The organism is Streptomyces sp. NPDC030991 (genome assembly GCF_055571235.1).
Genome location: NZ_JBVIFR010000009.1, coordinates 100,927 through 157,790, shown reverse-complemented (window position 1 = coordinate 157,790; position 56,864 = coordinate 100,927). Strand labels below are relative to the sequence as shown.

At 71.7% G+C, this 56,864-nt stretch carries 48 protein-coding genes, 1 tRNA gene and 1 riboswitch (1 of these 50 running past the window's edge); of the genes, 30 read left to right on the top strand and 19 right to left on the bottom strand.

Features of this window, described 5'->3' with window-relative positions; genetic code table 11:
• Nucleotides 1-952, top strand: the 3' portion of a protein-coding gene (locus ACZ45E_RS19210) for an MFS transporter (RefSeq protein ID WP_468222120.1). Its footprint begins 242 nt before the window's first position; only the last 952 of its 1,194 coding nucleotides appear in the window; its start codon lies off the left edge, out of view; the stop codon is at nt 950-952.
• Between the two features lie 17 nt (nt 953-969).
• Here ACZ45E_RS19210 and ACZ45E_RS19205 read toward each other — a convergent pair whose 3' ends face one another.
• Nucleotides 970-1,671 (bottom strand): TetR/AcrR family transcriptional regulator, encoded by a 702-nt coding sequence (locus ACZ45E_RS19205; protein ID WP_468222119.1) that lies wholly within the window; start codon nt 1,669-1,671, stop codon nt 970-972.
• A 12-nt stretch (nt 1,672-1,683) separates the two neighbouring features.
• The gene (locus ACZ45E_RS19200; protein WP_468222118.1) at nt 1,684-2,682 is read right to left on the bottom strand and encodes an acyl-CoA desaturase; all 999 of its coding nucleotides are present in this window, start codon (nt 2,680-2,682) and stop codon (nt 1,684-1,686) included.
• Between the two features lie 323 nt (nt 2,683-3,005).
• Here ACZ45E_RS19200 and ppc point away from each other — a divergent pair, with 323 nt between their 5' ends.
• Nucleotides 3,006-5,744, top strand: a complete 2,739-nt coding sequence (gene ppc, locus ACZ45E_RS19195) for a phosphoenolpyruvate carboxylase (RefSeq protein WP_468222116.1) — start codon at nt 3,006-3,008, stop codon at nt 5,742-5,744.
• Nucleotides 5,745-5,747: 3 nt separating this feature from the next.
• On the opposite strand, the gene ACZ45E_RS19190 is transcribed toward ppc, so the two are convergent.
• From ACZ45E_RS19190 to ACZ45E_RS19165, 6 genes are all read right to left on the bottom strand, one after another.
• A complete protein-coding gene (locus tag ACZ45E_RS19190; RefSeq protein ID WP_468222115.1) occupies nt 5,748-6,203 on the bottom strand; it encodes a hypothetical protein in 456 nt (151 codons plus the stop codon).
• A 47-nt stretch (nt 6,204-6,250) separates the two neighbouring features.
• Nucleotides 6,251-6,844 carry an aminoacyl-tRNA hydrolase gene (gene pth / locus ACZ45E_RS19185; protein ID WP_468222114.1) on the bottom strand — a complete coding sequence of 198 codons (594 nt, stop codon included), beginning with the start codon at nt 6,842-6,844 and terminating at the stop codon, nt 6,251-6,253.
• A gap of 124 nt (nt 6,845-6,968) precedes the next feature.
• The gene (locus ACZ45E_RS19180) at nt 6,969-7,553 is read right to left on the bottom strand and encodes a 50S ribosomal protein L25/general stress protein Ctc (RefSeq protein WP_468222113.1); all 585 of its coding nucleotides are present in this window, start codon (nt 7,551-7,553) and stop codon (nt 6,969-6,971) included.
• Between the two features lie 176 nt (nt 7,554-7,729).
• Complete coding sequence (locus tag ACZ45E_RS19175) at nt 7,730-8,707, bottom strand: ribose-phosphate diphosphokinase (protein ID WP_468222112.1); 978 nt, start codon at nt 8,705-8,707, stop codon at nt 7,730-7,732.
• A gap of 120 nt (nt 8,708-8,827) precedes the next feature.
• Nucleotides 8,828-10,282 carry a bifunctional UDP-N-acetylglucosamine diphosphorylase/glucosamine-1-phosphate N-acetyltransferase GlmU gene (gene glmU / locus ACZ45E_RS19170; protein WP_468222111.1) on the bottom strand — a complete coding sequence of 485 codons (1,455 nt, stop codon included), beginning with the start codon at nt 10,280-10,282 and terminating at the stop codon, nt 8,828-8,830.
• A gap of 112 nt (nt 10,283-10,394) precedes the next feature.
• Nucleotides 10,395-10,466, bottom strand: a tRNA-Gln gene (locus ACZ45E_RS19165).
• A gap of 247 nt (nt 10,467-10,713) precedes the next feature.
• Between ACZ45E_RS19165 and ACZ45E_RS19160 the strand changes: the two genes are divergently transcribed.
• A complete protein-coding gene (locus ACZ45E_RS19160; protein ID WP_468222110.1) occupies nt 10,714-12,042 on the top strand; it encodes a sensor histidine kinase in 1,329 nt (442 codons plus the stop codon).
• A gap of 96 nt (nt 12,043-12,138) precedes the next feature.
• Here the strand turns inward: ACZ45E_RS19160 and ACZ45E_RS19155 are convergent, their stop codons facing one another.
• Nucleotides 12,139-12,651, bottom strand: coding sequence for an SUKH-3 domain-containing protein (locus ACZ45E_RS19155; protein ID WP_468222108.1), 513 nt, complete (start codon nt 12,649-12,651; stop codon nt 12,139-12,141).
• Nucleotides 12,651-13,205 carry a YwqJ-related putative deaminase gene (locus tag ACZ45E_RS19150; protein WP_468222106.1) on the bottom strand — a complete coding sequence of 185 codons (555 nt, stop codon included), beginning with the start codon at nt 13,203-13,205 and terminating at the stop codon, nt 12,651-12,653. The genes ACZ45E_RS19155 and ACZ45E_RS19150 overlap by 1 nt, the downstream gene beginning before the upstream one ends.
• Nucleotides 13,206-13,472: 267 nt before the next feature.
• Here ACZ45E_RS19150 and ACZ45E_RS19145 point away from each other — a divergent pair, with 267 nt between their 5' ends.
• The 4 genes from ACZ45E_RS19145 to ACZ45E_RS19130 all read left to right on the top strand — a co-directional run bounded on the left by ACZ45E_RS19145 (nt 13,473) and on the right by ACZ45E_RS19130 (nt 19,162).
• A complete protein-coding gene (locus tag ACZ45E_RS19145; protein ID WP_468222104.1) occupies nt 13,473-14,468 on the top strand; it encodes an SMI1/KNR4 family protein in 996 nt (331 codons plus the stop codon).
• A gap of 7 nt (nt 14,469-14,475) precedes the next feature.
• Nucleotides 14,476-17,076 carry an SUKH-4 family immunity protein gene (locus tag ACZ45E_RS19140; RefSeq protein ID WP_468222103.1) on the top strand — a complete coding sequence of 867 codons (2,601 nt, stop codon included), beginning with the start codon at nt 14,476-14,478 and terminating at the stop codon, nt 17,074-17,076.
• 77 nt (nt 17,077-17,153) lie between these two features.
• A complete protein-coding gene (locus ACZ45E_RS19135; RefSeq protein WP_468222102.1) occupies nt 17,154-18,140 on the top strand; it encodes an LCP family protein in 987 nt (328 codons plus the stop codon).
• 122 nt (nt 18,141-18,262) lie between these two features.
• Nucleotides 18,263-19,162, top strand: coding sequence for a cellulose-binding protein (locus tag ACZ45E_RS19130; protein ID WP_468222101.1), 900 nt, complete (start codon nt 18,263-18,265; stop codon nt 19,160-19,162).
• A 127-nt stretch (nt 19,163-19,289) separates the two neighbouring features.
• On the opposite strand, the gene ACZ45E_RS19125 is transcribed toward ACZ45E_RS19130, so the two are convergent.
• Nucleotides 19,290-19,760 carry an ArsR/SmtB family transcription factor gene (locus tag ACZ45E_RS19125; protein ID WP_468222100.1) on the bottom strand — a complete coding sequence of 157 codons (471 nt, stop codon included), beginning with the start codon at nt 19,758-19,760 and terminating at the stop codon, nt 19,290-19,292.
• 68 nt (nt 19,761-19,828) lie between these two features.
• Here ACZ45E_RS19125 and def point away from each other — a divergent pair, with 68 nt between their 5' ends.
• Nucleotides 19,829-20,428 carry a peptide deformylase gene (gene def / locus ACZ45E_RS19120; RefSeq protein ID WP_468222099.1) on the top strand — a complete coding sequence of 200 codons (600 nt, stop codon included), beginning with the start codon at nt 19,829-19,831 and terminating at the stop codon, nt 20,426-20,428.
• A 13-nt stretch (nt 20,429-20,441) separates the two neighbouring features.
• Here the strand turns inward: def and ACZ45E_RS19115 are convergent, their stop codons facing one another.
• Both ACZ45E_RS19115 and ACZ45E_RS19110 read right to left on the bottom strand, forming a co-directional pair.
• Complete coding sequence (locus ACZ45E_RS19115; protein ID WP_468222098.1) at nt 20,442-22,073, bottom strand: sodium/solute symporter; 1,632 nt, start codon at nt 22,071-22,073, stop codon at nt 20,442-20,444.
• Nucleotides 22,070-22,471, bottom strand: coding sequence for a DUF485 domain-containing protein (locus tag ACZ45E_RS19110; RefSeq protein WP_468222096.1), 402 nt, complete (start codon nt 22,469-22,471; stop codon nt 22,070-22,072). Before ACZ45E_RS19110 ends, ACZ45E_RS19115 begins: the two co-directional genes overlap by 4 nt.
• A 473-nt stretch (nt 22,472-22,944) precedes the next feature.
• On the opposite strand from ACZ45E_RS19110, the gene ACZ45E_RS19105 reads away from it, so the two are divergent.
• The 6 genes from ACZ45E_RS19105 (at nt 22,945) to ACZ45E_RS19080 (ending at nt 32,792) form a co-directional block, all read left to right on the top strand.
• Nucleotides 22,945-23,718, top strand: a complete 774-nt coding sequence (locus tag ACZ45E_RS19105) for an ABC transporter ATP-binding protein (RefSeq protein WP_468222095.1) — start codon at nt 22,945-22,947, stop codon at nt 23,716-23,718.
• Nucleotides 23,715-26,303 carry an ABC transporter permease gene (locus tag ACZ45E_RS19100; protein WP_468222093.1) on the top strand — a complete coding sequence of 863 codons (2,589 nt, stop codon included), beginning with the start codon at nt 23,715-23,717 and terminating at the stop codon, nt 26,301-26,303. Before ACZ45E_RS19105 ends, ACZ45E_RS19100 begins: the two co-directional genes overlap by 4 nt.
• A 442-nt stretch (nt 26,304-26,745) precedes the next feature.
• Nucleotides 26,746-30,279, top strand: a complete 3,534-nt coding sequence (gene mfd, locus ACZ45E_RS19095) for a transcription-repair coupling factor (RefSeq protein ID WP_468222091.1) — start codon at nt 26,746-26,748, stop codon at nt 30,277-30,279.
• 101 nt (nt 30,280-30,380) lie between these two features.
• Nucleotides 30,381-31,241 carry an SCO6745 family protein gene (locus ACZ45E_RS19090; RefSeq protein ID WP_468222090.1) on the top strand — a complete coding sequence of 287 codons (861 nt, stop codon included), beginning with the start codon at nt 30,381-30,383 and terminating at the stop codon, nt 31,239-31,241.
• Between the two features lie 95 nt (nt 31,242-31,336).
• Nucleotides 31,337-32,023: an HNH endonuclease family protein gene (locus tag ACZ45E_RS19085; RefSeq protein WP_468222330.1), complete on the top strand. Its 687-nt coding sequence runs from the start codon at nt 31,337-31,339 to the stop codon at nt 32,021-32,023.
• 4 nt (nt 32,024-32,027) lie between these two features.
• A complete protein-coding gene (locus tag ACZ45E_RS19080) occupies nt 32,028-32,792 on the top strand; it encodes a GNAT family N-acetyltransferase (protein ID WP_468222089.1) in 765 nt (254 codons plus the stop codon).
• A 42-nt stretch (nt 32,793-32,834) separates the two neighbouring features.
• Here ACZ45E_RS19080 and ACZ45E_RS19075 read toward each other — a convergent pair whose 3' ends face one another.
• Nucleotides 32,835-33,674, bottom strand: a complete 840-nt coding sequence (locus ACZ45E_RS19075; RefSeq protein ID WP_468222087.1) for a DUF4190 domain-containing protein — start codon at nt 33,672-33,674, stop codon at nt 32,835-32,837.
• A 202-nt stretch (nt 33,675-33,876) separates the two neighbouring features.
• On the opposite strand from ACZ45E_RS19075, the gene ACZ45E_RS19070 reads away from it, so the two are divergent.
• The 6 genes from ACZ45E_RS19070 (at nt 33,877) to ACZ45E_RS19045 (ending at nt 41,272) form a co-directional block, all read left to right on the top strand.
• Nucleotides 33,877-35,970 (top strand): N-6 DNA methylase, encoded by a 2,094-nt coding sequence (locus ACZ45E_RS19070; RefSeq protein WP_468222086.1) that lies wholly within the window; start codon nt 33,877-33,879, stop codon nt 35,968-35,970.
• Between the two features lie 107 nt (nt 35,971-36,077).
• Nucleotides 36,078-36,716 carry a hypothetical protein gene (locus ACZ45E_RS19065; protein ID WP_468222085.1) on the top strand — a complete coding sequence of 213 codons (639 nt, stop codon included), beginning with the start codon at nt 36,078-36,080 and terminating at the stop codon, nt 36,714-36,716.
• Nucleotides 36,717-36,772: 56 nt separating this feature from the next.
• Entirely contained in the window at nt 36,773-38,278 is a 1,506-nt protein-coding gene (locus ACZ45E_RS19060) for a serine/threonine-protein kinase (RefSeq protein WP_468222329.1), read from the top strand.
• Nucleotides 38,279-38,405: 127 nt separating this feature from the next.
• On the top strand, nt 38,406-39,257 hold the full coding sequence (locus tag ACZ45E_RS19055; RefSeq protein WP_468222084.1) for a glycoside hydrolase domain-containing protein: 852 nt from the start codon (nt 38,406-38,408) through the stop codon (nt 39,255-39,257).
• Between the two features lie 134 nt (nt 39,258-39,391).
• Nucleotides 39,392-40,072 carry a SurA N-terminal domain-containing protein gene (locus ACZ45E_RS19050; RefSeq protein ID WP_468222082.1) on the top strand — a complete coding sequence of 227 codons (681 nt, stop codon included), beginning with the start codon at nt 39,392-39,394 and terminating at the stop codon, nt 40,070-40,072.
• A gap of 135 nt (nt 40,073-40,207) precedes the next feature.
• Nucleotides 40,208-41,272, top strand: a complete 1,065-nt coding sequence (locus ACZ45E_RS19045) for a nucleoside triphosphate pyrophosphohydrolase (RefSeq protein WP_468222328.1) — start codon at nt 40,208-40,210, stop codon at nt 41,270-41,272.
• A gap of 9 nt (nt 41,273-41,281) precedes the next feature.
• Here ACZ45E_RS19045 and ACZ45E_RS19040 read toward each other — a convergent pair whose 3' ends face one another.
• Nucleotides 41,282-42,520, bottom strand: a complete 1,239-nt coding sequence (locus ACZ45E_RS19040) for a cytochrome P450 family protein (protein ID WP_468222081.1) — start codon at nt 42,518-42,520, stop codon at nt 41,282-41,284.
• A gap of 327 nt (nt 42,521-42,847) precedes the next feature.
• On the opposite strand from ACZ45E_RS19040, the gene ACZ45E_RS19035 reads away from it, so the two are divergent.
• The 6 genes from ACZ45E_RS19035 to ACZ45E_RS19010 all read left to right on the top strand — a co-directional run bounded on the left by ACZ45E_RS19035 (nt 42,848) and on the right by ACZ45E_RS19010 (nt 48,700).
• Entirely contained in the window at nt 42,848-43,936 is a 1,089-nt protein-coding gene (locus ACZ45E_RS19035) for a transglycosylase family protein (RefSeq protein WP_468222080.1), read from the top strand.
• Between the two features lie 181 nt (nt 43,937-44,117).
• Nucleotides 44,118-44,265, top strand: a riboswitch (cyclic di-AMP (ydaO/yuaA leader).
• A 4-nt stretch (nt 44,266-44,269) separates the two neighbouring features.
• A complete protein-coding gene (locus ACZ45E_RS19030) occupies nt 44,270-44,992 on the top strand; it encodes a transglycosylase family protein (protein ID WP_468222078.1) in 723 nt (240 codons plus the stop codon).
• Between the two features lie 253 nt (nt 44,993-45,245).
• Nucleotides 45,246-46,526, top strand: coding sequence for a phosphopyruvate hydratase (gene eno, locus ACZ45E_RS19025; protein ID WP_468222077.1), 1,281 nt, complete (start codon nt 45,246-45,248; stop codon nt 46,524-46,526).
• A 127-nt stretch (nt 46,527-46,653) separates the two neighbouring features.
• Nucleotides 46,654-47,148: an FtsB family cell division protein gene (locus ACZ45E_RS19020; RefSeq protein ID WP_468222076.1), complete on the top strand. Its 495-nt coding sequence runs from the start codon at nt 46,654-46,656 to the stop codon at nt 47,146-47,148.
• Nucleotides 47,149-47,204: 56 nt separating this feature from the next.
• Nucleotides 47,205-47,729 (top strand): DUF501 domain-containing protein, encoded by a 525-nt coding sequence (locus ACZ45E_RS19015; protein ID WP_468222074.1) that lies wholly within the window; start codon nt 47,205-47,207, stop codon nt 47,727-47,729.
• Nucleotides 47,726-48,700, top strand: coding sequence for a Ppx/GppA phosphatase family protein (locus tag ACZ45E_RS19010; protein ID WP_468222073.1), 975 nt, complete (start codon nt 47,726-47,728; stop codon nt 48,698-48,700). The genes ACZ45E_RS19015 and ACZ45E_RS19010 overlap by 4 nt, the downstream gene beginning before the upstream one ends.
• A 77-nt stretch (nt 48,701-48,777) precedes the next feature.
• On the opposite strand, the gene ACZ45E_RS19005 is transcribed toward ACZ45E_RS19010, so the two are convergent.
• Genes ACZ45E_RS19005 through ACZ45E_RS18990 form a run of 4 tightly spaced genes read right to left on the bottom strand, consistent with a single transcriptional unit; the run spans nt 48,778 to nt 51,437 of the window.
• The gene (locus ACZ45E_RS19005; RefSeq protein ID WP_468222072.1) at nt 48,778-49,323 is read right to left on the bottom strand and encodes an NUDIX hydrolase; all 546 of its coding nucleotides are present in this window, start codon (nt 49,321-49,323) and stop codon (nt 48,778-48,780) included.
• Nucleotides 49,324-49,341: 18 nt separating this feature from the next.
• Entirely contained in the window at nt 49,342-50,463 is a 1,122-nt protein-coding gene (locus tag ACZ45E_RS19000; RefSeq protein ID WP_468222071.1) for an adenosylhomocysteinase, read from the bottom strand.
• A gap of 54 nt (nt 50,464-50,517) precedes the next feature.
• Nucleotides 50,518-50,994: a hypothetical protein gene (locus tag ACZ45E_RS18995; RefSeq protein WP_468222070.1), complete on the bottom strand. Its 477-nt coding sequence runs from the start codon at nt 50,992-50,994 to the stop codon at nt 50,518-50,520.
• The gene (locus ACZ45E_RS18990) at nt 50,991-51,437 is read right to left on the bottom strand and encodes an ATP-binding protein (RefSeq protein ID WP_468222068.1); all 447 of its coding nucleotides are present in this window, start codon (nt 51,435-51,437) and stop codon (nt 50,991-50,993) included. The genes ACZ45E_RS18995 and ACZ45E_RS18990 overlap by 4 nt, the downstream gene beginning before the upstream one ends.
• 184 nt (nt 51,438-51,621) lie before the next feature.
• Here ACZ45E_RS18990 and ACZ45E_RS18985 point away from each other — a divergent pair, with 184 nt between their 5' ends.
• The 4 genes from ACZ45E_RS18985 (at nt 51,622) to ACZ45E_RS18970 (ending at nt 56,740) form a co-directional block, all read left to right on the top strand.
• A complete protein-coding gene (locus ACZ45E_RS18985) occupies nt 51,622-52,740 on the top strand; it encodes a helix-turn-helix domain-containing protein (protein ID WP_468222067.1) in 1,119 nt (372 codons plus the stop codon).
• An 11-nt stretch (nt 52,741-52,751) separates the two neighbouring features.
• Entirely contained in the window at nt 52,752-53,333 is a 582-nt protein-coding gene (locus tag ACZ45E_RS18980) for an HD domain-containing protein (RefSeq protein ID WP_468222066.1), read from the top strand.
• 469 nt (nt 53,334-53,802) lie between these two features.
• On the top strand, nt 53,803-55,203 hold the full coding sequence (locus ACZ45E_RS18975; RefSeq protein WP_468222065.1) for an NAD(P)/FAD-dependent oxidoreductase: 1,401 nt from the start codon (nt 53,803-53,805) through the stop codon (nt 55,201-55,203).
• A gap of 226 nt (nt 55,204-55,429) precedes the next feature.
• Nucleotides 55,430-56,740 carry a class I SAM-dependent methyltransferase gene (locus tag ACZ45E_RS18970; RefSeq protein WP_468222063.1) on the top strand — a complete coding sequence of 437 codons (1,311 nt, stop codon included), beginning with the start codon at nt 55,430-55,432 and terminating at the stop codon, nt 56,738-56,740.
• The last annotated feature ends 124 nt before the right edge of the window (nt 56,741-56,864 follow it).

The window sequence follows — 56,864 nt, the reverse complement described above, 5'->3', positions numbered from 1 at the left end:
CGCTGTCGACCGGCGTCCGATGCCCCGGCTCGCCGGTATCGGGGTCGTCGTCGCGGGGCTCGGCCTCGGGCTCTGCGGGCTCGTCGACTCCTACGCGGCCGTGTGGACGCTGATCCTGCTCTCGGGGCTCGGCGTCGCCCTGTTCCACCCCGCGGCGGGGAAGGCCGCGCGGGAGGCGGCCGGAGAGAGCGCCGCCGCGATGAGCGTCTTCGCCGCCGGCGGCAGCGTCGGCTTCTTCCTCGCGCCGGTCCTCGCCACGCCCGCCCTGGTGTCGCTGGGCGTCGGCGCCACGGCCCTGTTCATCCCGCCCGCGCTGATCATCGGCCTCGTCCTGATGAGGCGCAGGGGCGGTACGGCCGGGCCCGGCGCGGCGGTACGGACCGGCCGCGACCGGTGGGGCCCGTTCCTCGCGCTCACCGGGGTCGAGGTCGTGCGCTCCGTGGCGTTCTTCGGGGTGCTGACCTTCGTGGAGCTGTACTGGGTCCGGCATCTGCACGCGGGGCGCGGGCTCGCCGGGATCGCGCTGGCCTGCTTCCTGGTGGGCGGGGTGGCCGGCACCCTGCTCGGCGGGCGGATCGCCGACCGGATCGGCACGGTACGCGCCGTGCAGCTGGGCTCCGCGCTGGCCGTGCCGCTCTTCGTGGCCCTGCGGCTGGTGCCCGGGACGATCGCGCCGCTCTTCGTCGCCCTGCTCGCCGGGGTCGCGCTGAACATCCCCTTCGCCGTACTGGTCAAGCTCGGCCAGGACTATCTCCCCAGCCGCCCCGGCACCGCCGCCGGGGTCACGCTCGGCCTGGCGGTGAGCATCGGGGGTCTGTTCGCACCGGTCCTCGGGGCGATCGCGCAGGCGAGCGGGCCGGAAGGCGTGTTCTCGGTGCTCTGGGTGCTGCCGGTGCTGGCGCTCGGGGCGGGTCTCTTCCTGCGGGAGCCCGACGCCGCGCCGACCCCGTAGGGGCTCGCGCCGGCCCGTCAGCTCTTGCGGTGACCTATCAGGCGGGGCTTCGGTTCGAGGCCGTCGAGGCCGTGCCACGCCAGATTCACCAGATGCGCGGCGACCTCCGCCTTCTTCGGCTTGCGGGCGTCCAGCCACCACTGGCCGGTCAGCGCGACCATGCCGACCAGCGCCTGCGCGTAGAGCGGGGCGAGCTTGGAGTCGAAGCCGCGGGCCTTGAACTCGCGGCCCAGGATGTCCTCGACCTGCGTGGCGATGTCGGAGATCAGCGACGCGAAGGAGCCCGTGGACTGCGGGATGGGGGAGTCGCGGACCAGGATGCGGAAGCCGTCGGTGTACTCCTCGATGTAGTCGAGGAGCGCGAACGCCGCCTGCTCGCACAGTTCACGCGGGTGGCCGGCCGTGAGGGAGCTGGTCACCATGGACAGGAGCTGGCGCATCTCCCGGTCCACGACGACCGCGTACAACCCCTCTTTGCCGCCGAAGTGCTCGTACACCATCGGCTTGGAGACCCCGGCCTTCGCCGCGATCTCCTCGACCGACGTGCCCTCGAAACCCTTGGCGGCGAAGAGGGTGCGGCCGATCTCCAGCAATTGCTGTCGGCGCTCGGCTCCCGTCATCCGCGTACGCCGCGCGCGCCGAGGCTTGTCGGCCTTGTCAGGCCTGTCGCTGCTCGCATTGCTCGCATTGCTTGAGTCGGTCGCCACACGCTCCATCATGCCGTGCCGGGTTCACCTCGCGTCGGCGGCCTCGGCCCTGCGGCGCGCGGCGATGCGCTCCTTCGACGGCCAGCGCACGTCGGACGCCCAGCCCAGCTGCTCGAACCAGCGGATCAGCCGCGCCGAGGAGTCGATCTGACCGCGCAGCACGCCGTGGCGCGCCGACGTCGGGTCGGCGTGGTGCAGGTTGTGCCAGGACTCGCCGCAGGAGAGGACGGCCAGCCACCACACGTTGCCCGAGCGGTCACGGGACTTGAAGGGGCGCTTGCCGACCGCGTGACAGATCGAGTTGATCGACCAGGTGACGTGGTGCAGCAGGGCCACCCGCACGAGCGAACCCCAGAAGAACGCCGTGAACGCGCCCCACCACGACATCGTCACCAGGCCGCCGATCAGGGCGGGCAGGAACAGCGACAGCAGCGTCCACAGGACGAACTGGCGGGAGACCGCGCGCAGCGCCGGGTCCTTGATCAGGTCGGGCGCGTACTTCTCCTGCGAGGTCTGCTCCTCGTCGAACATCCAGCCCATGTGCGCCCACCACAGGCCCTTCATCAGGGCCGGCACGGTCTCCCCGTACCGCCACGGCGAGTGCGGGTCGCCCTCGGCGTCGGAGAACTTGTGGTGCTTGCGGTGGTCGGCGACCCAGCGGACGAGGGGGCCCTCCACCGCCATCGACCCGGCGATGGCGAGCGCGATGCGCAGCGGGCGCTTCGCCTTGAAGGCGCCGTGCGTGAAGTAGCGGTGGAAGCCGATCGTGATGCCGTGGCAGCCGAGGTAGTAGAAGAAGACGAGCAGCCCGATATCGAGCCAGCTGACGCCCCAGCCCCAGGCCAGGGGCACCGCCGCGAGGATGGCGAGGAACGGTACGGCGATGAAGAGGAGCAGCGTGATCTGCTCGACGGAGCGCTTCTGTTCGCCGCCCAGGGTCCCCATCTGCGTAGGGGCCGGGGTCGTCGTGGTTGCGGGCGCGTCTTCCGGGACGTTTTCGATCACATCGGAGCTTGTGGCCATTGGGAAGTCCCCTGTATGTCGAAGGCTGGGAGGTCGAGGGCGTCGAGAAGGGTTGAGAGGGGCCGAGTCTGGTGAGGAGATCAACTGAGATCCGCGGATGCGGTGCCTCCGTTAGTTCCTACGGTTCCGTAACTTACGGGGTCGTAGGCACGGCAGCGCGTAACCGGACGCCGCGAGGCCCCGGGCGGTGCCGGGAGCGCGGGCACATATCCTTGGAAACGGTCGGACAGCGCGGTCCGCTCTGAATCTCCATCCGGGACTAGTACCCGGTTCCGGGGACTCCTCCCTCCAGACGAGCTTCACCACTGCAAGGAGCCGCACCTGTGAGCAGTGCCGACGAATCGACCGTTGCGACGAGAACCAGTCCCGAGCTGCGCGCCGACATCCGCCGTCTCGGTGACCTGCTGGGCGAGACCCTCGTCCGGCAGGAGGGGCCCGAACTCCTCGAACTGGTCGAGAAGGTCCGCCGCCTGACGCGCGAGGACGGCGAGGCCGCCGCCGAGCTGCTGCGCGGTACCGAGCTGGAGACGGCGGCCAAGCTGGTCCGCGCCTTCTCCACCTATTTCCACCTGGCCAACGTGACCGAGCAGGTGCACCGTGGCCGTGAGCTGCGTGCCAAGCGCGCCGCCGAGGGCAGCCTGTTGGCCCGCACCGCGGACCGCCTCAAGGACGCCGACCCGGACCACCTGCGCGAGACCGTGCGCAACCTCAACGTGCGCCCCGTCTTCACGGCCCACCCCACCGAGGCCGCCCGGCGCTCCGTGCTGAACAAGCTGCGCCGGATCGCCACGCTCCTGGAGACGCCGGTCCTGGAGACCGACCGCCGCCGCTACGACACCCGTCTCGCCGAGAACATCGACCTGGTGTGGCAGACGGACGAGCTGCGCGTCGTCCGCCCCGAGGTCACCGACGAGTCGCGCAACGCCATCTACTACCTCGACGAGCTGCACGCCGGTGCCGTCGGTGACGTGCTCGAGGACCTCACCGCCGAGCTGGAGCGCGTCGGCGTCTCCCTCCCCGACGAGACCCGGCCGCTCACCTTCGGCACCTGGATCGGCGGCGACCGCGACGGCAACCCGAACGTCACCCCGCAGGTGACCTGGGACGTCCTGATCCTCCAGCACGAGCACGGCATCAACGACGCGCTCGACCTCATCGACGAGCTGCGCGGCTTCCTGTCGAACTCGATCCGCTACACGGGCGCCACCGAGGAGCTGCTCACCTCGCTCCGGAGCGACCTGGAGCGGCTGCCGGAGATCAGCCCCCGCTACAAGCGGCTCAACGCCGAGGAGCCGTACCGGCTCAAGGCGACCGCGATCCGGCAGAAGCTGGAGAACACCAAGGAGCGGCTCGCCAGGAACACCCCGCACGTCGAGGGCCGCGACTACCTCGGCACGGCCGAGCTCCTTCGCGACCTCACCCTCATCCAGACCTCGCTGCGCGAGCACCGCGGCGGCCTCTTCGCCGACGGCCGGATGAACCGTACGATCCGCACGCTCTCCGCGTTCGGTCTGCAGCTGGCCACGATGGACGTACGCGAGCACGCCGACGCCCACCACCACGCCCTCGGCCAGCTCTTCGACCGGCTCGGCGAGGAGTCGTGGCGCTACGCGGACATGCCCCGCGACTACCGCGGCAAGCTGCTCGCCAAGGAGCTCAGGTCGCGGCGTCCGCTCGCGCCGACCCCGGCGCCGCTGGACGCGGCCGGTGAGAAGACCCTCGGCGTCTTCCACACCGTGGCGAAGGCCCTCGACGTGTTCGGGCCCGAGGTCATCGAGTCGTACATCATCTCGATGTGCCAGGGCGCCGACGACGTCTTCGCCGCGGCCGTGCTCGCCCGCGAGGCCGGGCTCATCGACCTGCACGCGGGCTGGGCGAAGATCGGCATCGTGCCGCTCCTGGAGACGACGGACGAGCTCAAGGCCGCCGACACGATCCTGGAGGACATGCTCTCCGACCCGTCCTACCGGCGCCTCGTCGCGCTCAACGGGGACGTGCAGGAGGTCATGCTCGGCTACTCCGACTCCTCGAAGTTCGGCGGCATCACCACCTCGCAGTGGGAGATCCACCGCGCCCAGCGCCGGCTGCGCGACGTCGCCCACCGCTACGGCGTGCGCCTGCGCCTCTTCCACGGCCGCGGCGGCACCGTCGGCCGCGGCGGCGGCCCCTCGCACGACGCGATCCTCGCCCAGCCCTGGGGGACCCTGGAGGGCGAGATCAAGGTGACCGAGCAGGGCGAGGTGATCAGCGACAAGTACCTGGTGCCGTCGCTGGCCAGGGAGAACCTGGAGCTGACCGTCGCGGCCACGCTCCAGGCGTCGGCCCTGCACACCGCGCCGCGCCAGTCCGACGAGGCGCTGTCCCGCTGGGACGCCGCGATGGACGTGGTGAGCGACGCGGCCCACGCCGCGTACCGCAAGCTCGTCGAGGACCCGGACCTGCCGACGTACTTCCTCGCCTCCACGCCGGTGGACCAGCTCGCCGACCTGCACCTGGGCTCGCGGCCCTCCCGCCGCCCCGGCTCGGGCGTCTCCCTCGACGGCCTGCGCGCCATCCCGTGGGTGTTCGGCTGGACGCAGTCGCGGCAGATCGTGCCCGGCTGGTTCGGTGTGGGCTCGGGCCTCAAGGCGCTGCGCGAGGCGGGCCTCGACTCCATGCTGGAGGAGATGCACGAGCGCTGGCACTTCTTCCAGAACTTCATCTCCAACGTCGAGATGACGCTCGCCAAGACCGACCTGCGGATCGCCCGGCACTACGTCGACACGCTCGTCCCGGAGAACCTCAAGCACGTCTTCGCCGACATCGAGGCCGAGCACGAGCTGACCGTACGGGAAGTGCTGCGCGTCACCGGCGAGAGTGAACTCCTGGAGGCGCACCCGGTGTTGAAGCAGACCTTCGACATCCGTGACGCCTACCTGGACCCGATCTCCTACCTCCAGGTCGCCCTGCTCAAGCGGCAGCGCGACGCGGCCGCCGCCGGCCAGGAGCCGGACCCGACCCTCGCCCGGGCCCTGCTGCTCACGGTGAACGGCGTGGCGGCCGGCCTGCGCAACACCGGCTGATCGCTAGACGAGGCTGACGGCGACGAACGCCGCCGTCAGCACCGCGAAACCGGCGCCTCCCGTGATCCACGCGAGGCGCCGGTTCAGCATTCCGCCCGCGAGGATCACCGCCGCCAGCAGCAGCGCACCGCCCAGCGGCACCCAGGAATGGAAGAACCCCGCCGCGCCCGAGCGCACGGCCTGGTGGCTGCTCGGTTTGATGACGACGGGGATGCGGGCGCCCTTCTTGACGCCGACGGAGCGCCGGATCGACATGTCCGCGCCGCCGCGGGCCGAGGCCAGCGGACCGCTGCAGGTACTGCCGGCGCACCGCTCCACCAGCAGCTCACCGTGCTGGCGCCCCTTGGGGAACACCACGTGCTGCGCGGCGCCCCAGGACGCCCAGAACCCCGCCACCACAAGGAGCAGGGCGACGGCCGACGCCGCGACCCGCCGGGAGACCGACACCGCTGAAGCCATGGCCGTGATCTTTGGCCATGAGTACGCGTACGGTCAACAGTCGGTGCTCAGGAGTTGTACGCCGACTGCGCGCGCTCCAGGCCCTCGGTGACGAGTGACTCGACCGCGTCGGCCGCGCGGTCCACGAAGTAGTCCAGCTCCTTGCGCTCCGCGGACGAGAAGTCCTTCAGGACGAAGTCCGCGACCTGCATCCGCCCCGGAGGCCGGCCGATCCCGAACCGCACCCGGTGGTAGTCGGGCCCCATCGCCTTGGTCATCGACTTCAGCCCGTTGTGGCCGTTGTCGCCGCCGCCCAGCTTCAGGCGCAGCACCCCGTAGTCGATGTCCAGTTCGTCGTGGACGGCCACGATGCGCTCGGTGGGCACCTTGTAGAAGTCGCGCAGCGACGTCACGGGGCCGCCGGAGACGTTCATGTACGACATCGGCTTCGCGAGGATCACGCGCCGGTTCGCGGGCCCGGGCGGGCCGATGCGGCCCTCCACGACCTGGGCCTGTGCCTTCGTCGCGCGCTTGAACTTGGCGCCCATCCGCCGCGCCAGCAGGTCCGCCACCATGAAGCCGACGTTGTGCCGGTTCATCGCGTACTCGGGGCCGGGGTTGCCGAGCCCGGCGATCAGCCAGGGGGCGTTGTCGTCGGACATGCACATTCCTTACGCGTGTACGTACGGGACGTCGGTACGGCTCGATCCGGATACAGCGGTACGGGGTGGCGGACCGTGCCCACCACCCCGTACGACCGGTTCAGACGCTGAAAGCCGCGAAGGCTCAGGCCTCCGAGGCGTCGCCGTCGGCGTCCGCCGGGGCCTCCTCGGCCTGCGCCGACAGGACCTGGAGGACGATGGCGTCCGCGTCGGTGGACAGCTCGGTGCCGGCGGGCAGCGTGATGTCCTTGGCGTAGACGGCGTCACCGGCGTCGAGGCCGGCGATGGAGACGGTGACCGACTCCGGGATGTGCGTGGCCTCGGTCTCGACGGAGAGCGTGTTCAGCACGTGCTCGAGCAGGTTGGCGCCGGCGGCCAGCTCGCCCTCGGTGAGGATCGGGAGCTCGACGGTGACCTTCTCGCCGAGCTTCACGAGGAGCAGGTCGACGTGCTCGAGGAAGCCCTTCAGCGGGTCGCGCTGCACGGCCTTCGGGATGGCCAGCTGCTTGGTGCCGTTGAGCTCCAGGGCCAGCAGGACGTTCGGGGTGCGCAGGGCGAGCGACAGCTCGTGGCCCGGCAGCGTGACGTGGATCGGGTCGCCACCGTGGCCGTAGACGACGCCGGGAACCTTGTTCTCGCGGCGGATGCGGCGGGCAGCGCCCTTGCCGAACTCGGAACGGACCTCAGTGGCGAGCTTGACCTCGGACATGCGCTCTCAACTCCTCGTAGAACTGGGGTGAATCCAGGAAAGGTGGTCACCCGGCCACGAACGGCCTGCTACGAAGAGCGCGTCGATAACGGATCGCCGTACAGAAAAGTACGGCCTCCCTCGCCGAGCAACTCCGGCAGTCTACGCGGCGAGGAAGGCCGTACCCAAATGGATCTTTACGCTTCGCCCTCGAAGAGGCTGGTGACCGAGCCGTCCTCGAAGACCTCGCGGACCGCGGAGGCGATGGTCGGGGCGATCGACAGGACCGTGATCTTGTCGAGCTCCAGCTCGCTCGGCGTCGGCAGCGTGTTGGTGAAGACGAACTCGCTCACCTTCGAGTTCTTCAGCCGGTCCGCGGCGGGGCCCGAGAGCACACCGTGCGTCGCCGTCACTATGACGTCCTCGGCGCCGTGCGCGAAGAGCGCGTCCGCCGCGGCGCAGATCGTGCCACCGGTGTCGATCATGTCGTCGACCAGGACACAGACCCGGCCCTCCACGTCACCGACGACCTCGTGCACGGTGACCTGGTTGGCGACGTCCTTGTCGCGGCGCTTGTGCACGATGGCCAGCGGGGCGCCGAGCCGGTCGCACCAGCGGTCGGCGACGCGCACGCGGCCGGCGTCGGGGGAGACGACCGTCAGCTTCGAGCGGTCCACCTTCGCGCCCACGTAGTCCGCGAGGATCGGCAGCGCGAACAGGTGGTCGACCGGGCCGTCGAAGAAGCCCTGGATCTGGTCGGTGTGCAGGTCGACCGTGAGAATCCGGTCGGCACCCGCGGTCTTCATCAGATCCGCGATCAGACGCGCCGAGATCGGTTCACGTCCACGGTGCTTCTTGTCCTGCCGCGCGTAACCGTAGAACGGCACGATGACGGTGATGGAGCGGGCCGACGCGCGCTTGAGCGCGTCGATCATGATGAGCTGCTCCATGATCCACTTGTTGATCGGAGCCGTGTGGCTCTGGATCAGGAAGCAGTCGGCACCGCGAGCGGACTCCTGGTAGCGGACGTAGATCTCGCCGTTGGCGAAATCGAAAGCCTTCGTCGGAACGATCCCGACACCGAGCTGGTGCGCGATCTCCTCCGCAAGCTCGGGGTGGGCGCGGCCAGAGAAGAACATCATCTTCTTCTCGCCCTGCGTCTTAAGCCCGGTCACAGCACTAGTCTCCTCAGACGAGTTCGTCCGCCGCAGCTGCCCGCGCGTCCCTATAGCAGCGAGCCAGGCGAATCGTGAGCAACTATCACGGTACGCCGTGTCGGACGCACCTGTTTCCGGTCAGCCTTCGCTGCCCGGCTCCCGCGACGCCGCCTCCGCCGCCTTCGCGGCCGCGCTCCCGGGACGCTTCCGGGCGACCCAACCCTCGATATTCCGTTGCTGGCCCCGGGCCACGGCCAGTGAACCGGCCGCGACGTCCTTCGTGATGACCGAGCCGGCGGCGGTGTAGGCGCCGTCCCCGATGGTGACAGGCGCCACAAACATGTTGTCCGCGCCCGTCTTGCAGTGTGATCCGACGGTCGAGTGGTGCTTGGCCTCCCCGTCGTAGTTCACGAAGACGCTCGCGGCACCGATGTTGGTGTGGTCGCCGATGGTCGCGTCGCCCACGTAGGACAGGTGCGGCACCTTCGTGCCCTCGCCGATCGACGCCTTCTTCAGCTCGACGAACGTACCCACCTTCGACTTGAGGCCGAGGCGCGTGCCGGGGCGCAGGTAGGCGAACGGGCCGACGGACGCCTGCGGGCCGATCTCCGAGCTGTAGGCGACCGTGTTGTCCGCCTGGGCGCCGACGCCCACCGTGGTGTCGGTGAGGCGGGTGTTGGGGCCGACGACGGAGCCCTCACCGAGGTGCGTCGTGCCGTGCAGCTGGGTGCCCGGCAGGATCGTGGCGTCGCGGTCGAAGGTGACCGTCACGTCGATGAAGGTGCTGGCCGGGTCGATGACGGTGACGCCGTCGAGCATCGCGCGCTCGAGGAGGCGGTCGTTGAGGATGCGGCGCGCCTCGGCGAGCTGGACGCGGTTGTTGATGCCGGCGATCTCGCGGTGGTCGCGCGCCACGGACGCGCCGACCCGGTGGCCGGCCCCGCGCAGGATGCCGAGCACGTCCGTCAGGTACTCCTCGCCCTGGCTGTTGTCCGTACGCACCTTCTTGAGGGCGTCGGCGAGGAGGCGGCCGTCGAAGGCGAAGACGCCCGAGTTGATCTCGGTGAGCGCCCGCTGGGCCTCGGTGGCGTCCTTGTGCTCGACGATCGCCGTCACGGCGCCGGAGTCGGTGTCGCGGACGATGCGGCCGTAGCCGGTGGCGTCCGGCACGTCGGCGGTCAGCACGGTCACCGCGTTGCCGTCGGCGGAGTGCGTCGCGGCCAGCGCGGTGAGCGTTTCGCCGGTCAGCAGCGGGGTGTCGCCGCACACCACCACGACGGTCCCGTCGAGGGCGCCCTCGGGGGCGAGGCCCTCCAGGCCGACGCGTACGGCGTGGCCCGTGCCGTTCTGTTCGGCCTGTACGGCGGTGCGGACCTCGGGGTCGACGGCGCCCAGGTGCGCGGTGACCTTCTCGCGCGCGTGCCCCACCACCACGACGAGCTGCTCGGGGTCCAGCTCCCGCGCGGCGGCCAGCACGTGGCCGACCAGCGAGCGGCCGCAGAGTTCGTGCAGGACTTTGGGGGTGGCCGACTTCATACGGGTGCCCTCACCCGCTGCGAGAACGACGACGGCGGCCGGGCGGTTGGCGCTCACGGGTGTGCCCTTCGGCTTCGAATGGGGTGGACATCCGCAGGATACCGGGGTGTTCGTGGGGGGAAATGGCGGCGGGGCCCGACCGTTGGGTCGGGCCCCGAACCGAGGAGGGCTCCCCTGCCAGGACTCGAACCCGGACAGATGGCACCAAAAGCCACAGTGCTGCCAATTACACCACAGGGGAATAAGCCCAGGAACCGGACATTACGTCGGTTCGCCGAGTGGGCCCCCAACACTATGCCGTACCAGGCACCTTCTACGCGACGGTACAACTCGGCACCCCTGAGGGGGTGTCCGGGACGGAAGGCGCCGCTGCTCAGCAGTTCGAGCGATACCGGTGGGTTTCGCTCCTGTTCGAATCTGGCTCGCGAGGGGATCCAGTAAGTAAAACTCGCCGGAAATCGGGCGCCGCCCGCCCGTAGGCTGGAGGTATGACCACGACGGGGGAAGTTCACCGAGCCACGGCCGGGGGGCCGTGGTGGTGGGAGCGGCGGCGCAGCGCCGTGCTGGATGTGGGGCTCGCGGCGGCGTCGGCCGTGGAGTGCGCCTTCGAGGGGGTGCCCTTCGCGCACAAGGCCGGCCTGCCGGTCTGGACGGGGATCCTCTTCGGGGTGCTGACCGGCGCGACGCTGCTGCTGCGGCGGCGCTGGCCGATCGCGGTGGTGCTGGTCTCGGTGGCGGTGACGCCGGCCCAGATGGGCATCATGCTCACCGTCGTCGGGCTGTACTCGCTGGCCGCGTCGGAGATGCCACGCCGGATCATCGGGGCGCTGGCCGGCATGTCGTTCGTCGGGACGCTGATCGTGTCGGTCGTCCGGGCGCAGCAGGACATGGTGCACAGCGACCGGTTCCAGGTGGGCGGCTGGTTCGTGCCGTTCGTCGCCATCACCACGTCGCTCGGGGTGTCGGCGCCGCCGTTGCTGCTCGGCCTCTACGTGGGCGCGCGGCGCCGGCTGATGGAGAGCCTGCGCGAGCGGAACGAATCGCTGGAACGGGAGCTGTCGCTGCTCGCGGAGCGGGCCGAGGAGCGGGCCGAGTGGGCGCGGGGCGAGGAGCGCACGCGGATCGCGCGGGAGATGCACGACGTGGTGGCGCACCGGGTGTCGCTGATGGTGGTGCACGCGGCGGCGTTGCAGGCGGTGGCGCGCAAGGACCCGGAGAAGGCCGTGCACAACGCGGCGCTGGTCGGCGACATGGGCCGGCAGGCGCTCACCGAGCTGCGCGAGATGCTCGGCGTGCTGCGGGCGGGGGAGCCGGCGCCGAAGCCGGGCCGGAGCTTCGAGGCGCTGCCGCTGGCGGCGGTCGGGGTGGCGGCGGCCGCGGCGGCGTCCCGCGCGGAGGCGGCGGCCGGGCCGGCGGAGAGCGGCCCGTGGCTGGCGGAGCTGGACGAGCTGGTGGGCCAGTCCCGGGAGGCCGGGATGGTGGTGGAGATGACCGTGGAGGGGGAGGCCCGGGGCTACGCGGCGGCGGTGGAGCAGACCGCGTACCGCGTCGTCCAGGAGGCGCTCACCAATGTGCACAAGCACGCGGCCGGGGCGAAGACGTACGTCCGCCTCGCGCACCGGGGCGCCGAGGTGGCGATGCAGGTGGAGAACGAGCCGCCGCCGGTGCCGTCGGACGCGTCGTCGGCGGGGCTCCCCTCGGGCGGGAACGGCCTGGTCGGCATGGAGGAGCGGGTGACCGGCCTGGGCGGCGTCTTCGTCTCGGGACCCACGGACGCGGGGGGTTACCGCGTGTCGGCGGTACTGCCGACGGCGTAGGACAGGCCCTGGGGGAGCGGGGGCTTCGCGGGCCGGGGTGTTCCGTGGCCCGCGGGGCTGGGGGTGCGAAAGCCCGGGGCGGTCCCGCCCCGGGTTCTACAGCGCCTGGAGGCGGGGCGGCTGGATGCCCGTGATCAAGGTCTCCAGGGCGCGGTCGATGTCGGGGCCCAGGTACCAGTCGCCGCTGTGGTCGAGGGCGTAGACGCGGCCCGCCGTGTCGATCGCCAGCAGGGCCTCCGTGCCGGACTCCGCGCCCAGCGGGCTCACTTCGGTGTCGAGGGCGCGGCCGAGGTCGCCCAGGGTGCGGGCCATGTGGAGCCCGTGCAGCGGATCGAGGTGCGGCTGGACCGGGGCGATCTGGCGGCCAGGCCCGGTCGGCGTGAGATGCAGGCCGCCGAACTCCGCCCAGGCCTCCACCGCCGCGGGGAAGACGGCGTGCCGGTGGCCGGCCGGGGAGACATGGGTGCGCAGCGCGTCGGCCCAGAACTCGGCCTGCTTGATGTCCCAGCGCCCCGGCTGCCAGCCGGCGGCGCGCAGCGCGGCGTCGGCCGGCACGGTGAAGCGGGGAGCGGAGGCGCGTTCCACGGAGACGGATTCGGTGCTCGGCATCAGTGGGCGGTCTCGCTCTCGGCTGAGTCTGCGGTCGGGTCCACTACCCGTACGCCGAAGTGGGCCGTCAGCGCGGCGCAGGCGCGGCAGGGCCGGGCGAAGCCGCCGTGCAGCGGGTCGCCGTCCTCGCGGATGCGCCGGGTGGTGAGTTTGGCGTGCTTGAGGGCCTTGCGGGCCTCGCCCACCGTCATGGGTCTGCGCCGGGCACGCTTGGACTTCTCGACGCGCTCGGCGTCGCTGGCCGCGAGGTGGCGCGAGATGAGGATGGTCTCGGCGCAGCGCCCGGTGAACCGGTCCCGCTGGGCACTCGTCAGCGTGTCCAGGAAATCCTGCACCAACGGGTGCAGGCCGGGCGCCACTTCGCCGCGGGCGGCGGTGGACGTGAGCGTGCTGCCGCGCACCGACAGCGCGGCGGCGACGGCGGGCAGGATGCCGTCACGTCGCCCGCGCAGTACCGGCACGTCGATGGGATCGGCGGCGCTCCAGCCGACGCGCGGGTCGTCGCCGGGCGGCGCCTCCGTGGCTGCGGATGGCTCTGCGGTACTGCTGTGCATGTGCTGCTTCCCCTCCTGCAATCCCCCAGGTTGCCTGCACAGAGTGCCAAACGGGGCCGCTGGTGGGGAAGCCGGTACCCACCGACACGCCCGATCGTCACGGGGTGGTGACACTGGGGTGACTGCTGGTCATGGAAGCGGAGGCCCGGTGACCGGTGTCGTACAACCGCATAGGCTGTCGTCGACCGCGATCGATACGTGTCACAACAGGGCACGACTTCGGTACGGAACCGGAACCCGTCAACAGCGCCGCAGGGGGCAACCGCCATGACGACAGGTCGGCTCGGGCAGCAGGCCGCGCCGCCGAACGCGGCGTACGCCGGGCAGGTAGTGAACTTCCCTGACCCGGTCCGCGCCGCCCGGCACCCCAGAGGGGTGCGGGTGGACAGCGACGGCTATCCGGACTTCTCCGCGTACGCGCGGGCCGCGGCCGAGATCGCCGAGCCGCCCGAGGGCTTCGGCGTCGACGAGCTGCGCCTCACGGACTACGTGTCGGCGAACGCCGCGCTCGCCGCGTCCGGGCACGAACTGTGGGACACCATCCCGGCGGTGGCGACCCCGCACGGCTGGACCTGGCACCACGTCCGCGGCTCGCGCCGCCTCGAACTGGTCCCCGTCGAGGTGAAGGCGTTGCTGCGCCATCACGGCGGGCTCGCGACGGCCGCCGTCGACCAGCACAAGCGCGGCACCCGCCCGTTGCAGGACACCCGGCCCGCGCACTTCGGCCTCCCGAAGTCGGCGGTCGCGGTGACCGAGCAGCAGGTGCTCGGCGTCGAGGAGGACCTGGGGTACCGGCTGCCGGGCGCCTACCGGTCGTTCCTGAAGGCGGCGGGCGGCTGCGCCCCGGTCGGGGCCGCGCTCGACGCCGAACTCGGCCTCCTGATCGACCAGCCGTTCTTCACGGTGCGCGACGAGGCCGCCGTCAACGACGTGGTCTACGTCAACAAGTGTCTGCGCGACCACCTGACCAAGGAGTACCTGGCGGTCGGCTTCGTGCAGGGCGGCATCCTCGCCGTGAAGGTGCGGGGCGCGGCGACCGGCTCCGTCTGGTTCTGCGCGTACGACGACGCGCGGGACGGCGGCGAGTCGGCCGGCTGGTCGGTCGCCGAGCGCGTGGAGCGGCTGCTGCTCCCGTGCGGTGACGACTTCGACGTGTTCCTGTCCCGACTGGCCGGCAACCCGCCGGAGTTGGAGACGGTCGCGAACCTGATGGTGGACGGCGGTTTCGCGAGTGCCGTCCCGACGTACGCGGACGAGGGGTGAAGGTCCGATGGTGACGTTCGCGCAGGCGCAGGAGCGCGCCGAGGAATGGATCAACGGGGATGTGCCCGCCTACCAGCACCGGGAGGTGCGGGTCCGGGAGTTCGAGCTCGGCTTCGTGGTGTGGGCGGAGGACCGCGAGTCCGGTCCCGTCTCCGACGGCGGCCGGCAGCGGCTCGTGCTCGCGCGGGACAGCGGGGAGGTCACGCTGTGGCCCTCGCTGCCCGTGGGTGAGGTGATCCGACGCTACGAGGAGGAGTACGGGCTGCCGGACGGGCCGGCCGAGCCGGCGGCTCCGCGCGCGCCGGAACGGGTGGACCTGAACCAGACGTCGTTCCTGCTGAGCCCGCCGGAGTGGTTGCAGGAGGCGGCGGACAAGCTGGGCATCCCGGACCGCCGCGCGTCGTCCGCCTCCTCGTCCGCCGCCCCGGCCGCTTCGGCGCCCGTCGAGCCGCAGGACTCCGTTCCCGCCGTGCCGGTGGGGGCGACGCCGTGGGCCGGGACGGACACGAACGGGGCGGGTGACGAGGACGACCGTTCGGTGCCGCTGCCCGAGACGGTCTTCTCGCCGCCGCTCTCCGAGGACATGCCGCGGCCCGATGCCACGCCGGACGCGAAGACCGCGTTGATCTCGGGCGGCAGTCAGCTGCCGCGCACATCGGTGTCGCCCGCGCTGGACGAGCAGCCCGCACCGCGGTACGGGTACCCGCAGGGGCCGCCGGCCGGCACCCCGACGCCGCCGCCCCCGCCGGGCGCGATGCCGCCTCCGGTGCCGGGCTCGGCCGTGCCGGGGACGCCTCCGCCCGGGGCACCGCAGTACGGGTACCCGCAGGGTCCGGGTGGCTCGGGCGGCTCGGCCGGTCCGGGTGGTCCGGGTGGTCCGGTGGGCTCGCCTGTGCCGCCTCCGCCTGGGGGGTCGACGCCGCCGCCTGCTCCGGGGGCGTTCAGCACACCTCCACCGCCCCCGCCGGGCGCGATGCCGCCTCCGGTGCCGGGCTCCGCCGTGCCGGGGACGCCTCCGCCCGGGGCGCCGCAGTACGGGTACCCGGGTGGGCCCGACGTTCCGCCGCCGCCCGCGCCCGACGCCGGGGACATCGCCGATGTCGCCACGAGGAAGGCGCAGGGCCCGGCGCGAGGCTCCAGGACGCCGCCGCCGCCGAGCGCGCCCGGGATGCCCGGTGCTCCCGGTGCTCCCGGTGCTCCCGGTGCTGCCGCGGGCGGCTATGTGCCGACGCAGATGGTGTCCTCGCTCGGCCCTGACGGGCAGCCCCAGGTGCCGGGTGCGCCCGCCGCGCCGAAGCCGCCCGGTGCCACGCCCCCGCCGCCCAGCGCCGGTGTGCACCACGCCGCGACGATGCTGGCCGGACCGGCTGTCGGCGGCCCCGGGCAGGCACCGCCGCCGCCCGGTCCGCCCGGCGCCCCCGGAGCTCCGGGTGCGCCCGCCGCGCCGAAGCCGCCCGGCGCCACGCCCCCGCCACCCGGCGCCGGTGCCCACCATGCCGCGACGATGCTCGCCGGGCCGGGACCGCGGGGGCCCGTCGGGCCGCCGCCCGGCGCGATGCCGCCGCCCGTGCCCGGGCAGCAGATCCCGGGCGGCCCGCCCCCGGCGGCGTACGGATATCCGCAGCAGGGCGGTCAGCCGACCGTGGGCCCGGGCTACCAGGCCGTGCTGCGCTACCGCGCGCCCGACGGCTCCGAGCAGCAGCTCATCCGGCGTTCCGCGCCGGGCACGCCGCACCCGGAGTGGCAGATCTTCCACGAGCTGCGGGCCATGAACATCCCGGCGGACCAGGTCCTCGAACTCCATACGGAGCTGGAGTCCTGCGCGCTGCCGGGCGCGTACTGCTCCCGCATGATCAACGAGCAGTGGCCGCAGGCGCGGATCACGTCGATCGCGCCGTACGGCACCGATCACGCCTCCCGCCAGCAGGGCATGCAGCAACTCATCGCGCACCAGGGCGAGTTGCACCAGGTCGCCGACGGTCCGGCCCGGCCCGCGCCGGTGCGCGCGCCGCTGCCGCCCGCACAGCCCGCGCCGCCGGTCCCGCCGGAGGGCATCGCGCAGGAGCTGGCCGCGGCGTTCGGCCCCGGCGTGTTCCGGTTCGACCAGCGGGCCGTGTCGCGGCAGGGCGTGCCGGACATCGTGGCGCACACGCTGGTCGTGGCGGGTCTGCCGGCCGACTTCGGGCCGTTCTTCTGGGCGCAGGCCCAGCCGGGCCGCCCGGTGCCGACCCTGGCCGAGCTGGCGCAGGAGCGCGGGGTGCAGCCGGCGCAGGACGCGGGCTCGTACCTCGTGATGGGCAGTGACTTCGGCAAGGCGATCTGCGTCCAGTACGGGACGGCGAACATCGTGGCCGTCCCGGTCGAGGCCGGACCCGGCGGCGCCGCCGTGCCGCCGCAGTTCGTGAACAGCGGGCTCCCGGAGTTCGCGCGCGCGCTCGGGCTGCTCGGCCGGATGTGGCGGCTGCGCTACGGCCTCAACCCGGAGCAGGCGGGCCGCTGGACCGTCGACTTCCAGGCGCAGCTGAACGCGATCGACCCGGCGGCGCTCGGCTCGCCCGAGACCTGGTGGTCGGTGCTGCTCGAACAGATGTGGGACGGCCTGCTGTGACCTCGTAGCGCCGGACAGCGGTGGGCCATCGGGGCGCTCGACCTGCGGGACGGGTCGGGCGCCCCGATCATGCGCTCATGACAGGCACACGGAGAGCGGCCGGCGCGGCGAGGAAGCGGCGCTGGCCCAGGCGTGTCCTGGTGACGCTGCTCCTGGTCCTCGTGGTGCTGGTCGGATACGGCGCGGGGCTGTACTTCTGGGCGGATTCGCGGCTGCGGACCACGGACGCCTTCGGCGCCGACGCCGAACGTCCGACGGCAGGCAAGGGCACGGACTGGCTGCTCATCGGCTCGGACTCGCGCGCGGACCTGACGCCCGAACAGCGCAAGCAGCTGCACGTCGGCAACGACGGGGGCCGCAACACCGACACGATCATGATTCTGCATTACGGACAGAGCGGCCCGTATCTGATCTCGGTCCCCCGCGACTCGTACGTGCAGGTGCCCGGCCACGGCCGGAGCAAGATCAACGCGGCGTACGCGCTGGGCGGCGCCGAGCTGCTCACCCGGACCGTCGAGCAGGCGACGGGCCTGCGTCTCGACCACTACGCGGAGATCAACTTCCTCGGCCTCGTGGACGTCGTCGACTCGATCGGCGGCGTCACCCTCTGCGTACCCGACGGGGGTCTGCACGACGAGAAGTCCGGGGCCGACTTCGACGCCGGGTGCCGGCACATGGACGGGATCCAGGCGCTCCAGTACGCGCGGGCCCGCTACTCCGACCCGCAGGGCGACCTGGGCCGCGTGAAGCGCCAGCGGCAACTGGTCGACGCGATCGCGGACGAGGCGCTCGGCCCGGCGGTGCTGATCCCGCCGTGGAAGCTGGTCCCGTTCCTGCGCACCTCGCTCGACTCCATCACCGTCGACACCGGCACCGGCGTCGGCGCGCTGGCCACGATGGGCCGGAAAATGTCCGCTCTGGCCGGGACGGCGACCGTGCCGGTGGCGAGCGAGCCGTACGTGGCCGGGGCCGGTGACGTCGTCGAATGGGACCGGAGCGAGGCCGAACAGCTCTTCTCCGCGCTGCGCGGAGACACCGAGATTCCGACTTTCGACACCAATTGACGCATCCTTGACCGGGTGAGTCGGGTGGTGTGCCGCGTGTGTCGTGTTACGGACGCTTCCGCCCGATCCACAAGGATGTGCGCCAATCGCGCAGAACGTCGCACGGGTTGGAGAGGATCGAGATGAGCGGTGCAGCAGGCGCGTCATCGGCGTCGCCGTACGGGTTCGTCGTCGTAAGAGGCCGCGGTTACCGCCCCGAGCAGGTGGAGGCCCGGGCCGCCGAGCTGTACCGGGCCCGGGACGACGCGCGGGAGCGGGCCGCGCGCCTGACCTCCCTCACCGAGGAGAGCGAGGCGGAGGCCGAGCGACTGCGCGCTGTCGTCGCCCAGCTCGCCCCGCAGACCTACGAGACGCTCGGCAGGCGCGCCCAGTACCTGCTGGAACTGGCCGAGGAGGAGGCCGCCGCCGTACGGCACGCGGCGCAGGCCGAGGCCCACGCCCTCACCGAGGCCGCCGCCGAGGCCGGGCGTGCGGCGAAGGACGCCGCGCGGGCCCACGCCGACGAGGTGCTGGGCGAGGCCGACGCGTGGGCCCTGCGGCGGGAGCGGGAGACCCGGGGTCAGGCCGAGGAGATCCGGGGCACCGCGCGGCGCGACGTGAAGGAGACACGCGACGAGGCCCTCGCCGTGCTGCGTGAGGCGGGGGAGCGCGCCGAGCGGCTCCTCGCCGAGCAGGCCGGGGAGCACGGCGAGCGGACCGAGGCGTTCGAGCGGGAGGCCGCCGGGATCGAGGCCGCCGCCGACGAGCGGGAGACCGCGGCCCTGGCCGCCGCCGAGGAACGCCTCGCGGCGGCGCAGCGGGCGTTGGCCGAGGCAGGGGAGGCCGCCCGGCACGGGCAGGAGAACGCGGAGGCGGCCGCGGCGGAGCTGCTCGCGCGGGCGCGGGCACGGGAGGAGAAGGTCTCCCGGGAGACGGAGCGGGTGCTGCGCGAGCACGACGAGGCGCGGGACGAGCTGCGCGCCCGCATGGAGCACGTACGGAACTCCCTGGCGACCCTGACGGGACGGGTCGCGGCCGAGTAGCGGAGTCGGCGGCACGACGGGCAGCCGCGTGTCCCGCCCTTGGGCTCAGTCGTCGCGTGGGCCCGGGGTGAGCATCTTCGCGGCCAGGGCCCGGAGCCGGTCGCGTCCGGCGGTCGTCGGTGCCCGCTCAGGTGGCCGCCCCGCCCGGTGAGGGCAGCGGGCGCAGCCGGGTGACGGCCGAGACGGGTACGGCGCCCGCGGGGTGGCCGGAGCGGCGCTCGTACGGGGCGAGCAACTCCTCGACGCGCGCCGCGAGTTGATCCATCTCGTCCGGGGTCAGGTGGACGAGCGTCTCGACGGACCGCTCGACGGCTCGCACCGGTTGCCGCGGGTCGTCCCAGCGCAGCCGCCAGGGCCGGACCCGGCCGCCACGGTGCGCGGCCTCCTCGATGAGCCCGTGCCGGGCGAGCCGGCGCAGGTGGAACGAGCACAGCCCCGAGCTGTAGCCGAGCCGGGCGGCCGCCTGCGAGGACGTCACGGTGCCGAGCTCGGCCAGCAGGTCGAGGAGGGCGATGCGCACGGGATGGTCGGGCAGCGGTCGTGCGGCCCGGTCCGCCTCGGCGGTCGCCTCTTGTCCGGTCAGTTCTTCCTCAGTCACTTTGCAAAGGGTGCTACTTTGCAAAGCTGTTGGTCAAGTGCCGAGGTGGAGCGAGGAGTTGGCGGGCGATGGGTGAGGGTCTGCGGCCGGAGGTCGAGCGGGGCGCCGTGCGGCGCATCACGGTGGTCGGCGAGGAGGTGCTGCACCGCCCCTGCGAGCCGGTCACCGGCGCGGAGTTCGGTACGCCGGAGCTGGCGCGCCTGATCGACGACATGTTCGCCACGAACCATGTCGCGCACGGCGCGGGCCTCGCCGCGAACCAGGTCGATGTGGACCTGCGCCTCTTCGTCTGGGACATCGAGGACGACTGGGGCGTCCGCCACGTGGGCCACATCGCGAACCCCGTGCTGGACGAGGAGCCCCTCGCCGGGCGCAGACTCGTCGAGGAGATGGAGGGCTGCCTGTCGGTCCCCGGCCCCTACAAGGCGCTGGCCCGCCCCGATCACGCGGTCGTCCGCGGCCAGGACAAGGACGGCAACGACCTGGTCGTCGAGGGCCGCGGCTACTTCGCCCGCTGCCTCCAGCACGAGACGGACCACCTGCACGGCCGGCTCTACATCGACCGGCTCGGCAAGCGGGAGCGCAAGGACGCCCTGCGAGAGATGGCGGAGCTGCGGGACGGGGTGTTCGCGCGGCGGGCGGCCACGGCGGAGCGGCTCGGCAAGTGACCGTCCCGCGCGGTCAGCCGTTCGGCCGGGGGACGCTCCGCGGGCTCTCCTGCCGGACGGCCCCGGCGAGGATCCACTCCTCCACCGCCTCGTACTGCCGCCGCTGCTCCGCGGCCTTGTGCGGCGGTGTCAGTACCGTGCCGAGCCAGCCGAGGAGGAAGCCGAGCGGGACGGAGACGAGACCCGTCGTCGTGAACGGGAACCAGTTGAAGTCGCGGTCAGGGAACGCCGAGGACGGGGAGCCCGACACCAGGTTGGTGCCCGTCATCAGGAGCAGGCACGCCGCCGTGCCGCCCAGCAGCGTCCACAGCAGGCCCGCGCGCGTGAAGCGGCGCCAGAAGAGGCTGTAGACCAGGGCGGGGGCCAGCGCGGAGGCGCCCAGGCAGAAGGAGAGCGTGACCAGCGGTTGCAGGTTGCGGTGCTGGACCAGGGTGGCCAGGAGGATCGCGGGCGCGCCGACCGCGAGCGCCGCGACCCGTACCATCCGCAGCTCCGCGCGCTCGGTCAACTGCCGCCTGCGGTAGGCGAACACGTCGTGCGCCAGCGAGTTGGCGCAGGCCAGGATCATGCCCGCCACGGAGGCCAGCAGCGTCAGGAACAGCGCGGTCGTGACCGTCGTGAAGAGCAGCGACTCGGTCGTGGTCATGGCCGGGCCGAACGCCGCCCGCGCGCCCAGCAGATACGCCGTGTTGCCCTGCGCGTCGGCGGCCGCGATGGTGTCGCGGCCGAGCAGCGCCGTCGCGCCGATCCCGACGACGGAGATGATGAGGACGAAGACACCCGCCGACGAGACCGCCCAGGACATCGAGCGCCGCACTTCGCGGGCATGCCGCGCCGTGTACATGCGCATGGTGACGTGCGGCAGGCAGGCCGCGCCGATGACCACCGTCAGCTGCGAACTGATCATGTCCGTACGGGGATGGGGGCCGCCCGCGAACTCCAGGCCCGGGGTGAGGTAGGCGCGGCCCTCGCCGCTCCGCCGCGCCGCCACCGCGAGCAGTGTGCCGGGGTTCCAGTCGAAGCGGTGCAGGATCAGGGCCGCGACCACGGCGCCCGAGCCGAGCAGCATCACCATCTTGACGATCTGGATGACGGCGGTGCCCCTCATGCCGCCGATCGCCGCATAGCTGATCATCAGCGCGCCGAGGGCGACCACGCAGCCGGTCTTGAAGCCCTCGCTGGTGAAGCCGAGCAGGAACGCCAGCAGGTCGCCGGTGCCCGCCAGTTGGACGAGCATGAGGGGGACGAGGGCGGTGAGGGTGGTGGCGCAGGCGGCGACGCGTACCGCCCTGCCCGGCATCCGGCGGGCCAGCGCGTCGCCCATCGTGAACCGGCCCGCGTTGCGCAGTGGCTCGGCGAGCAGGAACATCAGGAGCATCAGGGAGAGTGCCGTGCTGAGGGCGAGGACCACGCCGTCGTAGCCCATGAGCGCGATGATGCCGCCGGTGCCGAGCACGGTCGCCGCCGAGATGTAATCGCCCGCGACGGCCAGGCCGTTGCCCATCGGCGTCAGCCGGCCGAAGCCCGTGCAGAACTCCTCCAGGTCGTCGCGGTCCGGGCCGGTCACGATGGAGAGCAGGAGCGTGACCGTGGCCACGGCCGTGAAGGCCACCAGTGACATGGACTCCGGCGACAGGCCCGTCATCGCCCGCCGCCCGCCGGGCGCCTGCCCTGCCGCCGCAGACGGTGGGCGAGCGGGTCGACGCGCCGCCGGGCCGTGTACTCGTAGAGCATCAACGCCACCCAGCTGACCGGGAGTTGGCAGAGCCCGATGAGGAGCCCCGTGGAGAGGCCGCCGGTGGCGGAGCGGTTCATCACGGCCGGGGCGAACGCCGACAGGAACAGGAAGAGGGTGAAGTAGCCGAGCGCGGTGAGGGTGGCGACGCGGCGCTGCCTGCGGTAGGCGGTGCGCAGCCGGATCAGCTCGGGGCTCGGACCGCCGGGCGGTGGCAGATCGGGGTGGCGGGGGAGCCGGTGGGCCGGGGCGCGGCCGGCCGGTGGACGGTGGGCCGGTGAGCGGTAGGCGGGGGAGGGGTGCGGCATCCCGTTCTCCTTGCGCTGCTCGGGTCCGCCGGGGACGGGCGGACCGCAGGGAGTGCGTGAGGAGCCGGAACGTTACTCGGAGGTAGGCGAGTTGGGCGAGGCTTTGCGCAAACCGATCAGTCGGTACGCCCGGGGGGCCGTCTCCGGGCGGCGCGGGTGGAGCCGACCCCGAGACGGGCTCCACCAGGAGGTGGAGCTCCCCTAGGGGTATCTCCGTACAACGGACCGGGGGCCGTTCGTCCCCCGGGAGGACGAGCCGGGCGGGGGTTCTTCCTACCGTCGAGGGGTGGGGTTTTCCCCCGGGAAAGACGGTGACTTCCACCAGCGCGCCCGGGGCCCCGCGTCACCAGACTTGGACGTGCCGCAGACCACTGCGGGCGGGGTGGGACCGACATAGGAGAAAAACCGTGACTACGGCTGTGACCAATCCCGGGCGCGGGGGCAATTCAGAGGGTGCTGCGCGCAGTGCCTCGGTGAGGGGTGACGGCCGGGAGACGGGCGGGCGGACGCCGGTCGCCGCGAGGGCGCGGCAGGTCGTGAAGGCGTACGGGTCGGGGGAGACCCGGGTCGTCGCGCTCGACCAGGTCGACGTGGACATCGCACGCGGCCGGTTCACCGCGATCATGGGCCCGTCGGGGTCCGGCAAGTCGACGCTGATGCACTGCCTGGCCGGGCTCGACACCGTGACCTCCGGGCAGATCCACCTCGACGAGACGGAGATCACCGGGCTCAAGGACAAGAAGCTCACGCAGCTGCGCCGCGACCGGATCGGCTTCATCTTCCAGTCGTTCAACCTGCTGCCCACCCTGAACGCCCTGGAGAACATCACGCTGCCCATGGACATCGCGGGCCGCAAGCCGGACCGGAAGTGGCTGGAGCAGGTCGTGGAGACCGTCGGGCTCGCCGGGCGGCTCAAGCACCGGCCCACCCAGCTCTCCGGCGGCCAGCAGCAGCGCGTCGCCGTGGCCCGCGCGCTGGCCGCCCGGCCCGAGATCATCTTCGGCGACGAGCCCACCGGCAATCTGGACTCCCGGGCCGGCTCCGAGGTCCTCGGCTTCCTGCGCCGCTCCGTGGACGAGCTCGGCCAGACCATCGTCATGGTCACCCACGACCCGGTCGCCGCCTCCTACGCGGACCGCGTCCTGTACCTGGCGGACGGCCGCATCGTCGACGAGATGCACCGCCCGACCGCCGAGGCCGTCCTGGACCGGATGAAGGACTTCGACGCCCGGGGGCGTACGTCATGAGTACCAACACCGTGCTGAAGACCTCGCTGCGCAACTTCGTCGCCCACAAGGGCCGGATGGCCCTCTCCGCGATCGCCGTGCTCCTGTCGGTCGCCTTCGTCTGCGGGACGCTCGTGTTCACGGACACGATGGACAAGACGTTCGACAAGCTGTTCACGGCCACCGCCGCCGACGTCTCCGTCAGCCCGAAGGACTCCGGGACCGAGGGCACCGCGACCGGCCGCCCCGAGTCGCTGCCCGCGTCCGCGCTCGCCGCCGTGCGCAAGGCGGAGGGCGTCAAGTCCGCGGAGGGCGCCATCAGTTCGATGGACGTGACCGTCGTCGACTCCCACAACAAGAACATGGGGTCCGAGAGCGGCGGGCCCACCATCGCGGGCAACTGGACGAAGAACGACCTCCGCTCCATGGAGATCACCTCCGGGCACGCGCCGCGCGGCCCGACCCAGCTCATGGTCGACTCCGACACCGCGGACAAGCACCACCTGAAGCTCGGCGACGAACTGCGCACCATCGCCGCCACCGGTGACTTCAAGGCGAAGATCGTCGGCATCGCCTCGTTCACGGTCACCAACCCGGGTGCGGCCGTCGTCTACTTCGACACCGCCACCGCCCAGCGCGAACTCATCGGCGCCACCGGCCGGTTCACCCAGATCAGCGCCACCGCCGCGGCCGGCGTCAGCGACATCCAGCTCAAGCGGAACGTCGCCGCCGAACTCTCCGCCGGCACCGCGTACAAGATCCAGACGCAGCAGGAGGCCGCGGACGCCAACGCCTCCGACGTCTCCTCCTTCATGGACGTCATCAAGTACGCGCTGCTCGGCTTCGCCGGGATCGCGTTCCTCGTCGGCATCTTCCTGATCATCAACACGTTCTCGATGCTGGTCGCGCAGCGCACCCGCGAGATCGGCCTGATGCGGGCGATCGGCTCCTCCCGCAAGCAGGTCAACCGCTCGGTCCTGGTCGAGGCGCTGCTGCTCGGCGTCGTCGGCTCCGTCGTCGGGGTCGCCGCCGGTGTCGGGCTCGCCGTCGGGCTGATGAAGCTGATGTCCGCGATGGGCATGGACCTGTCCACGGACGACCTCACCGTGAAGTGGACGACGCCCGCGATCGGCCTGCTCCTCGGCATCGTCGTCACCGTCCTCGCCGCCTACCTGCCCGCGCGCCGGGCCGGCAAGGTCTCCCCGATGGCCGCCCTGCGGGACGCGGGCACCCCCGCCGACGTCAGGGCCGGTGCCGTACGCGCCGTGCTCGGGCTCGCCCTCACCGGCGGCGGCGGTTTCGCGCTCTACCTCGCCACCCAGGCCGACAAGGCGAGCCAGGGCTCCCTGTGGCTCGGCGTCGGCATCGTCGCCTCGCTCATCGGCTTCGTCGTCATCGGCCCGCTCCTCGCCGGGCTCGTCGTCCGGGTGCTCAGCGCGGTGCTGCTGCGCTTCTTCGGCCCGGTCGGCCGCCTCGCCGAACGCAACGCGCTGCGCAACCCGCGCCGCACCGGCGCCACCGGCGCGGCCCTGATGATCGGCCTCGCCCTCGTCGCCTGCCTCTCGGTCGTCGGCTCCTCGATGGTCGCCTCGGCCACCGATCAGCTCGACAAGTCGGTCGGTGCGGACTTCATCGTCGAACCCAGCAACGGCGTCATCACGCCGCAGGCCGCCGCGGCCCTGAAGAAGGCCACGGCCTCCGGCGACATCGCCCACGTCACCGAGGTCAAGTTCGTCAAGGCGACGCTCACCACCCCGGCCGGCACGAAGGAGGAGGAGGAACTGGCCGCGGCCAGTCCGTCCTACGCCCAGGACCTGCGGCGCGAGACCACCTCCGGCGAGCTGAAGGCGGCGTACGGGAAGAACGCCATGTCGGTGGGGTCCGAGTTCGCCAAGAAGAACGCCGTCAAGGTCGGCGACACGATGACCGTCGCCTTCGATCACGGACGGACCGCGAAGCTGAAGATCGCGGCGATCACCTCGGACGACACGGTCTTCGACAAGGGCGCGATGTACACGAACGTCGCGACGGCCGCCCAGTACCTGCCGGCGGACCGGGTCCCGCTGAACGGGATGATGTTCGCCAAGGCCACCGACGGCAAGGCCGACCAGGCGTACAAGCAGCTCAAGGCATCCGTCGCCGCCGACCCGACCGTCAAGGTCAAGGACCAGACCGACTACAAGCAGACCCTCAAGGACCAGATCGGCCAGCTCCTCAACATGATCTACGGGCTCCTCGCCCTCGCGATCATCGTCGCGGTGCTCGGCGTCGTGAACACCCTCGCCCTGTCGGTGGTGGAGCGGACCCGCGAGATCGGCCTGATGCGCGCCATCGGCCTCTCCCGCCGCCAGCTGCGCCGCATGATCCGTCTGGAGTCGGTGGTCATCGCCCTCTTCGGCGCCCTGCTCGGCCTCGGGCTCGGCATGGGCTGGGGCGCCACGGCCCAGAAACTCCTGGCCCTGGAAGGTCTCGGCGTCCTGGAGATCCCCTGGCCGACGATCATCGCGGTCTTCATCGCCTCGGCCTTCGTGGGCCTGTTCGCGGCGCTCGTGCCGGCGTTCAGGGCGGGCCGGATGAACGTACTGAACGCGATCGCGACGGATTAGCTCCGCCGGTCGAGCGAAAGGCCCCGGGACAGGTTGGTCCCGGGGCCTTCTGTTGTGCTGCCGGAGCAGTGGGGCTGTGGCGCAGCCGCCTGCCCCAGGGGCGCGGGGAACTGCGCGACCAGCCACGACGGTGTCGCGCGTGGCCGACCGGACGGGTGTCACTCCGGCCTGGAGGGGCCGCTCGACGGACCCGGGCAGCGAGGCATCACCTGGCCGGGACCGGGCCGCTCGGCGGCCTCCCCGTCCGGCACGTCCGCCGACGTGCCCGCCGCCTGCCCGGGGTCGGACCGGGCCCCGCCCAGCCGCTCGGTGACACCCCCTGGACGCCGTCCCTCGATCGGGCGACAGCCCCCCGCGCGACGTACCCTGGAGAACCCCGGCCCGTTCGACGTGTCGGGCCTCTTGCGTTGCCCACCCCGGCGGGAAAGGCCAAGCCCCACCCATGAGCCTGTACGGACTGCTCGACGCCGTCGTCAAGGACGCGGCCCTCACCGAAGCGGTGAAGGCCGCCGGTGACGGCAACCGCATGCACATCGACCTCGTGGGGCCGCCCGCGTCCCGCCCCTTCACCGTGGCCGCCCTCGCCCGCGAGACGAAGCGGACCGTCCTCGCGGTCACCGCCACCGGCCGCGAGGCCGAGGACCTGGCCGCCGCGCTGCGCTCCCTGCTCCCCGAGGACCGGATCGTGGAGTACCCGTCGTGGGAGACGCTGCCGCACGAGCGGCTCTCCCCGCGCTCCGACACCGTGGGCCGCCGCCTCGCCGTGCTGCGCCGCCTCGCGCACCCCCGTGAGGACGACCCCGAGACCGGCCCGGTCTCCGTCGTCGTCGCGCCCGTCCGCTCGGTCCTCCAGCCGCAGGTCAAGGGGCTCGGCGACCTGGAGCCCGTCGCCCTGCGCAGCGGGCAGAGCGCCGACCTGGACGAGACCGTCGAGGCGCTGGCCGCGGCCGCCTACGCCCGGGTCGAACTCGTCGAGAAGCGCGGCGAGTTCGCGGTGCGCGGCGGCATCCTCGACGTCTTCCCGCCGACCGAGGAACACCCGCTGCGCGTCGAGTTCTGGGGCGACGACGTCGAGGAGATCCGCTACTTCAAGGTCGCCGACCAGCGCTCCCTGGAGATCGCCGAGCACGGCCTGTGGGCCCCGCCCTGCCGGGAGCTGCTGCTCACCGCCGACGTGCGGGCCAGGGCGGCGGCTCTCGCCGAGGAGCACCCGGAGCTGGGCGAGCTGCTCGGCAAGATCGCCGAGGGCATCGCGGTCGAGGGCATGGAGTCCCTCGCGCCCGTCCTCGTCGACGACATGGAGCTGCTGCTCGACGTACTGCCCAAGGACTCGATGGCGCTCGTCTGCGACCCCGAGCGGGTGCGCTCCCGCGCCGCCGACCTCGTCGCGACCTCGCACGAGTTCCTCCAGGCGTCCTGGGCGGCGTCGGCGACCGGCGGCGAGGCCCCCATCGACGTGGGCGCGGCCTCGCTGTGGGGGATCGCGGACGTCCGGGAGCGGGCGCGCGAGCTTGGCATGATGTGGTGGTCGGTGTCGCCGTTCGCCGCCGACGCCGCGGGTTCGGACGCGGACACGCTCCAGCTCGGCATGCACGCCCCCGAGTCGTACCGGGGCGACACCGCGAAGGCGCTGGCCGACACCAAGGGCTGGCTCGCCGACGGCTGGCGCACGGTCTACGTCACCGAGGGGCACGGCCCCGCGGCCCGTACCGTCGAGGTGCTCGGCGGCGAGGGCATCGCCGCCCGCCTCGACAAGGAGCTCGACCAGCTCGCCCCCTCCGTGGTGCAGGTCTCCTGCGGCTGCCTCGAAGTGGGCTTCGTCGACCCCGGGTTGAAGCTCGCCGTCCTCACCGAGACCGACCTCACCGGCCAGCGCACCGCCGGCAAGGACGGTCAGCGGATGCCCGCGCGGCGCCGCAAGACCATCGACCCGCTCACCCTGGAGTCCGGCGACTACATCGTGCACGAGCAGCACGGCGTGGGCCGCTACATCGAGATGGTGCAGCGCACGGTCCAGGGCGCGACCCGCGAGTACCTCGTCGTCGAGTACGCGCCCGCCAAGCGCGGCCAGCCCGGCGACCGCCTCTACATCCCCACGGACCAGCTGGAGCAGATCACCAAGTACGTCGGCGGCGAGTCCCCGACCCTGCACCGCCTGGGCGGCGCCGACTGGACCAAGACGAAGGCGCGCGCCAAGAAGGCGGTCAAGGAGATCGCCGCCGACCTGATCAAGCTGTACAGCGCGCGCATGGCCGCCCCCGGCCACGCCTTCGGCGCGGACACGCCCTGGCAGCGGGAGCTGGAGGACGCGTTCCCGTACGTGGAGACGCCCGACCAGCTCACCACGATCGCCGAGGTCAAGGAGGACATGGAGAAGACGGTCCCGATGGACCGCCTGATCTGTGGCGACGTCGGCTACGGCAAGACCGAGATCGCGGTCCGCGCCGCCTTCAAGGCCGTCCAGGACGGCAAGCAGGTCGCGGTCCTCGTGCCCACGACGCTCCTCGTGCAGCAGCACTTCGGCACGTTCTCCGAGCGGTACGCCCAGTTCCCGGTCAGCGTCCGGGCGTTGAGCCGCTTCCAGTCCGACACCGAGTCCAGGGCGACGCTCGAAGGGCTCCGCGACGGCTCCGTCGACATCGTCATCGGCACCCACCGCCTCTTCTCCTCCGAGACCAAGTTCAAGGACCTGGGCCTGGTCATCGTCGACGAGGAGCAGCGGTTCGGCGTCGAGCACAAGGAGCAGCTGAAGAAGCTCCGCGCCAACGTGGACGTACTGACCATGTCCGCCACCCCAATCCCCCGTACGCTCGAAATGGCGGTGACCGGCATCCGTGAGATGTCGACGATCACCACGCCGCCCGAGGAGCGCCATCCGGTCCTCACCTTCGTCGGCCCGTACGAGGAGAAGCAGATCGGCGCGGCCGTCCGCCGCGAACTGCTGCGCGAGGGACAGGTCTTCTACATCCACAACCGGGTCGAGTCCATCGACCGGGCGACGGCCAGGCTCCGCGCCATCGTCCCGGAGGCCCGGATCGCGACGGCCCACGGCCAGATGTCCGAACAGGCCCTGGAACAGGTCGTGGTGGACTTCTGGGAGAAGAAGTTCGACGTCCTCGTCTCGACGACGATCGTCGAGTCCGGCATCGACATCTCCAACGCCAACACGCTCATCGTGGAGCGCGGCGACAACTTCGGCCTCTCCCAGCTCCACCAGTTGCGCGGCCGCGTCGGCCGCGGCCGGGAGCGCGGCTACGCCTACTTCCTGTACCCGCCGGAGAAGCCCCTGACGGAGACGGCCCACGAACGGCTCGCGACCATCGCCCAGCACACCGAGATGGGCGCGGGCATGTACGTCGCGATGAAGGACCTGGAGATCCGCGGCGCGGGCAACCTGCTCGGCGGCGAACAGTCCGGCCACATCGCGGGCGTCGGCTTCGACCTCTACGTACGCATGGTCGGTGAGGCCGTCGCGGACTACCGCGCGTCCATCGAGGGCGGCGTGGAGGAGGAGCCGCCGCTGGAGGTCAAGATCGAGCTCCCGGTCGACGCGCACGTCCCGCACGACTACGCGCCCGGCGAGCGGCTGCGGCTCCAGGCGTACCGCGCCATCGCCTCTGCCACCACCGAGGACGACGTCCGGCAGGTCCGCGAGGAGCTGACCGACCGTTACGGCAAGCTCCCGGAGCCGGTCGAGAACCTGCTGCTCGTCGCCGGGCTGCGGATGCTCGCGCGGGCGTGCGCGGTCGGCGATATCGTGCTCCAGGGCAACAACATCCGTTTCGCGCCGGTGGAGTTGAGGGAGTCGCAGGAGCTGCGCCTCAAGCGGCTCTACCCGGGCACGGTCATCAAGGCGGCCTCGCACCAGGTCCTCGTGCCGCGTCCGAAGACGGCGAAAGTGGGCGGAAAGCCGTTGGTCGGGCGGGAGTTGCTCTCCTGGGTCGGCGAGTTCCTCACCTCGATCCTGGGGTCGTAGCACCTGTTCCCGCCCCGCGGAGGCGGGAAGTGTGGTGGCGTTCATGGTGTCCACGGCGGGACCCTCCGCCGTGGACACCGATCAGGGGAGGGGACACCACCATGACCGACGCCGAGACCCGCCGGATGTGGCACCTGCTGGAGCCGCTGCACGCGGTGCTCTACTACGCGCCCGAGGTCTACGCGGAAGCGGGCGCGCTCGGCTACGAGGTGGAGGAGCGCTGGCCGAGCTACTTCGCGTGGCGCTCGGCCCCGCTGGGCGCGGCCGGCGCCCGGCGCGTCGCCTCCGCGTTCTACAGCTTCAGCCCGGACACGGTCGCCGGGCACATACCCGGCGCCTGGAAGGTGGCGTCGCCCGCGGACGTTCTGGCGGCGCGGTCGCGCGGTATCGACCGGGCCTACCGCTCGCTCTTCGGCGACGCGCTCGACACCCCCGAGGTGGCGCGCGCCGCGGCCCTCGCCCGGCGCGCCGCCGAGGCCGTGAACGTGGAGGGCCGCCCGCTGGCCGCCGCCAACGCCGAACTGCCCTGGCCCGACGCCCCGCACCTGGCCCTCTGGCAGGCGGCGACCGTGCTGCGCGAGCACCGCGGCGACGGCCACCTCGCCGCACTGCTCGCCGCGGAACTCGACCCGGTCGAGGCGCTCGTGTCGTTCGCGGCGGTCGGGGCGGCCCCGGCCGCGAACTTCGCGAGCCGCGGCTGGTCCGACGAGGAGTGGTCCGCCGCACGCCAACGCCTCGAAAAGCGCGGCCTGTTGGACGGCGAGGGGCTCGCCACCGACGCGGGGCGCGCCCTGCGGGCCGAGGTGGAGTCCCGCACCGACGCCCTCGCCGCCGCTCCCTGGCGGGCGCTCGGCGCCGAGTCCACCGCCGAACTCGCGGAGCTGCTCGGCCCGTTGTGGGTGACGGTCCTCGGCGCGGGGCTGTTGCCGACCGTGACGACACTGGGTATCGGCAAAGTGTGATCATGCTTCCGATACGGTGACCGAGGCCGAAGGCGACCAAAAGGGGAGGTAGTGCCGTGCTGCGAGGCGCTGGGCGAGGAGCGGCCGCCGTGCTGATGGCCGCGGTGGCCGTCACCGGCTGCAAGGCCGAGACGGACAGGGCGGGTGGCGAGGCGGGGCCGGAGCCCCAGGGCAAGGCGGGCAGCGCGCTCGCCGCCGTCGACGGGCTCACGGTCAAGGGCCGCGCGCCCAAGACCGGGTACGCGCGGGAACGATTCGGCAGCGCGTGGGCGGACACCGACTCCAACAGGTGCGACACCCGCGACGACATCCTCAAGCGAGACCTCACCTCCGTCCACTACGCGGACGGGGAGTGCAAGGTCGTCTCCGGCACCCTCGCCCCCGACCCCTACGGCGGCAAGGACATCGCGTTCGCGCGCGGGCGCAGCAAGGTCGACATCGATCACCTCGTCGCCCTGTCGGACGCCTGGCAGAAGGGCGCCTTCCAGTGGAAGCCGGCGAAGCGCATCGCGTTCGCCAACGACCCGCTGAACCTGCTCGCCGTGGACGCGTCCCCCAACCGCAGCAAGGGGGACGGGGACACGGCCACCTGGCTGCCGCCCAACAAGGGCTACCGGTGTACGTATGTCGCCGGTCAGGTCGCGGTGAAGCAGAAGTACGAGGTGTGGGTGACGGCCGCCGAGCGGGACGCCATGAAGAAGGTGCTCCGCACCTGCCCGGGCCAGAAGCTGCCCACCGGCGGAAATCCGACTGCGGCGCCGCCGCGGTTCCATGCACGATGACGGTATGAAAACGCAGCCCGCAACCGATCTGACCGTCACCACCCTCGCGGAGCGGCCCGAACTCGCCGCGCCGATGTGGGGGATGCCGGACAACTGGCCGGTCTTCGCCGTGCAGGACCCGGTCGCCGTGCTGCTGATGCCCCGGGTCCGCGACGAGCTGCCCGAGTACGTGCTCGTCGCCACCGACGCCGGCGGCGCGGTCGTGGCCCGGGGCTTCAGCGTGCCGTTCGCCCTGCACGTCGAAGGGCGCGGGCAGCTGCCGGACCGGGGCTGGGACCAGGTGCTGCAATGGGCGTTCGCCGACCGGGAGAGCGGCCGCGCCCCGGACACGGTCAGCGCCATCGAGATCACGGTCGTGCCCGCCATGCAGGGCAGGGGTCTGTCGGGCCGGATGCTCGCGGCCATGCGGGAGAACGCGCGGGGCCGGGGTTTCCGCGAGGTCGTCGCACCCGTGCGGCCCAGCGCCAAGCACCTGGAACCGGCCGTGCCGATGAGCGAGTACGCGTATCGGGTACGGGAGTCGGACGGTCTGCCGGGCGACCCGTGGCTGCGCGTGCACGCGCGCGCGGGGGCCGTCATCGACAAGGTCGCCCCGGCCTCGATGGCCGTGTCCGGGTCGCTGGCGCAGTGGCGTGCCTGGACCGGGCTCCCCTTCGACACCGCGGGCCCCGTCGAGGTGCCCGGGGCTCTGGTGCCGGTGCGGTGCGAGCCGGAGCACGACCATGCCGCGTACGTCGAGCCGAACGTGTGGATGCGGCACGCGCTGTGAGCGCGTGCCGCATCCGAGGGTCCCCGGGGCTGTGGCCGACGGCTACAGCTTCAGGTCCCACTGCGAGGCGTTGTACTCGAAGCTGGGCGTGACCTCGACGGTCAGGTTCTTGGCGGCGGCCGGCGCGTCGAAGGCGTAGACGACCGTGGCCTTCTTGCCCGGCAGGATCGTGCCGTCGAAGCCTGTGCCGACCTTCTCGTCGAAGACCTGCTCGGCGTCGACCCCGTCCTTGCCGGCGCGGGCACCGGCGCTGAGCAGGGACGAGTCGAACTTCTCCTTGCTGTCGTTGGTGACCGTGACGGTGACCTTGTAGGCGTGGTTGCCCGCGGTGTGGCCCGCCGCGTACTCGCTCGGGCTGTACGCCACCGCGTTCGACACCGTCACCGTCAGGTCGTCGTCGTAGATCACGGAGTCACCCGCTTCGAGGGCCTTGCCGGCGTCGGGCTTCTCCGCGTCCGCGTCGGACGTGCCGGCGTCGGAGGTGTCCGTGTCCTTCGCGTCGCCGGACGTCTTCGTGTCCTTGGGCTTGGTGTCCGACACCGACTTGTTGATCTCGTCGACCGCGTCGTCGACGGCCTTGAACGTGGTGTACGCGCCGAAGACCGCGAGGCCGAGAGAGGCCAGCGCGAGGATCACGCCGGTCAGCGCCACGCCCTTGTTCGTCGCCTCACCGCGCTTGGCCCGGCCGCGGCCCGTCAGGCCCAGGATCAGAGCGACCACGCCGAGGATGCCGGCCAGCCAGAACAGGATCGGGACGAGGCCGGACAGCGCGCCGATGACGCCGAGGATCAGCGCCGCCGTCCCCAGCCCGTTCCGCGCGACCTGCTGCGGCTGCTGCGGCTGGAACGGCGGGTACTGCGGCTGCTGCTGGGTCTGGGACATGGATTCCTCCGAGATGAGAGACGCCAACCTCCCCCCGGCTTTCTGTGTATCCGGCGGTTGGCTGGGTTAAGCAGACCACAGCGTGTGAACCGAGTCAACCGCGTTCACGCGCATTGATCCGTGTGTACATGTGAACCCGGTTCTTACGTCGCAGTCGATAGGCTCCCGTGTACACACCATCGCCACGAGGGGAGACGCCGCGGTGCAGGACAACGCGACAGAGGTGACAGCGGCCGGGATCGCCCGGCTCGCCGGAGTGGGCCGGGCCGCGGTCAGCAACTGGCGGCGGCGCCACGCCGATTTCCCCAGACCCGTCGGGGGCACCGAGACCAGCCCCTCCTTCGCGCTCGCCGCCGTCGAGGAGTGGCTGCGCGCCCAGGGCAAGCTGGCCGAGGTCCCGCTGCGCGAGCGCGTGTGGCAACAGCTCGCCGGGCACCCGGCGGGGCCGGTCACCGCGCTGCTGCACGCCGGGAGCGTCCTGCTGCTGGTGCACGACCGGCCCACCGAATGGCTCGCGCTCGAGCGCACGGACGACGACCACGCCCTCGCCGACCTGCTGCCCGCCGCCCTCGAAGGCGTCCTCACCCCCCGCTTCGGGCACGCCACGGAGCGCGCCCTGCCCACCCCGCCGGCCACCGCCCTGCTGCCGTCCGTGCCCCTGCTGCGCGGCGCCGCCGAACTCGCCGCCGAGCTGGGCGCCCGCTCCGCCTTCGCCTTCCTCCTCGGCCGCCACCTCGACGCGAACCCGCGCCAGTACACGCTGACCCCGCCGGGCCCCGCCGAACTGATGGCGGCCCTCGCGGGACCCGCGGCCACCGCCCTCGACCCGGCCTGCGGCACCGGCGCCCTGCTGCACGCCGTCCGCGCCCTGGACGCGCGCCCCGGACAGCGCCTCTACGGCCAGGACGCAGGCGCCGAGCTCGCCGCGCTGACCGCGCTGCGCCTGGCCCTCGACGGGCAGGACGGGGAGGGCTCCGCCCCCGCCATCCGCACCGCCGCCGCCGACACCCTGCGCCGCGACGCCCTCAGCGACGTACGGGCCGACGTGGTGCTCGCCCACCCGCCGTTCAACGAGCGCGGCTGGGGCCACGACGAGCTGGCCTACGACCCGCGCTGGGAGTACGGCTTCCCGGCCCGCACCGAGTCCGAACTGGCCTGGGTGCAGCACGCGCTGGCTCGCCTCAAGGACGGCGGGACCGCGGTCCTCCTGATGCCGCCCGCCGTCGCGTCCCGCCGCTCGGGCCGCCGCATCCGGGCCGACCTGCTGCGCCGCGGCGCCCTGCGCGCGGTCGTCGCGCTGCCCGCGGGCGTCGTCCCGCCGAACAACATCCCGCTGCACCTGTGGGTCCTGCGCAGGCCCGCCGCTGCCGCCCCGGCCGCGCCCGAACTGCTGCTGGTCGACACGGCGTCGGCCGCCCCCGGCGACGCACGCGAGAAGCAGCCCTGGGCCGACGTGCGCGAGACCGTGCTCGACGCCTGGCGCGCCTTCGAGCGCACCGGGTCACTGGCCGAGCGCCCCGGGCTCGCCCGCTCCGTGCCCGTCATCGAACTGCTCGACGACGAGGTCGACCTGGCGCCCGCCCGCCGCCTGCCACCGCCCGCCGCGGGCGGCGGCACCGCCGAGCTGGCCGACGTGCGCGAGCGGCTCGCCGACACCCTGCGCCTGACCACGGAACTCGCTCCGCGGGAGGCGCCGCGGGCCGCGTCCCCCGCGCGCTGGCCGCAGACCACGATCGGCGAACTCGCGCGCGCGGGCGCCCTCACCCTGCACACGGCCGCGACAGCCGCCACGGCGAGCGGGGCCGTCCACGCGCGCGTGCCCGTGCTCACCGACCACGACGTGCTCACCGGCGCCGCCCCCTCGGGGACCCACGCCGGTACCGCCGTCGACGGCGAACATGTCCTCCTGGAAGCCGGGGACGTGGTCGTGCCGGTCGTCGGCGGCGGAGCCGTCGCGCGCGTCGTCGACGAGGCCGTCGCGGGCGCCGCCCTCGGCCGCGGCCTCGCCCTGCTCAGGCCGGACCCGGCCGCGCTCGACCCGTGGTTCATCGCCGGGTTCCTGCGCGGCACCGCCAACAACCGGCAGGCCAGCAGCTACGCGTCCACCGCGACCCGGCTCGACGTGCGCCGCCTCCAGCTGCCGCGCCTGCCCCTGACCGAACAGGCCCGGTACGGCGCCCGGTTCAGGTCGCTGGCCGCCTTCGAGGACGCGCTGCGCCTCGCGGGCCGGCTCGGCGAGCAGCTCGTCCAGGGCCTCCACGACGGCCTCACCGACGGTGTTCTCGAACCGGAGTGAGGCGGAGGGAACCGGAGTGGGCGCAACCCGGGGCCGGTTGTCCTTGCCGACCGATACGCTCGGTGCGATACGCAGTTCGTAGCAGGAACACACCAGCAGGAGCAGACATGTACGGGCCCGGCGTGGCGCCGCCCTCCCGCAACGAGGGCACGGTCATCCTCCTGCGGGTGCTGTTCCCCGCGCTGGCCGTCCTCAGCTGCGGTCTGCTCGCGTGCGCCCCGCTGTTCCGGATCGCGGTGCTGCGCGGAAAGCCGCTCGACTGGGCGCTCGCCTGGGCGGCGCTGCCCGTCACCCTCGGGCTCCTCGCCGTCGTCGGCTCGCTGCCGGAGGAGGACCGGCGCACCGACGTGGCGCTCGCCCTGGTGCTGATCATGGCCGCCGGGAGCGCCGCGCACTTCGTGGTCTTCGACATACGCAGGCCCCGCCCGCCGCTCGCGTACCCGGCGACGGCTCCCACGGCCGGCTACGGATACCCGCAGCCGCACGCGCAGTCGAACCCGCAGCCCCCGTACACGCGGCCCTTCCCGCCGGGGCCGGGGCCGGGCCCGGGGGCCCACGCCCTGCCCACCCAGGCCGGGACGACCCCGCCCCCGATGTCGACGCCGACGCCGGCCCCGACGCCGACGCCCACCTCGCCGCCGGCCCCGCCGCAGCAGGGCCGGTCCCCGCACCGCATCGACCAGGTCCGCGCCGAGCTGGACGAGCTGAGCGACTACCTGCGCAAGCGGGAGGACGGCGGCCGGTGACCATCCCGCCTCCCCTCGCGGCGAGCGGCGGCCGCGTCATCGCCGGACGCTACGAACTGTCCACGCTCATCGGCCAGGGCGGCATGGGCCAGGTCTGGACCGCGTACGACAAGCGTCTGGACCGGCGCGTCGCCGTCAAGCTGCTGCGCCCCGACCGGGTCGCGGGCGCCGAGGCCGACGAGCTGCGCCGCCGCTTCCTGCGCGAGTGCCGTGTCACGGCGCAGGTCGACCACCCCGGCCTGGTCACCGTCCACGACGCGGGCAGCGAGGGCGACGGCGGCGGCGACGCCGCCTCGTTCCTGTACCTCGTCATGCAGTACATCGACGGCTCCGACCTCGCCGACCACCTCGCCGAGCACGACCCGTACCCCTGGCAGTGGGCCGTCTCGGTCGCCGCCCAGCTGTGCGCCGTGCTCTCCGCCGTGCACGCGGTGCCGATCGTGCACCGGGACCTCAAGCCCCGCAACGTCATGGTCAAGAAGGACGGCACGGTCACCGTCCTCGACCTCGGTGTCGCCTCCGTCATGGACACCGACACCACGCGCCTCACCCACACCGGCTCGCCCATCGGCACGCCCGCCTACATGGCGCCCGAGCAGGCGATGGGCGGCGCCGTCGGCCCGTACACCGACCTGTACGCCCTCGGCGTGCTCCTCTTCGAACTCCTCAGCGGCGACGTCCCGTTCGCGGGCACGACCGCCCTCGGCATCCTCCACCGCCACCTGTACGAGCCCCCGCCACCGATACGCCAACTGCGCCCCGAGGTCCCCGTAGCGCTGGAGAACCTCGTCCTGCGCCTGCTCGCGAAGGACCCGCAGCACCGGCCGGCCTCCGCGCAGCAGACGTACGAGGAGCTGCTCCCGCTGCTGCCCGCGCGCGGAGTGCCCACCGGTCACCCGCTCGACCCGACCCGCCCGTTCCTGCGCCCGCACGCCCCGTGGCCGGACCGGGCGCGCACGCCCGCGCCGCAGCCCGACGGCTCCGACGTGCAGGGCGAGCGCCCCGACGTCGCGCGCGCCGTCGACGAGGTCAAGCGGCTGCTCGGCGAGGGCCGCATCACGCAGGCCGTCGACATCCTGGGCGCGATCCTGCCCGCCGCGGCCGCCCAGCACGGTGAGCACTCACCCGTCGTGCGCACGCTGCGCAAGCAGTACGCGGCCACGCTCATGGACGACGGCCAGTACCGCCGCGCCCTGCCCGAGCTGCGCCGCCTCGCCGACGAGCGCGCGGCCGAGGCGGGCCACGCCGACCCGCAGTCGCTCCAGTTCCGCTACGAGGCGGCCCAGTGCCTGGAGGCCCTCGGTGAACCGGCCGCGGCGCTCGCCGAGTACCGGGCCCTGCTGCCGTACTACGAGAACCAGTACGCGACCACGGACCTGCGGCTCGCCCTCGAAGTGCGCCGCCGCATCGGCCAGTTGCTGCTCGCCGTCGGCGACCGGGGCGCGGCGCACGAGACCCTGATCCGCCTCCTGCACGACTCGGAGCGGCTGCACGGGCCGGGCCACCCGTTCCCGGCGGAGGTCCGCCGCACCTTGCAGTGGCTGGGGCAGGTCAGGGGCTGAGCGGCGACGCCGACCGGCTATCTTTCGTAGCCGAAGATCAGCGCTACGCAGTACACGGACAAGCAGTACACAGTCGCGCAGTACACACAGCAGCGCATACAGCAGCACACACAGGGGTGGGGATCTCATGTCCAAGTCAGGGAGTTCCAGGCCGGGGAGCCACAGACTCTCCAAGCGGAACCGTTACATCGCGTGGGGCGGCGCGGGCGCCGTCGTCGTCGCGGGGGCCGCGGTCGCCGCGACCAGCGCCTCCGCGGCCACGACGTGGCCCGCGCAGAAGACGTTCACCGGCCGCGCCTTCGACACCTGCACCGCGCCGTCCGCCGCCGCGATGAAGGCCTGGCGCACCGGCTTCTACGGGGCGGCCGCCGTCTACATCGGCGGCAAGAACCGCGGCTGCGCCCAGCCCAACCTCACCAAGTCCTGGGTCAAGACGGTCAGCTCGCAGGGCTGGAAGCTGGTCCCGCTCTACGTGGGCGCCCAGCCGCCCTGCCAGACGGGCACCCGCAACGAGAAGATGACCACGTCGAACGCGGCCTCGCTCGGCACGGCGGACGGCAAGGACGCCGTGGCCAAGGCCGCCGCGCTCGGCATGAAGGCGGGCAGCGCGCTCTACCTCGACATGGAGCCGTACGACATCAAGAACGCGTCCTGCAACAAGGCCGTGCTCACCTACGTCCGCGCCTTCGACAAGGTCCTGCGCGGCAAGATCTACCGGGCCGGCTACTACGGCTTCAGCAGCTCCAGCGCCGCGGCGGTCGCCACCGCGACGGACCGCACCGACCTGCCGGGCAACCTCTGGTACGCCAAGTGGGACAAGCTCGCCACGACGACCTCCGACTGGCCCTGGTCCAAGTCGCTGTACACGAACCACAGCCGCGCCCACCAGTACATGGTCAACAGCAAGGAGAAGCGCGGGGCCTACACGATCACCGTGGACCGCAACGCGTGGGACGCCCCGGTCGCCATCATCGGCTGACTTCTCTCCGGGGGCCGAGTACCTCAACTCGCGGCGAATCGTTGTCGAATAGGTGGCCGAGCCAGCGGCCACCTCCTACCATCGATCACGGACTTTGTGCACCGACGCACAAACTCGCCGCAGGGAGGCTCACCTTGCACCGCCGCACCAGCAGCCGTCGCCGTACCGCGCTCATCCTGTCCGCCACCGCGCTCGCCGCGGCCCCCGCCCTCACCGCCTGCGGAAGCGGAGCGCACCCCGGCGCCGCGGCCGTCGTCGGCGGTCAGCGCATCACGGTCTCCCAACTGGAGACCCGGGTGAACGAGGTACGGGACGCGCAACAAGCCGCGACCACCGACCGCGCACAGTACGAGGAGGCCATCGCCAAGACCGGTGGCCTCACGCGCAACACGCTGCACACGATGGTCCTCGACCGGGTGCTGCACCGCGCCGCCACCGACCAGGACATCGCCGTCACCCGCAAGGAGATGCAGGACATGCGGGCGGGCCTGGAACAACAGGCAGGCGGCGCCCGCCAGTTGGAGAACGCCTGGCTGGCGCAGTACAGCGTCCCGCCGAAGCGGCTGACCGAGAGCCTGCGCACCGAGATCGAGGCGCAGAAGCTGGCCACCGCGCTCGGCGCCGACATGCAGACACCGGACGGCCAGGCCGTGTTCTGGAAGTCCCTCGGCAAAGCGTCCAAGGAGCTGAACGTCGATCTGAACCCGCGCTACGGCGCCTGGAAGGTGACCCCCACGAGCCGCCTCGTGGACGCACGGACACCCTGGCTCAAACAGGTCACCCAGCAGCCGTCCGAGACGCAGCGGACCGCCTAGCCGCGCGGTAGCGCGCCGCGGCCCACCGTCCCCCCGCGGGCCTCGCCCGGGGGGACTGTCAGCGGTCTGCGTTACGTTCGGGTGGTGAACGATCGACAGGTGCACGGCACCACCAGCGACCTCACCGGGGACACGATGGGCGACACCGCCGGGGACGCGACGGGCGGCGCGGGCCGCATCGTCCTGCTCACCACCAGCCACCGGGTCGCCCCCGGGCTGCTCTCCTGGCAGGCCTGGGACGTCCTGCGCGGTGCCGACGCGGTGCTGTGCGCCGACGCCGCGCACCCGCAGCTGCCGTACCTGAAGGACGCCGGCGTCGAGGTGACCCTCGCGCCCGAGCCGCCGACGGCCCAGGACCTCGTCGGCCGCTGCGCCGACGGCGGCCGCACCGTCGTCGTGCTGACGACGGCCGAGGGCGACCGGCGCCTCACGGACGGCCTGGCGTCGCTGGCAGGCTCGGGCCGCGTGCGGATGCCGTCCCTCGAACTCCTGCCCGGCTCCTACGACCTGCCGGGCTCCCGCCTCCTCGACCTCGTCCAGGTCATGGACCGCATCCGCCGCGAATGCCCCTGGTCGTCCCTGCGCACCCACGAGGACCTGGCGAAGTACGCGATCGAGGAGGCGTACGAGCTGGTCGAGGCGATCGAGACGGGGGACCGCGCGGAGCTCAGGGAGGAGCTGGGCGACGTACTCCTCCAGGTCGTCTTCCACGCCCGCATCGCGGAGGAAGCGGTCGCCGCGGGCGGCGCGACCGGAGAAGAGGACGCGGACGCCGAGACCGCAGAGGGCGCAGAGGGCGCCGAGGACGCGGCGCCGTTCTCGATCGACGACGTGGCGGGTGGCATCGTCACCAAGCTCATCCACCGCCACCCGCACGTCTTCGGCGACGACACCGCGACCACGCCCGAGGAGGTCAAGGAGCACTGGCTGCGCACGAAGGCGGAGGAGAAGCAGCGGGCGTCCGTGACGGACGGGGTGCCGGTGGGCCAGCCCGGCCTGGCCCTCGCGGCGAAGCTCGGCTCGCGGGTGCGGACGGCGGGCCTCGACGTGCCCGTCCCGACGGGCCCCGGCGTCGGCCACGAACTGCTGGCACTGGCCCTGCGCGCGGAGGCGGCCGGCCTGGACCCGGAGGCCGAACTCAGGGCGTCGGCCCGCGCCTACCGCGCGGCGGTCCGCTCCGCGGAGGGGCTGGCGGACTGACCCGGCGCCTCAGCGGGGGGTGAACTCCACGGGCAGGTTCCGCAGCCCGCGCATGATGAGCCCGCCGCGCCACCGCAGGTCGGCGGGGTCCGCCGCGAGCCGGAGGTCGGGGAGCCGCCGCAGCAGCGTCTCCAGGGCGGTACGGCCTTCGAGCCGGGCGAGCGGGGCGCCGAGGCAGTAGTGGATGCCGTGGCCGTAGCCGAGGTGCTGGTTGTCCCGGCGGGTCAGGTCCAGGGTGTCGGGCCCGGCGAAGCGGTCGGGGTCGCGGTCGGCCGCGGCCAGGACCACCAGGACGGGGTCGCCGGCCGCGATGTGCTGCCCGCCGATGGTGAGGGGCGCGGTCGCGAAGCGCCAGGTGGCGAGCTCGACGGGGCCGTCGAAGCGGAGCAGTTCCTCGACCGCGGTGTCGAGCAGCTCGTGCTCGCCGCGTTCGATCGCAGCCTGGAGCTGGGCCCGCTGCTCGGGGTGGTGCAGGAGCGTGTGGACGCCGTTGCCGATGAGGTTGATGGTTGTCTCGAAACCGGCGAACAGAAGGACGAAACACATGGCGGCGGCCTCGTTCTCCGTGAGGTGCTCGCCGTGGTCCGATGCGCGGATGAGACCCGAGATCAGGTCGTCGCTGAGATCGTCCCGCTTGCGGTGGATCAGCTCGGCCAGATAGCCGCGCATCTTCTTCACGGAACGGGCCACACCGCCGCGGGGCCCGCCGCCGTGCCGGATCATCATGCCCGCCCAGTCACGGAAGTCGTCCTGGTCCTCGGGGGGAACACCGAGCAGGTCGCAGATCGCGTAGATGGGGAGCGGGAAGGCGAAGTCGTGGATCAGGTCGGCCTCGCCGGTGCCCGCGAACCGGTCGATGAGGTCGTCGGTCAACTCCTGCACGCGTGGCGCGAACTGAGCGATGCGGCGCGGGGTGAACGCCTTGGAGACGAGGCGGCGCAGCCGGGTGTGGTCCGGCGGGTCGATGTTGAGCAGATGCGTCATCAGGTTGGCGCTGCGCTCGCCGGGGATGCCGGTCCTGTTCTTCCCCTGGGCGTCCTCGGCGTGGTGCTCGGGGTTCTTCGACAACCGGCCGTCCGCGAGCGCCTGGCGCGCGTCGGCGTACCGGGTCACGAGCCACGCCTCGACTCCGCTGGGGAGCTTCGTCCGGTGGACGGGGGAGTGCTCCCGGAGCCAGGCGTAGGCCGGGTACGGGTCGGTCGCGAACTCCCATGTGAAGAGTTCGGGTGCGGTGTTCGGGGCGTTCACCCGACGACCGTAACCGGCGGCGGTACGGGCCGGGCGGTCGGCACCGGCCCGGCGCCGCCGAAGCGGACTCCCGTGCGGACTCCCGTGCGGGCTCCCGTGCTGACCGCCCGTGCGGAGCGCCCGAACGGGCTGCCCGTGCGGACCGTTTGCGCAGGCCGCGAAGTGACACACCGTCAAGACTGTGACTTTCACGTGATCTCCGCTGCATCGACTTGTGACAAGCGTTCGAGTCCCGCTACGTTCACCAGTCATCGCGACACAGGCACAACCGGCACCACTTCCGCCATCCCTGTCGCGTGCTGCATCAGTCTCGCGAAAGGCAACCGCATGCTCTCCGGGAACGGTCGACACCGTCGCCCCCGTCAGGCCCCTGCTCTCGTCGTCGCCGCAGGCGTCACCGGCAGCGCCATCGCGATCCCGCTGCTCGCCGCGACCAGCGCGAGCGCCGCCACCACCGCCACCTGGGACAAGCTCGCCGAGTGCGAGTCCGGTGGCCAGTGGAGTCTGGACGCGGGCAACGGCTACTACGGCGGGCTGCAGTTCTCGCAGGAGATGTGGGAGCAGTACGGGGGCCTCGACTTCGCCCCGAGCGCCGACGAGGCCAGCCGCTCGCAGCAGATAGCCGTCGCCGAGAAGGCTCTCGAGGCGAAGGGGCCCAGCGCCTGGCCGAGCTGCTCGATCGTGGCGGGCCTCACCAAGGGCGCCGGCTCCGCCGATGTCGACCCGGGGGCGAGCGCTTCCCCGCAGCCGTCCGGATCGCCCGATTCATCCGACGGCTCGACCGACTCGACCGGCTCCACCGGCTCCACCGGCTCGACCGACTCCACCGGTTCGGCCGATTCGGGAGAGAAGAGTCACGACGGGTCCGCCACGGCCGACCCGTCCGACACGCCGTCAACTGACGTCTCGGGAGAGACCTCCGGTGACGAGGCGGGCGCCAAGGCGAGCGACAAGACGAGCGACGAAGCGGCCGACGCGGCGTCCGGGGAGGCCGTGGAGAGCGGCGCCGCGGACGGCACGGGCGACAGTTCGGACGAGCCGGAGCCGTCCGGCTCTGCCTCCTCCGGCGCTTCTGACTCCTCCGGCTCCTCCGACCCCTCCGGCTCGGCGACGTCGTCCCCCAGCGCCTCCGAGGACTCCACGACGGGCGGCCGTCACCGCGGCGACCGTGCCGGGGACGACACGTCCGACTCCCGTACGAGTGACGGGCGTCACGCCTCCCGCGAGGCGGAGCGCGGCGAGGGGGCCTACACCGTCCGCTCCGGCGACAGTCTGTGGGACATCGCCGACGCCCAGGACGTCCACGGAGGGTGGGATGCGCTCTACGACCTGAACAAGAAGACGGTCGGCGCCGACCCCGACCTCATCCTGCCTGGTCAGAGTCTGGACCTTGGCCTCGAATCGGTCGAAAAGTAGCGGGAGTTCAGTGCTGGTTGAGGCGCGTATGTCCACTTTTGCGAGAGTGAGACATGAGTCTCAAAAACCCTGATCGTCTTTGATATCGGGCGGATCGACTGCTTACGGTCGTCACCGCTCGCCACAGCGGGCCCCGATGGACGTCACGCCGAATCCTGCCAACGTCCGTACGGGAACAGTCGACGCGTCAGCGCCGTAGGCAGGAGCGGGGGACCCAAGGTAAGTGCCGGGAAACCGGCTTGGGGTTAAGCCGCGCACAAGGTTGCGCGGCCGGACACTCACTGGTCCGAACCCGACAGCTCACCTCGTAGGCGTCGGTGAGGGGATTACTCCATGCTGCTTTCCAGCAAGGGCAAGCACCGCCGTCCGTCCAAGGCCGTCCGCGTGGCCACGCTCGCCGGCGTCGCCGGTGCCGCCGTCGCCGTCCCGCTGATGGGTGCCACCTCCGCCTCCGCCGCCTCCACCTCCGAGTGGGACCAGGTCGCGAGCTGCGAGTCCGGTGGCAACTGGTCCATCAACACGGGCAACGGTTACTACGGTGGCCTCCAGTTCTCGTCCTCCACCTGGGCCGCGTACGGCGGCACCGCCTACGCGTCCTCCGCCGACCAGGCGTCCAAGGCGCAGCAGATATCCGTCGCCGAGAAGGTCCTCGCCGCGCAGGGCAAGGGTGCCTGGCCGAGCTGTGGTGTGGGCCTGTCCGGCGCCGACACCAGCAACTCCGCTCCCGCGGACTCCTCGGCCGACACGCAGCAGCAGGCTCAGCCGCAGCAGCAGGAGCGCTCGGACTCCTCCACGACGACCCGCTCCCAGCAGCGCGAGCAGCCGCAGCAGCAGCAGGCTCAGCCGCAGCAGGAGACCAAGAAGGACACCGTCACCACCCCGACCGGCAAGAAGGTCGAGAAGGGCGACGGCGAGTACAAGGTCAAGTCCGGCGACACCCTCAGCAAGATCGCCGACGCGCACGGCACCAACTGGCAGAAGGTGTTCAAGCTCAACAAGGACATCGTCGCCGACGCGGACCTCATCTACCCGGGTCAGCAGCTGCACCTGAAGTAGGACGAGCCGCACAGGCACGGACCGGCGTCGGCGGACGCCGGGTTCGGGCCGCTCGCTCCAGCGACCTCCGTCCCGGCATCCGGGACGGAGGTCGCTGTCTTTGTTCCATTAAGAAACATTTCGCTATGGGCGTTGTCCACGAGGCGGTCGGTCGGCTGGCCGATGCCTCGGAGCCGGTTACGCTCATGGGTGCGGGACCAGTTATCCAAGCAGCCGCCCGCACCATTGCGTCACATCCCAGAAGGAGATGCTCGTGCCGTCCATCGACGTCGTCGTAGCCCGGGAAATCCTGGACTCCCGAGGCAACCCCACGGTCGAGGTCGAGGTCGGCCTCGACGACGGCAGCACCGGCCGTGCTGCCGTTCCGTCCGGTGCCTCCACCGGTGCCTTCGAGGCCATCGAACTCCGTGACGGTGACCCCAACCGTTACCACGGCAAGGGTGTCGAGAAGGCCGTCCTCGCCGTCATCGAGCAGATCGGCCCGGAGCTCGTCGGCTACGACGCCACCGAGCAGCGCCTCATCGACCAGGCGATGTTCGACCTGGACGCCACCGACAACAAGGGCTCGCTCGGCGCCAACGCGATCCTGGGCGTCTCCCTCGCCGTCGCGCACGCCGCGTCCGAGGCCAGCGACCTGCCGCTGTTCCGCTACCTCGGTGGCCCGAACGCGCACCTGCTGCCCGTCCCGATGATGAACATCCTGAACGGTGGGTCGCACGCCGACTCCAACGTCGACATCCAGGAGTTCATGATCGCCCCGATCGGCGCGGAGTCCTTCTCCGAGGCGCTGCGCTGGGGCACCGAGGTCTACCACACCCTCAAGAAGGTGCTGAAGACCAAGGGCCTGTCCACCGGCCTCGGCGACGAGGGCGGCTTCGCCCCGAACCTGGAGTCGAACCGCGCGGCTCTCGACCTCATCCTCGAAGCGATCAAGGAGGCCGGTTACATCCCCGGCCAGCAGGTCGCTCTCGCGCTCGACGTCGCCGCCTCCGAGTTCTACAAGGACGGCAAGTACCAGTTCGAGGGCAAGGAGCGCTCCGCCGCCGAGATGACGGAGTACTACGAGGAGCTCGTCTCCGCGTACCCGCTCGTCTCCATCGAGGACCCGCTGTACGAGGACGACTGGGCCGGCTGGAACACCATCACCCAGCGCCTCGGCGACAAGGTCCAGCTCGTCGGCGACGACCTGTTCGTCACCAACCCGGAGCGCCTGGCCCGTGGCATCGAGGAGAACTCGGCCAACGCCCTGCTCGTCAAGGTCAACCAGATCGGCTCGCTGACCGAGACCCTGGACGCCGTCGAGCTGGCCCAGCGCAACGGCTTCAAGTGCATGATGTCCCACCGCTCCGGCGAGACCGAGGACGTCACCATCGCCGACCTGGCCGTCGCCACCAACTGCGGCCAGATCAAGACCGGCGCCCCGGCCCGCTCCGAGCGCGTCGCCAAGTACAACCAGCTCCTGCGCATCGAGGAGATCCTGGACGACGCGGCCGTCTACGCCGGCCGCAGCGCGTTCCCCCGCTTCAAGGGCTGACACCCGCCCTCGTCGCTGTCGCAGGCCGTAGTTCCGTACGTCCCCGCACTCGGTCCCGTACCGTGTGCGGGGACGTACGCACGTGAACAGGTGCAGGCAGCCGGACAGGCGGGGAGGCGGACAGGCGATGCCGGGAAAGCTCCGGAGCAGGGGCCGCGACGACTCGGCCCGCTTCTCCACGGCCACCCGCCTGCGCGTGCTCGGCGAGCAGACCGCTGAGCGCGTCTACCGCTCGCAGAACAAGCGCCAGGCCCGCCGCTCCCGCCTCACCGGACGCGCGGCGCTGCTCGCCCTCGTCGTCTGCACGCTCGTGGTCGCCCTCGCGTACCCGATGAGGCAGTACGTCTCCCAGCGCGGCGAGGTCGCGGACCTCCAGCGCCAGCAGCAGGAGGCCAAGGAGCGCGTCGACCGGCTCCGCGACGAGAAGGCCCGCTGGCAGGACGACGCCTACGCCGAGCAGCGGATCCGTGAGCGCCTGCACATGGTGATGCCCGGCGAGACCGGGTACGTGGTGCCCGACCCGCGCTCCACCGGAGCGGGCCGCACCGAGCAGGGCGAGGCGGACCGCCCCTGGTACTCGAACGTCTGGGACGGCGTCGACAAGGCCGACCGGGCAGACTGATCCCCGTACCGCCCCCCGCACGCACGCCCCCGCACACACCGAAGTGAAAGACAGGCATGGAAACGCCCCCGCCCCAGACCGAGTCCACCGCGCCCACGGACGCGGACATCCACGCGTTCCAGGAGCAGCTCGGCCGCCCGCCGCGCGGCCTGCGCGCCATCGCGCACCGCTGCCCCTGCGGCAACCCGGACGTCGTCGAGACGGCCCCGCGCCTGGAGGACGGCACGCCGTTCCCGACGACGTACTACCTGACGTGCCCGCGCGCGGCCTCGGCCATCGGCACCCTTGAGGCCAACGGTGTCATGAAGGAGATGACCGAGCGCCTGGGCACGGACCCCGAGCTGGCCCGCCGGTACCGCGCGGCGCACGAGGACTACATCGCGCGCCGTGACGCCATCGAGGTCCTGGAGAACTTTCCGAGCGCGGGCGGCATGCCGGACCGGGTGAAGTGCCTGCACGTGCTCGTGGCGCACTCCCTGGCGGCGGGCCCGGGTGTGAACCCGCTGGGCGACGAGGCGATCGCGATGCTGCCGCAGTGGTGGAAGAAGGGCGCGTGCGTCTCCGCGGAGGCCGTCAAGTGACGCGGGTCGCCGCCGTCGACTGCGGCACCAACTCCATCCGGCTGCTGGTCGCGGACGCGGACCCGGAGACCGGTGAACTCATCGACCTGGACCGCCGGATGACGATCGTCCGGCTCGGCCAGGGCGTCGACAGGACGGGGCGCCTGGCGCCCGAGGCGCTGGAGCGCACCTTCGCGGCCTGCCGCGAGTACGCCGAGGTGATCAAGGAGCACGGCGCGGAGCGCGTCCGCTTCGTGGCCACGTCCGCGTCCCGCGACGCGTCCAACCGGGACGACTTCGTCCGCGGCGTCCTCGACATCCTCGGCGTGGAGCCGGAGGTGATCACCGGCGACCAGGAGGCGGCCTTCTCCTTCACCGGCGCCACCAAGGAGCTGACGGGCCGGGCCGACCTCGACAAGCCGTACCTGGTCGTGGACATCGGCGGCGGATCGACGGAGTTCGTGGTCGGCGACGAGGCGGTGCGCGCCGCCCTCTCCGTCGACATCGGCTGCGTGCGGATGACGGAGCGGCACCTCGTCGCCGAGGACGGCACGGTCACCGACCCGCCCACCGCGGAGCAGATCGAGGCGGTCCGCGAGGACGTCGTCGCGGCGCTCGACCTGGTGGCGCGGACGGTCCCGCTGACCGAGGCCCGCACCCTGGTCGGCCTGGCCGGTTCGGTCACGACGGTGGCGGCGCTTGCGCTCGGCCTGAGCGAGTACGACTCGGCGGCGATCCACCACTCCCGCATCTCCTACGACAAGGTCGCCGAGCTCACCGACTGGCTCCTGACGTCCACGCATGACCAGCGCACCCTGAACCCGGTGATCCACCCCGGCCGCGTCGACGTCATCGCCTCAGGCGCGCTCGTCCTGCGCCTGATCATGGAACGGACGGGCGCCCGCGAGGTGATCGTCAGCGAACACGACATTCTCGACGGGATCGCCTACAAAGTGGCAGAAGACATCGAAGCGGGCCGAAAGGGCCACTGACCTGCGGTGATGTGCTGACACGCAGCGGCCCCGGCACCTCCGCAGGTGCCGGGGCCGAGCTGTGCCGACGACGGGCGCTACCTTCTGGCGTTCATCATGCGAGAGCGCAGCGGTTCGGCCGTCAGGGTGTCGGCGAACTGCCACGAGTACGCCGTGACCTCTTCCTCCTGCAGTTCGACCATGTCGGCCGTGGTGCGGAACAGGTACCGGAAGTCGAAGTGCAGATGTTGCGGCTCGTCCTTGGCGGGGTTCGCCGGAATCGAGTGCACGTCGATGTGGAGCGGCAGGCCGCTGTCAGGCTCGACGCGCTCGGGAGCGATGCCCGTCTCTTCGTGCAGCTCACGCAATGCGGCAGCAACGAGCGTCGTGTCGCTCTCCTCAACGTGACCGCCCGGGAGAAGCCATTTACGCAGCGCGCGGTGCTCGATGCTGAGTACGCGGCCGTCCGGACGGAGGAGCGCGGCGCCAGCCGTGACGTGGCCCTGAAACTCCTTGCGCGAGGCGATCGTGTCGCCCGCCTGGTCGAGCGTCGCGACGAGCGCGGACAGGTTGTCCTTTTCGTCGGGGTGCTCGGCGAGGTAAGCGTCGACCGTCTCGCGCACGTGCTGTGCCGTGATCGGCATGAGGGTTGCTCCCATCCTCTATCGGTTGAAGTAGCTGAGCCACGTCGCCGCGATGGTCGCCCGATCGCCGGCGCCCACCTCGTGCATACCGGGTCCGAGGTCACCGCGGGTGAGCACTCGGACTCCGGCCAGAATTTCGGCCTGCACGAGGAAGATGAACGGCCCGACAGAGGCGCCGTGCAGGAAGTTGACGGCGTTCCCTCCGTTGAGCAGGTAGAAGTAGTGGCCGGTTGTTGAGTAGCGCGTGACGTGATCGCCCTGCGGTGAGCGCTGGTAGACCCGTGGGAGCGCGGCGAGGTCGAGTTCGTCCTCGGAGGAGGTCACGGTCGCGACGTAGGCGCCGTTGCGCAGGCTCGAAAAGTCCTCGCCGCGTAGGGATACCGCGCCGGTCGCGCACAGGACCAGGCCCGCGCTGTGCAGGGCGGCGTCACGGTCCCGTGCCACCGTGAAGCCCTGTGAGAGTGCCTGTGTCTGGCGGACAGGGTCGATGTCGTGCACGGTGACCTGAACGCCCTTGGCGTGGAGCAGGCGGGCGATGCTCGATCCGAGCTTGCCGAAGCCGATCACGAGTGCGGGACGGCCGTGCAGGATGTCGCCGCGGCTGCGCATGAGGGCCTCGGCGGAGAACACGACGGACTGCCCGACGAGGTAGTCCTCGGGATCTTTGAGCGGCGAGCGGGCAACGGAGACAACGGGGCAGGGCAGCTTGTCCCGGTCGGCGTACCGCTTGTGGCCGTTCTCGGTGTCCTCGACGACGCCGACAATGCGCCCCGAGAAGCGGTCGCACAGTGCATCGAGGGAGGGAGCGAAGTAGCCGCCGACGTCGAGTAGGACGACGTCCTCACCGGGCGCGCGCGATTCGATGTACTCGACTGCGGCGTCTGGGTTCTCGAACAGTTCGCGGGTGAGGGCGTCGCACGGAGTCTTCTTTTCGACGGCGCGTAGGGCGGTCGGGTCGATGGACTTCGGCTTGGGCAGCACGGCCCGTAGGGCGCTGCTCGTGCCCACTGCCTGTACGAACGACGGGCGCTCGGGCAGAAGGTGAGTGATCAGGAAGGACGACAGGCGCTCGGTCGGGGCGAAGTCGTCAGCGACGCGCGCAAAGTAGGCGTCGAGCCGGGCGCGCTCAAACTGTTCCATGGACTCACTTCCCTTGGTGAGGGTGTAACTCCGGTCGGGGTGTGCGAGTAGCGGTCAGAACCGGCGGCGGGCGTACGTGGTGCCCCAGACGACCGCGCCGCGCTCAAGGCTGGTGCGTAGGTGGGCGTCGGTCTCGGCTTGGCCGGCGGTGAGGGACAGGGGAGCGAACACGAGGCAGACGCGGCAGGGGGCCCCGTCGCGGACGAGCCGCAACCATTCGCCCGACGGTGAGGGAATCGTCATGACGTAGTCGTCGTGTCCGTAGTCCAGAGCCGTGACATCCCGTCGCAAGATGATGCGGCTACCGTTCACGGGAGGCGTCGCGGTGCTGGGGCCGAGGCGGAGCGCAGTCGCGAGGCGGCGCATGCCCGATTCGATGCTTTCCACGGTCTCGTGGGCGCGGCGGGGGGTCGGGTGCGTGATGAGGAGCTGAGCGAGTTTGTACCCGTCGGCGGCGTGCACACCGGACGCGGCCGAGATACCGGCGACGAAGCCGGGGCCGGGCGGGGTAGTGATGCCAGGGGAGGTCATGTGGCTTGCACCTCGGCCCACACGGCCTTACCCGCGGCGGTGTCGCTCGATCCCCAGCTCCCGGAACACAGGGTGTCGATGATCGCCAGGCCGCGTCCGGAATCGTCGTCGTCGGTGGCGGAGTGGATACGCGGTTGGCGGTGGACAGAGTCGTGAACCTCGATGCGGGTCCGGTGGTCTTCGGCGTCGATGATCAGACGCAGCGAGTCCCCGAGAGCGGAGCCGTGGCGTACCGCGTTGGTGACGAGTTCGCTTGCGACCAACGCGACCTCATCGAGGTGGTCCCCGCTGGCGCCGGGCGCGTTGGTGGCGACGTATTCGCGGACGAAATGCCTTGCATCGCCAACGGATTGAGGTCGGCTACGCAGGAACAGGATGTGAGGGCAGTCCCCTTGTGCACCAGCTCGCGAGGTGGGACGAGTGATCCATCTGTCGAGGTTCATAGGCCGTGGGCGTCGCCCCTGCGCCTCATCCGATCGCGAAGTCCGCTCTTCCGGGTTCACGGTGCCACCACTCCCACTACGCTGAGTTGCCTGTCGTCACCCTCGACAGTAGGCAGCGGCGATCACCGCATGAAGTGACTGCGAGTACGGGTAAGTGACCGGCAGGAACGGGCAGGGCGACGCCATGGATCAGAACCCGCGAACAACCACGACCAGCGGTCAGGGAGGGTCCGGGCGGACGCGGGCGGGCATCATTTCGGGCTACGTCTTCCGCACCATCCGCGAGCAGTCAGGGCACACACAGGACGCGCTCGCCGAAGCCTTCGGCGTCTCGGCCGACACGGTCGCAGGGTGGGAATCGGGACGCCGCCCACTGACGTCGGTGCCGGTAGGGCAGATGCTCGTGCACCGCCACCGGCTGATGCGCATGGCCGCGGCCCCTGCTCTGCTGGCTGCGCTTGAGCGGGCAATGGAGGCCGACGTACTGTTGGCAAGCGCTCTGGACGAGGACGCACCCACAGCGGCCGGTCCGCTCGGTGCCTGGGTGATGCAACGTGACCTGGTCGAGGTCTTGGCCTGGCCGCTCAACGGTGTTGCTCCGAGCCCGCTTCGCAACCTCCCCGAGCCGCCCCGCCCGCGCCGCGGCCCAGTTCCGGCCGCACCCGAGCTCCCCGCGGACGACCGCGCACGGTTCTTCACACGCATGCGGCAGACAGCTGAACGGGCCCGCGGCGGCGACGACTTCCTGCTCCGGCGGCAAGCCCTGTACTTGGCCGGCTACGACGACGCCGCTGAGACGTCTGAGTGGCTGGCCCAGCAACAGCGGACCGAGCGGCCGGATGACTGGCTGACGGGTTGGCTCAACTCCCGCTCGGCCGCCGCGGTCGCCGCGCGCCTCGGCGACCGCGACAGGATGGGCCACTTCATCACGCGCACCCTCGGCGACGACGACGCGGCCGAAGCGGCGAACCTGAACTACTGGGCGTACTGGATCGGCGAGGCTCCGCAAGTACAGCTCAGTGACGACTTCATCGCCTCACCCACCCCCGGGCCATGGCAGGGAGACCGGCTCCTCGACCACCTGATTCGGGGGCTGACTCCGCAACACGGCTTCTTCGATCTCAACGTTCACACCCTGTGGGCGCTGCTGGCTGTTCGTCCGAATCTGCTGCGCGGGAAGTCGTCGGCAGGACAGGCGCTGCGAGACAGGCTGCCGGTGATGTTGGATGACAGACAGCTCTCGGCGCAGGCGCGGCGGGAGTTGGAGGGCATCCGGTACGCGATCCGCCTCACCGAGGCGTGAAAGGGGACACCGTGGCTGACCAGGACCTGACGGCGGTAGCGCACTTCCTGTACGAGGCGGGGACGCTGAAGACCGCGCGTCGCACGGGCTGGTGGATGGCCGGGGTACGCGACCCCGAGAGTGTTGCCGAGCACGCGTGGCGGACATCGATCATCGCCTCGGTCATTGCGACCCTCGAAGGTGCCGATGCGGCGCGTGCCGCGCACCTGGCCGTGTGGCACGACTCCCAGGAGACGCGTACCGGGGACATCAACCACCTCGGCAAGAAGTACGCGGCTCCGGGCGACCCCCAGGCGGTGACCGCGGACCAGACAGCCGGCATGCCCGAGATCCTGGCGACCGCAGTGCGCGCGGTCGTCGCCGAGTACGAGGCGAAGGAATCGCCCGAGGCCATCTGCGCCCGCGACGCCGACAAGGTGGAGTGCATGCTCCAGGGCCTGGAATACAAGGCTCAGGGGAACGCCGGCGCCCAGCGGTGGATCGACAACTCTCGCGCCCGCGTCGTCACGGAGTCGGGGCAGCGTCTGGCCGACGAGCTCTTGGCCCAGACTCCGCTGGAGTGGCTGCGCGCGGCCATGGGCGAGAAGGGCTGAGGCAGTAGAGGGAGGCGCTGCTCGGCCTGGTCCCAGACCTGATCCCGGAGCCCCGAATCGATCTCGCCTGAGCGTGCCGCGACCCGTCTGAGCACCGGGAACGGGGGTCGCGGCACGCTCTGACGACACCCCGTCGGGAAAGTTCGTGAAGTTCTTCACAAGGAAATGGGTCCCGTTGGGCGCGGTTTCCCGGCCGTAGGCCCGTCCGGGGCCGCGCGCGGGGTCCGGCGGGCGGGGGCCGGAGGGTTTCCGGGGTGTTGCGCGAGGGTGAAGACCGAGGGTGGTCCAGTGGGTCCGGAGGCTCACTGTGGCTGCTCAGAAGGGGTGAGCAACGAGTGGCGATGGGCCGTGGTTCCCTTTACGGAACATGACATGGGTCACGTGGGCGGCGAAGTGTAGCAGAGGCACCACCCGACCTTGTGAAGGGGCGCACGAGCAACCCCCTCCAGACGGGTGGATACTCGATGGCATGAGCACCACGGAGCGTCCCAGGATCCTCATTGTCGGGGGTGGGTACGTAGGTCTGTACGCGGCGCGACGCATCCTGAAGAAGATGCGTTACGCGGAAGCGACCGTCACGGTCGTCGACCCGCGCTCGTACATGACGTACCAGCCCTTCCTCCCCGAGACCGCCGCCGGCAGCATCTCGCCGCGCAACGTCGTCGTCCCGCTGCGACGCGCTGTGCCGGGAGCCGAGATTCTCACCGGCCGCGTCACCACCATCGACCAGGACCGCAAGGTCGCCACGGTCGCCCCGCTCGTCGGCGAGGCGTACGAGGTGCCCTTCGACTACCTGGTGATCGCGCTCGGCGCGGTCTCCCGCACCTTCCCGACGCCGGGCCTCGCCGAGGTCGGCATCGGTATGAAGGGCGTCGAGGAGGCCATCGGCCTGCGCAACCACGTGCTCGAGCAGCTCGACAAGGCCGAGTCCACGACGGACGAGGAGATCCGCCGCAAGGCGCTCACCTTCGTCTTCGTCGGTGGCGGCTTCGCGGGCGCCGAGACGATCGGTGAGGTCGAGGACCTGGCGCGCGACGCGGCCAAGTTCTACAAGAACGTGAAGCGCGAGGACATGCGCTTCATCCTGGTCGACGCCGCCGACAAGGTGCTGCCCGAGGTCGGGCCCGAGCTCGGCGTCTACGGCCGCAAGCACCTGGAGTCCCGCGGTATCGAGGTCTACCTCTCCACCACGATGCCCTCCTGCGTGGACGGTCACGTCGTGCTGAGCAACGGTCTCGAGGCCGACTCCAACACCGTCGTCTGGACCGCGGGTGTCAAGCCGAACCCGGCGCTCGCCCGCTTCGGTCTCCCGCTCGGCCCGCGCGGCCACGTGGACACCGCCGCGACGCTCCAGGTCCAGGGCACCGATTACATCTGGGCCGCGGGCGACAACGCGCAGGTCCCGGACCTCGTCGGCCGTAAGAACGGCAACCCGAACGCCTGGTGCCCGCCCAACGCCCAGCACGCGATGCGGCAGGCGAAGGTCCTCGGCGACAACGTGGTCTCCGGCATGCGGGGCTTCCCGCAGGGCGACTACAAGCACGCCAACAAGGGTGCGGTCGCCGGTCTCGGCCTCCACAAGGGCGTCGCGATGATCGTCATGGGCAAGATGAAGATCAAGCTCAAGGGCCGTCTCGCCTGGTACATGCACCGTGGCTACCACGGCATGGCGATGCCGACGTACAACCGCAAGATCCGGGTGATCGCCGAGTGGACGATCAACATGTTCCAGAAGCGCGACATCACCGCGCTCGGCGCCCTGGAGACCCCGCGCGAGGAGTTCTACGAGGCCGCCAAGCCGGCCCCGGCGCCCAAGCCGGCCGCCGAGAAGACCGAGAGCAAGGTCGAGGAGAAGGCGAAGGCCTCCTGACCTCGGCGTAGTTCCCGAGCAGTGCATGCCCGAAGGGGCCGCTCGCCATCCGTGGTGCGAGTGGCCCCTTCGGGCATTTCCGGGGCGCGTCGCCCTACCATGTGCGTGGTTGCTACAAGTATTTTGCCGATCCGTGACGCGGCAACGGGACTGCGGAAGCGGCCTCCTGGTGTTTACGTGGTGTTGGACCGTTCCGGGATCTCCCCCTGTCACGGAGGTGTGCGCCATGCAGGACGCCGCACAGCGGCTGAAGAACATCGCCGAGCGGCTGCTCGGCGCCGAACTCCCGGTACGGCTCCGTGCCTGGGACGGCTCGGAGGCGGGTCCCCCGGATGCCCCCGTGCTGGTCGTGCGGAACCGGCGCGCCCTGCGCCGCCTGCTCTGGAAGCCGGGCGAGCTGGGCCTCGCCCGCGCCTGGGTCGCCGGCGACCTGGACGTCGAGGGCGACCTCTACGCCGCGCTCGACGTCATGGCCGAGCTGATCTGGGAGCGGTCCCCCGACGCGGAGGGCGAGCGCCGCAGCCTCGTCCAGGCGCTCAGGGAACCCGGGTTCCGCGCGGCCGCCGGGGAGCTCGCCAAGCTCGCGGGACCGTATCCGCCGCCCGCGCCGCCCGCCGAGGAGATGCGCCGCAGAGGCCGCCTCCACCTGCACACCAAGGGCAGCGACAAACAGGCCATCAGCCACCACTACGACGTCGGCAACGACTTCTACGAGCTGGTCCTCGGCACCTCGATGGTCTACTCGTGCGCGTACTGGGAGTCGCCCGGCGCCACCCTCGAGTCCGCCCAGCGCGACAAGCTCTCCCTGGTCTCCCGGAAACTGGCCCTGAAGCCCGGCATGCGCCTGCTCGACGTGGGCTGCGGCTGGGGCTCCATGGCCATCCACGCCGCCCGCGAGCACGGCGTGAGCGTCGTCGGTGTCACCCTCTCCCAGGAGCAGGCCGCGTACGCCAGGAAGCGCGTCGCCGACGAGGGCCTCACCGACTGCGTCGAGATCCGGGTGCAGGACTACCGCGACGTGCGGGACGGCCCCTACGACGCGATCTCCTCCATCGGCATGGCCGAGCACGTGGGCTCCGACCGGTACCTGGAGTACGCGCACGATCTGTACGGCCTGCTCAAGCCCGGCGGGCGGCTGCTCAACCACCAGATCGCCCGGCGGCCCCAGAAGGACGAGTCGACGTACGAGGTCGACGAGTTCATCGACGCCTATGTGTTCCCCGACGGGGAGCTCGCCCCGGTAGGCACGACCACGGCCCTGCTGGAGCGGGCCGGGTTCGAGGTGCGGGACGTCGAGGCGATCCGCGAGCACTACGCCCTCACGCTGCGCCAGTGGGTCCGCAACCTGGAGGCACGCTGGGCGGAGTCCCTGCGTCTCGTCAGCCCCGGCAGGGCCCGTATCTGGCGCCTCTACATGGCCGCCTCCGCGCTGAGCTTCGAGCGCAACCGCATCGGGGTCAACCAGATCCTCGCGGTGCGGACCCCGCAGAGCGGGACGTCGGGGATGCCGCTGCGGGCGCGTACCTGGAACGACTAGCCACGCCCGTACGGGGCCGGGGGGGGGGGGGGGGGGGGGGGGGGGGGGGGGGGGGGGGGGGGGGGGGGGGGAGAAACCGACCTAAGCCGGGAGAGGGGGAGGAGAGGTTGGAGGGGAGGGGAGG

Coding starts and splice junctions, on each gene's coding strand:
- ACZ45E_RS19205 (WP_468222119.1), bottom strand. CDS start 1,671: ATGATGGAGCGTGTGGCGACCGACTCAAGCAATGCGAGCAATGCGAGC.
- pth (WP_468222114.1), bottom strand. CDS start 6,844: ATGTCCGACGACAACGCCCCCTGGCTGATCGCCGGGCTCGGCAACCCC.
- ACZ45E_RS18990 (WP_468222068.1), bottom strand. CDS start 51,437: ATGAACCTCGACAGATGGATCACTCGTCCCACCTCGCGAGCTGGTGCA.
- mfd (WP_468222091.1), top strand. CDS start 26,746: ATGAGCCTGTACGGACTGCTCGACGCCGTCGTCAAGGACGCGGCCCTC.
- ACZ45E_RS19160 (WP_468222110.1), top strand. CDS start 10,714: ATGACCACGACGGGGGAAGTTCACCGAGCCACGGCCGGGGGGCCGTGG.
- ACZ45E_RS19035 (WP_468222080.1), top strand. CDS start 42,848: ATGCTCTCCGGGAACGGTCGACACCGTCGCCCCCGTCAGGCCCCTGCT.
- ACZ45E_RS19075 (WP_468222087.1), bottom strand. CDS start 33,674: ATGTCCCAGACCCAGCAGCAGCCGCAGTACCCGCCGTTCCAGCCGCAG.
- ACZ45E_RS19135 (WP_468222102.1), top strand. CDS start 17,154: ATGACAGGCACACGGAGAGCGGCCGGCGCGGCGAGGAAGCGGCGCTGG.
- ACZ45E_RS19030 (WP_468222078.1), top strand. CDS start 44,270: ATGCTGCTTTCCAGCAAGGGCAAGCACCGCCGTCCGTCCAAGGCCGTC.
- ACZ45E_RS18970 (WP_468222063.1), top strand. CDS start 55,430: ATGCAGGACGCCGCACAGCGGCTGAAGAACATCGCCGAGCGGCTGCTC.
- ACZ45E_RS18995 (WP_468222070.1), bottom strand. CDS start 50,994: ATGACCTCCCCTGGCATCACTACCCCGCCCGGCCCCGGCTTCGTCGCC.
- ACZ45E_RS18985 (WP_468222067.1), top strand. CDS start 51,622: ATGGATCAGAACCCGCGAACAACCACGACCAGCGGTCAGGGAGGGTCC.
- ACZ45E_RS19140 (WP_468222103.1), top strand. CDS start 14,476: ATGGTGACGTTCGCGCAGGCGCAGGAGCGCGCCGAGGAATGGATCAAC.
- ACZ45E_RS19000 (WP_468222071.1), bottom strand. CDS start 50,463: ATGGAACAGTTTGAGCGCGCCCGGCTCGACGCCTACTTTGCGCGCGTC.
- ACZ45E_RS19090 (WP_468222090.1), top strand. CDS start 30,381: ATGACCGACGCCGAGACCCGCCGGATGTGGCACCTGCTGGAGCCGCTG.
- ACZ45E_RS19100 (WP_468222093.1), top strand. CDS start 23,715: ATGAGTACCAACACCGTGCTGAAGACCTCGCTGCGCAACTTCGTCGCC.
- ACZ45E_RS19110 (WP_468222096.1), bottom strand. CDS start 22,471: ATGCCGCACCCCTCCCCCGCCTACCGCTCACCGGCCCACCGTCCACCG.
- ACZ45E_RS19080 (WP_468222089.1), top strand. CDS start 32,028: ATGAAAACGCAGCCCGCAACCGATCTGACCGTCACCACCCTCGCGGAG.
- ACZ45E_RS19180 (WP_468222113.1), bottom strand. CDS start 7,553: ATGTCCGAGGTCAAGCTCGCCACTGAGGTCCGTTCCGAGTTCGGCAAG.
- ACZ45E_RS19065 (WP_468222085.1), top strand. CDS start 36,078: ATGTACGGGCCCGGCGTGGCGCCGCCCTCCCGCAACGAGGGCACGGTC.
- ACZ45E_RS19115 (WP_468222098.1), bottom strand. CDS start 22,073: ATGACGGGCCTGTCGCCGGAGTCCATGTCACTGGTGGCCTTCACGGCC.
- ACZ45E_RS19015 (WP_468222074.1), top strand. CDS start 47,205: ATGGAAACGCCCCCGCCCCAGACCGAGTCCACCGCGCCCACGGACGCG.
- ACZ45E_RS19085 (WP_468222330.1), top strand. CDS start 31,337: ATGGCCGCGGTGGCCGTCACCGGCTGCAAGGCCGAGACGGACAGGGCG.
- ACZ45E_RS19145 (WP_468222104.1), top strand. CDS start 13,473: ATGACGACAGGTCGGCTCGGGCAGCAGGCCGCGCCGCCGAACGCGGCG.
- ACZ45E_RS18975 (WP_468222065.1), top strand. CDS start 53,803: ATGAGCACCACGGAGCGTCCCAGGATCCTCATTGTCGGGGGTGGGTAC.
- ACZ45E_RS19200 (WP_468222118.1), bottom strand. CDS start 2,682: ATGGCCACAAGCTCCGATGTGATCGAAAACGTCCCGGAAGACGCGCCC.
- def (WP_468222099.1), top strand. CDS start 19,829: ATGGGTGAGGGTCTGCGGCCGGAGGTCGAGCGGGGCGCCGTGCGGCGC.
- ACZ45E_RS19055 (WP_468222084.1), top strand. CDS start 38,406: ATGTCCAAGTCAGGGAGTTCCAGGCCGGGGAGCCACAGACTCTCCAAG.
- ACZ45E_RS19130 (WP_468222101.1), top strand. CDS start 18,263: ATGAGCGGTGCAGCAGGCGCGTCATCGGCGTCGCCGTACGGGTTCGTC.
- ACZ45E_RS19150 (WP_468222106.1), bottom strand. CDS start 13,205: ATGCACAGCAGTACCGCAGAGCCATCCGCAGCCACGGAGGCGCCGCCC.
- ACZ45E_RS19155 (WP_468222108.1), bottom strand. CDS start 12,651: ATGCCGAGCACCGAATCCGTCTCCGTGGAACGCGCCTCCGCTCCCCGC.
- ACZ45E_RS19005 (WP_468222072.1), bottom strand. CDS start 49,323: ATGCCGATCACGGCACAGCACGTGCGCGAGACGGTCGACGCTTACCTC.
- ACZ45E_RS19020 (WP_468222076.1), top strand. CDS start 46,654: ATGCCGGGAAAGCTCCGGAGCAGGGGCCGCGACGACTCGGCCCGCTTC.
- ACZ45E_RS19190 (WP_468222115.1), bottom strand. CDS start 6,203: ATGGCTTCAGCGGTGTCGGTCTCCCGGCGGGTCGCGGCGTCGGCCGTC.
- ACZ45E_RS19045 (WP_468222328.1), top strand. CDS start 40,208: ATGGGCGACACCGCCGGGGACGCGACGGGCGGCGCGGGCCGCATCGTC.